Source organism: Enterobacter sp. 22452, assembly GCF_052045065.1.
Taxonomy (GTDB): Bacteria; Pseudomonadota; Gammaproteobacteria; order Enterobacterales; family Enterobacteriaceae; genus Enterobacter; species Enterobacter mori.
This window is the reverse complement of the sequence record NZ_JBQEOB010000006.1, coordinates 238,435-287,017: the sequence shown is the minus strand read 5'-3', so window position 1 is coordinate 287,017 and position 48,583 is coordinate 238,435. Positions and strand designations below refer to the sequence as shown.

The 48,583-nt window shown below is 55.3% G+C and carries 45 protein-coding genes and 5 tRNA genes (1 of these 50 cut by a window edge); 14 read left to right on the top strand and 36 right to left on the bottom strand.

Going from position 1 to position 48,583, the window contains the following annotated elements; all coding sequences use genetic code 11:
* The 5 genes from tuf to ACTJJA_RS18610 all read right to left on the bottom strand — a co-directional run.
* Positions 1 to 1,112 (bottom strand): elongation factor Tu (gene tuf / locus ACTJJA_RS18630; RefSeq protein WP_440668893.1); only part of this gene is annotated, 1,112 nt, incomplete at its 3' end.
* 117 nt (positions 1,113 to 1,229) lie between these two features.
* Positions 1,230 to 1,305: transfer RNA gene (locus ACTJJA_RS18625), tRNA-Thr, on the bottom strand.
* Between the two features lie 6 nt (positions 1,306 to 1,311).
* Positions 1,312 to 1,386 (bottom strand) — tRNA-Gly (locus ACTJJA_RS18620).
* Positions 1,387 to 1,503: 117 nt separating this feature from the next.
* Positions 1,504 to 1,588 (bottom strand) — tRNA-Tyr (locus tag ACTJJA_RS18615).
* 8 nt (positions 1,589 to 1,596) lie between these two features.
* Positions 1,597 to 1,672 (bottom strand) — tRNA-Thr (locus ACTJJA_RS18610).
* 318 nt (positions 1,673 to 1,990) lie between these two features.
* On the opposite strand from ACTJJA_RS18610, the gene coaA reads away from it, so the two are divergent.
* Positions 1,991 to 2,944 (top strand): type I pantothenate kinase, encoded by a 954-nt coding sequence (coaA, locus tag ACTJJA_RS18605; protein WP_010426211.1) that lies wholly within the window; start codon positions 1,991 to 1,993, stop codon positions 2,942 to 2,944.
* A 40-nt stretch (positions 2,945 to 2,984) separates the two neighbouring features.
* On the opposite strand, the gene dppF is transcribed toward coaA, so the two are convergent.
* The 9 genes from dppF to ACTJJA_RS18560 all read right to left on the bottom strand — a co-directional run bounded on the left by dppF (position 2,985) and on the right by ACTJJA_RS18560 (position 13,537).
* Positions 2,985 to 3,983, bottom strand: a complete 999-nt coding sequence (gene dppF, locus ACTJJA_RS18600; protein WP_440668892.1) for a dipeptide ABC transporter ATP-binding subunit DppF — start codon at positions 3,981 to 3,983, stop codon at positions 2,985 to 2,987.
* Complete coding sequence (gene dppD, locus ACTJJA_RS18595) at positions 3,980 to 4,963, bottom strand: dipeptide ABC transporter ATP-binding protein (protein WP_010426220.1); 984 nt, start codon at positions 4,961 to 4,963, stop codon at positions 3,980 to 3,982. Before dppD ends, dppF begins: the two co-directional genes overlap by 4 nt.
* A gap of 10 nt (positions 4,964 to 4,973) precedes the next feature.
* Positions 4,974 to 5,876 (bottom strand): dipeptide ABC transporter permease DppC, encoded by a 903-nt coding sequence (dppC, locus tag ACTJJA_RS18590; protein ID WP_010426221.1) that lies wholly within the window; start codon positions 5,874 to 5,876, stop codon positions 4,974 to 4,976.
* Between the two features lie 9 nt (positions 5,877 to 5,885).
* Entirely contained in the window at positions 5,886 to 6,905 is a 1,020-nt protein-coding gene (gene dppB, locus ACTJJA_RS18585; RefSeq protein ID WP_006177810.1) for a dipeptide ABC transporter permease DppB, read from the bottom strand.
* Between the two features lie 161 nt (positions 6,906 to 7,066).
* On the bottom strand, positions 7,067 to 8,674 hold the full coding sequence (gene dppA / locus ACTJJA_RS18580; RefSeq protein ID WP_100167433.1) for a dipeptide ABC transporter periplasmic-binding protein DppA: 1,608 nt from the start codon (positions 8,672 to 8,674) through the stop codon (positions 7,067 to 7,069).
* Positions 8,675 to 9,294: 620 nt separating this feature from the next.
* A tRNA-Pro gene (locus ACTJJA_RS18575) sits at positions 9,295 to 9,371 on the bottom strand.
* 91 nt (positions 9,372 to 9,462) lie between these two features.
* Positions 9,463 to 11,157: a kdo(2)-lipid A phosphoethanolamine 7''-transferase gene (eptB, locus tag ACTJJA_RS18570; protein WP_148400228.1), complete on the bottom strand. Its 1,695-nt coding sequence runs from the start codon at positions 11,155 to 11,157 to the stop codon at positions 9,463 to 9,465.
* Between the two features lie 240 nt (positions 11,158 to 11,397).
* Complete coding sequence (locus tag ACTJJA_RS18565) at positions 11,398 to 12,600, bottom strand: L-lactate MFS transporter (RefSeq protein ID WP_421511360.1); 1,203 nt, start codon at positions 12,598 to 12,600, stop codon at positions 11,398 to 11,400.
* 238 nt (positions 12,601 to 12,838) lie between these two features.
* Positions 12,839 to 13,537 (bottom strand): autotransporter domain-containing protein, encoded by a 699-nt coding sequence (locus ACTJJA_RS18560; protein ID WP_440668891.1) that lies wholly within the window; start codon positions 13,535 to 13,537, stop codon positions 12,839 to 12,841.
* Between the two features lie 163 nt (positions 13,538 to 13,700).
* Between ACTJJA_RS18560 and tag the strand changes: the two genes are divergently transcribed.
* Positions 13,701 to 14,282, top strand: coding sequence for a DNA-3-methyladenine glycosylase I (tag, locus tag ACTJJA_RS18555; protein WP_010426235.1), 582 nt, complete (start codon positions 13,701 to 13,703; stop codon positions 14,280 to 14,282).
* Positions 14,260 to 14,706: an N-acetyltransferase gene (locus ACTJJA_RS18550; protein WP_010426237.1), complete on the top strand. Its 447-nt coding sequence runs from the start codon at positions 14,260 to 14,262 to the stop codon at positions 14,704 to 14,706. Before tag ends, ACTJJA_RS18550 begins: the two co-directional genes overlap by 23 nt.
* Here ACTJJA_RS18550 and ACTJJA_RS18545 read toward each other — a convergent pair.
* Positions 14,669 to 16,996: a molybdopterin guanine dinucleotide-containing S/N-oxide reductase gene (locus ACTJJA_RS18545; protein ID WP_440668890.1), complete on the bottom strand. Its 2,328-nt coding sequence runs from the start codon at positions 16,994 to 16,996 to the stop codon at positions 14,669 to 14,671. The genes ACTJJA_RS18550 and ACTJJA_RS18545 overlap by 38 nt on opposite strands.
* Positions 16,997 to 17,161: 165 nt before the next feature.
* Between ACTJJA_RS18545 and ACTJJA_RS18540 the strand changes: the two genes are divergently transcribed.
* The 6 genes from ACTJJA_RS18540 (at position 17,162) to ghrB (ending at position 23,213) form a co-directional block, all read left to right on the top strand.
* On the top strand, positions 17,162 to 17,824 hold the full coding sequence (locus tag ACTJJA_RS18540) for an OmpA family lipoprotein (protein ID WP_010426241.1): 663 nt from the start codon (positions 17,162 to 17,164) through the stop codon (positions 17,822 to 17,824).
* Between the two features lie 179 nt (positions 17,825 to 18,003).
* Complete coding sequence (locus ACTJJA_RS18535) at positions 18,004 to 19,020, top strand: LacI family DNA-binding transcriptional regulator (RefSeq protein ID WP_010426243.1); 1,017 nt, start codon at positions 18,004 to 18,006, stop codon at positions 19,018 to 19,020.
* Between the two features lie 101 nt (positions 19,021 to 19,121).
* Positions 19,122 to 19,871: a sugar phosphate isomerase/epimerase family protein gene (locus ACTJJA_RS18530; RefSeq protein WP_120158915.1), complete on the top strand. Its 750-nt coding sequence runs from the start codon at positions 19,122 to 19,124 to the stop codon at positions 19,869 to 19,871.
* A 3-nt stretch (positions 19,872 to 19,874) separates the two neighbouring features.
* Positions 19,875 to 20,813 (top strand): sugar kinase, encoded by a 939-nt coding sequence (locus ACTJJA_RS18525; RefSeq protein ID WP_440668889.1) that lies wholly within the window; start codon positions 19,875 to 19,877, stop codon positions 20,811 to 20,813.
* A gap of 117 nt (positions 20,814 to 20,930) precedes the next feature.
* A complete protein-coding gene (locus ACTJJA_RS18520) occupies positions 20,931 to 22,211 on the top strand; it encodes an MFS transporter (protein WP_440668888.1) in 1,281 nt (426 codons plus the stop codon).
* A 27-nt stretch (positions 22,212 to 22,238) separates the two neighbouring features.
* Complete coding sequence (gene ghrB / locus ACTJJA_RS18515) at positions 22,239 to 23,213, top strand: glyoxylate/hydroxypyruvate reductase GhrB (RefSeq protein WP_010426252.1); 975 nt, start codon at positions 22,239 to 22,241, stop codon at positions 23,211 to 23,213.
* Positions 23,214 to 23,271: 58 nt separating this feature from the next.
* Here ghrB and cspE read toward each other — a convergent pair whose 3' ends face one another.
* Positions 23,272 to 23,484, bottom strand: coding sequence for a transcription antiterminator/RNA stability regulator CspE (cspE, locus tag ACTJJA_RS18510; protein WP_003860775.1), 213 nt, complete (start codon positions 23,482 to 23,484; stop codon positions 23,272 to 23,274).
* Between the two features lie 247 nt (positions 23,485 to 23,731).
* Entirely contained in the window at positions 23,732 to 24,442 is a 711-nt protein-coding gene (locus ACTJJA_RS18505) for a DUF3053 domain-containing protein (protein WP_042715665.1), read from the bottom strand.
* Between the two features lie 331 nt (positions 24,443 to 24,773).
* Between ACTJJA_RS18505 and ACTJJA_RS18500 the strand changes: the two genes are divergently transcribed.
* Entirely contained in the window at positions 24,774 to 25,061 is a 288-nt protein-coding gene (locus ACTJJA_RS18500) for an HTH-type transcriptional regulator (protein ID WP_440668887.1), read from the top strand.
* A gap of 39 nt (positions 25,062 to 25,100) precedes the next feature.
* On the opposite strand, the gene ACTJJA_RS18495 is transcribed toward ACTJJA_RS18500, so the two are convergent.
* From ACTJJA_RS18495 to ubiD, 3 genes are all read right to left on the bottom strand, one after another.
* The gene (locus ACTJJA_RS18495; protein ID WP_440668886.1) at positions 25,101 to 26,720 is read right to left on the bottom strand and encodes an ABC-F family ATP-binding cassette domain-containing protein; all 1,620 of its coding nucleotides are present in this window, start codon (positions 26,718 to 26,720) and stop codon (positions 25,101 to 25,103) included.
* Positions 26,721 to 26,935: 215 nt separating this feature from the next.
* The gene (gene fre / locus ACTJJA_RS18490; RefSeq protein ID WP_440668885.1) at positions 26,936 to 27,637 is read right to left on the bottom strand and encodes an NAD(P)H-flavin reductase; all 702 of its coding nucleotides are present in this window, start codon (positions 27,635 to 27,637) and stop codon (positions 26,936 to 26,938) included.
* Positions 27,638 to 27,667: 30 nt separating this feature from the next.
* Positions 27,668 to 29,173: a 4-hydroxy-3-polyprenylbenzoate decarboxylase gene (gene ubiD, locus ACTJJA_RS18485; protein WP_421511355.1), complete on the bottom strand. Its 1,506-nt coding sequence runs from the start codon at positions 29,171 to 29,173 to the stop codon at positions 27,668 to 27,670.
* Positions 29,174 to 29,343: 170 nt separating this feature from the next.
* Between ubiD and rfaH the strand changes: the two genes are divergently transcribed.
* Complete coding sequence (gene rfaH, locus ACTJJA_RS18480) at positions 29,344 to 29,835, top strand: transcription/translation regulatory transformer protein RfaH (RefSeq protein WP_010426265.1); 492 nt, start codon at positions 29,344 to 29,346, stop codon at positions 29,833 to 29,835.
* Here rfaH and tatD read toward each other — a convergent pair.
* The 9 genes from tatD to udp all read right to left on the bottom strand — a co-directional run bounded on the left by tatD (position 29,832) and on the right by udp (position 37,742).
* Positions 29,832 to 30,614 (bottom strand): 3'-5' ssDNA/RNA exonuclease TatD, encoded by a 783-nt coding sequence (gene tatD, locus ACTJJA_RS18475; RefSeq protein WP_148400220.1) that lies wholly within the window; start codon positions 30,612 to 30,614, stop codon positions 29,832 to 29,834. The two genes, rfaH and tatD, sit on opposite strands and share 4 nt — an antisense overlap.
* A 41-nt stretch (positions 30,615 to 30,655) precedes the next feature.
* Positions 30,656 to 31,426, bottom strand: coding sequence for a Sec-independent protein translocase subunit TatC (gene tatC, locus ACTJJA_RS18470; protein ID WP_089598241.1), 771 nt, complete (start codon positions 31,424 to 31,426; stop codon positions 30,656 to 30,658).
* A 2-nt stretch (positions 31,427 to 31,428) separates the two neighbouring features.
* The gene (gene tatB, locus ACTJJA_RS18465) at positions 31,429 to 31,971 is read right to left on the bottom strand and encodes a Sec-independent protein translocase protein TatB (protein ID WP_042715671.1); all 543 of its coding nucleotides are present in this window, start codon (positions 31,969 to 31,971) and stop codon (positions 31,429 to 31,431) included.
* A 3-nt stretch (positions 31,972 to 31,974) separates the two neighbouring features.
* A complete protein-coding gene (gene tatA, locus ACTJJA_RS18460) occupies positions 31,975 to 32,229 on the bottom strand; it encodes a Sec-independent protein translocase subunit TatA (protein ID WP_010426269.1) in 255 nt (84 codons plus the stop codon).
* A gap of 76 nt (positions 32,230 to 32,305) precedes the next feature.
* Positions 32,306 to 33,946 (bottom strand): ubiquinone biosynthesis regulatory protein kinase UbiB, encoded by a 1,641-nt coding sequence (gene ubiB / locus ACTJJA_RS18455; RefSeq protein WP_089598243.1) that lies wholly within the window; start codon positions 33,944 to 33,946, stop codon positions 32,306 to 32,308.
* The gene (ubiJ, locus tag ACTJJA_RS18450) at positions 33,943 to 34,548 is read right to left on the bottom strand and encodes a ubiquinone biosynthesis protein UbiJ (protein WP_042715673.1); all 606 of its coding nucleotides are present in this window, start codon (positions 34,546 to 34,548) and stop codon (positions 33,943 to 33,945) included. Before ubiJ ends, ubiB begins: the two co-directional genes overlap by 4 nt.
* Positions 34,549 to 34,561: 13 nt before the next feature.
* Positions 34,562 to 35,317 (bottom strand): bifunctional demethylmenaquinone methyltransferase/2-methoxy-6-polyprenyl-1,4-benzoquinol methylase UbiE, encoded by a 756-nt coding sequence (ubiE, locus tag ACTJJA_RS18445; RefSeq protein ID WP_010426273.1) that lies wholly within the window; start codon positions 35,315 to 35,317, stop codon positions 34,562 to 34,564.
* A 66-nt stretch (positions 35,318 to 35,383) separates the two neighbouring features.
* Entirely contained in the window at positions 35,384 to 36,841 is a 1,458-nt protein-coding gene (gene rmuC, locus ACTJJA_RS18440) for a DNA recombination protein RmuC (protein ID WP_148400216.1), read from the bottom strand.
* A 139-nt stretch (positions 36,842 to 36,980) separates the two neighbouring features.
* On the bottom strand, positions 36,981 to 37,742 hold the full coding sequence (gene udp / locus ACTJJA_RS18435; protein ID WP_003860792.1) for a uridine phosphorylase: 762 nt from the start codon (positions 37,740 to 37,742) through the stop codon (positions 36,981 to 36,983).
* Positions 37,743 to 37,998: 256 nt separating this feature from the next.
* On the opposite strand from udp, the gene ACTJJA_RS18430 reads away from it, so the two are divergent.
* On the top strand, positions 37,999 to 38,805 hold the full coding sequence (locus tag ACTJJA_RS18430) for a dienelactone hydrolase family protein (RefSeq protein WP_440668884.1): 807 nt from the start codon (positions 37,999 to 38,001) through the stop codon (positions 38,803 to 38,805).
* A 48-nt stretch (positions 38,806 to 38,853) separates the two neighbouring features.
* On the opposite strand, the gene metE is transcribed toward ACTJJA_RS18430, so the two are convergent.
* Positions 38,854 to 41,115, bottom strand: coding sequence for a 5-methyltetrahydropteroyltriglutamate--homocysteine S-methyltransferase (metE, locus tag ACTJJA_RS18425; RefSeq protein WP_440668883.1), 2,262 nt, complete (start codon positions 41,113 to 41,115; stop codon positions 38,854 to 38,856).
* A 115-nt stretch (positions 41,116 to 41,230) separates the two neighbouring features.
* On the opposite strand from metE, the gene metR reads away from it, so the two are divergent.
* Complete coding sequence (gene metR, locus ACTJJA_RS18420; protein ID WP_182401904.1) at positions 41,231 to 42,184, top strand: HTH-type transcriptional regulator MetR; 954 nt, start codon at positions 41,231 to 41,233, stop codon at positions 42,182 to 42,184.
* On the opposite strand, the gene ACTJJA_RS18415 is transcribed toward metR, so the two are convergent.
* The 3 genes from ACTJJA_RS18415 to pldB all read right to left on the bottom strand — a co-directional run bounded on the left by ACTJJA_RS18415 (position 42,072) and on the right by pldB (position 44,872).
* Positions 42,072 to 42,971, bottom strand: coding sequence for a carboxylate/amino acid/amine transporter (locus tag ACTJJA_RS18415; protein ID WP_440668882.1), 900 nt, complete (start codon positions 42,969 to 42,971; stop codon positions 42,072 to 42,074). The genes metR and ACTJJA_RS18415 overlap by 113 nt on opposite strands.
* Before the next feature lie 82 nt (positions 42,972 to 43,053).
* Positions 43,054 to 43,854, bottom strand: coding sequence for a sugar/pyridoxal phosphate phosphatase YigL (gene yigL / locus ACTJJA_RS18410; RefSeq protein ID WP_010426280.1), 801 nt, complete (start codon positions 43,852 to 43,854; stop codon positions 43,054 to 43,056).
* Positions 43,855 to 43,879: 25 nt separating this feature from the next.
* Positions 43,880 to 44,872 carry a lysophospholipase L2 gene (pldB, locus tag ACTJJA_RS18405; protein WP_440668881.1) on the bottom strand — a complete coding sequence of 331 codons (993 nt, stop codon included), beginning with the start codon at positions 44,870 to 44,872 and terminating at the stop codon, positions 43,880 to 43,882.
* 110 nt (positions 44,873 to 44,982) lie between these two features.
* Here pldB and rhtB point away from each other — a divergent pair, with 110 nt between their 5' ends.
* The gene (gene rhtB / locus ACTJJA_RS18400) at positions 44,983 to 45,603 is read left to right on the top strand and encodes a homoserine/homoserine lactone efflux protein (protein ID WP_008501533.1); all 621 of its coding nucleotides are present in this window, start codon (positions 44,983 to 44,985) and stop codon (positions 45,601 to 45,603) included.
* Here rhtB and rhtC read toward each other — a convergent pair.
* From rhtC to pldA, 3 genes are all read right to left on the bottom strand, one after another.
* Positions 45,600 to 46,220 (bottom strand): threonine export protein RhtC, encoded by a 621-nt coding sequence (gene rhtC / locus ACTJJA_RS18395; RefSeq protein ID WP_010426287.1) that lies wholly within the window; start codon positions 46,218 to 46,220, stop codon positions 45,600 to 45,602. The two genes, rhtB and rhtC, sit on opposite strands and share 4 nt — an antisense overlap.
* A gap of 61 nt (positions 46,221 to 46,281) precedes the next feature.
* Positions 46,282 to 48,111, bottom strand: coding sequence for an ATP-dependent DNA helicase RecQ (gene recQ, locus ACTJJA_RS18390; RefSeq protein WP_010426289.1), 1,830 nt, complete (start codon positions 48,109 to 48,111; stop codon positions 46,282 to 46,284).
* A 90-nt stretch (positions 48,112 to 48,201) separates the two neighbouring features.
* On the bottom strand, positions 48,202 to 48,583 hold the final stretch of the coding sequence (gene pldA / locus ACTJJA_RS18385) for a phospholipase A (protein ID WP_042716814.1). It continues 488 nt past the right edge of the window; the window shows 382 of its 870 coding nt (coding positions 489-870); the start codon falls outside the window, past its right edge; the stop codon is at positions 48,202 to 48,204.

Below are 48,583 nucleotides of genomic sequence, written 5' to 3'. Positions count from 1 at the left end.
TCGTCCATCGCGATTGGGTGGATCAGAGTCACAACCATCTTGATGTTGTCGCCTGGCATTACCATCTCAACGCCTTCTGGCAGTTCGATGGTACCGGTCACGTCAGTTGTACGGAAGTAGAACTGTGGACGGTAGCCTTTGAAGAACGGAGTATGACGGCCGCCTTCGTCTTTGGACAGGATGTACACTTCAGATTCGAACTTGGTGTGTGGCTTGATTGAGCCTGGCTTCGCCAGAACCTGACCACGTTCGATTTCTTCACGTTTGATACCACGCAGCAGAACACCAACGTTCTCACCAGCACGGCCTTCGTCCAGCAGTTTGCGGAACATTTCAACGCCAGTACAGGTAGACTTAGCAGTCTCTTTGATACCAACGATTTCAACTTCTTCGCCAACTTTGATGATACCGCGCTCTACACGACCGGTAACAACGGTACCACGACCGGAGATGGAGAATACGTCTTCGATTGGCAGCAGGAATGGCTTGTCAATCGCACGCTCTGGTTCTGGGATGTAAGAATCCAGGTAGCCAGCCAGTTCGATGATTTTTGCTTCCCACTCTGCTTCGCCTTCCAGCGCTTTCAGCGCGGAACCACGAACGATTGGAGTGTCGTCGCCTGGGAAATCGTACTGAGACAGCAGTTCACGAACTTCCATCTCTACCAGTTCCAGCAGCTCTTCGTCATCAACCATGTCGCATTTGTTCAGGAACACGATGATGAAAGGAACGCCTACCTGACGACCCAGCAGGATGTGCTCACGAGTCTGAGGCATTGGGCCGTCAGTCGCAGCAACAACCAGGATCGCGCCGTCCATCTGCGCAGCACCGGTGATCATGTTTTTAACATAGTCGGCGTGGCCTGGGCAGTCTACGTGTGCGTAGTGGCGAGTCGGGGTGTCGTATTCAACGTGAGAAGTGTTGATGGTGATACCACGAGCTTTTTCTTCTGGTGCGTTATCGATCTGGTCGAATGCGCGAGCAGAACCACCGTAGGTTTTTGCCAGAACGGTAGTGATTGCAGCGGTCAGCGTTGTTTTACCATGGTCAACGTGGCCGATAGTACCGACGTTAACGTGCGGTTTTGTACGTTCAAACTTTTCTTTAGACATCGATTGTCCCTCTAAGACACGGATAAATCGGTGATATCACCACATCAACCAGGCGAAATGCCTGAACTGTTGAATACATTTAAATTGAAACAGAGAGAAACGGGAGGAGAAGTGAAGTGGTGCTGATACCCAGAGTCGAACTGGGGACCTCACCCTTACCAAGGGTGCGCTCTACCAACTGAGCCATATCAGCACGTATTGGAGCGGGCAGCGGGAATCGAACCCGCATCATCAGCTTGGAAGGCTGAGGTAATAGCCATTATACGATGCCCGCATCCTGAAACTCGGCTACCCAGTTCTTTCTGTAACAAAAAAAGAGATTTCTCTCTTTTCATGTTCGAGCTGGTTAATTTTTCCAACCAGCTCCGGCGGCATTTACGCTGCCAGAAAGTGGTGGTGGGGGAAGGATTCGAACCTTCGAAGTCTGTGACGGCAGATTTACAGTCTGCTCCCTTTGGCCGCTCGGGAACCCCACCGGACTTGATGGTGCCGACTACCGGAATCGAACTGGTGACCTACTGATTACAAGTCAGTTGCTCTACCTACTGAGCTAAGTCGGCATCAAGTAGCGCGCATTCTATGGAGACATGCGCAGTCATGCAACTAAAAAATTGCATAAAACGTTCTTTCGCTCACATTTTATGCGAAACCAGTGCTAACCGCTTTAAATTCATCCGCTCGCGGTCAAATATTCAACATGAACCCCTGATTTACCCCTTCTATACCGTACCGTGATACCTCCCGCGTAAAGCATCGCTTTCCCATATTTTTTCTTATTATTCCTGTCATCTGGTGTTAACCTCCTGCCCATTGTCCAAAATTAACTATGTGAAGAGCCATGACCCGGCAGTTTTGTGCTGGCTCACAGAAGCATGCTTATGAGCAAAAAAGAGCAAACGTTAATGACACCTTATCTTCACTTTAACCGCAGCCAGTGGGCTGCCCTGCGTGATTCCGTTCCTATGACGCTGACGGAGGGTGAAATCGCACGGTTAAAAGGGATAAACGAAGATCTGTCCCTGGAAGAGGTGGCAGAAATTTATCTTCCCCTCTCTCGCTTGCTTAACTTCTATATAAGCTCGAACCTCCGCCGCCAGGCGGTACTGGAACAGTTCCTCGGTACTAACGGTCAGCGTATTCCTTATATCATCAGTATCGCGGGCAGCGTGGCAGTTGGTAAAAGCACCACCGCGCGCGTGTTACAGGCGTTACTGAGCCGCTGGCCAGAACACCGCAGCGTGGAGCTGATTACCACCGACGGCTTCCTGCATCCCAATGAAGTATTGAAAGAACGCGGGTTGATGAAGAAGAAGGGCTTCCCGCTCTCTTATGATATGCACCGTCTGGTGAAATTCGTCTCTGATCTGAAATCGGGCGCGCCTAACGTCACTGCGCCGGTTTACTCGCATCTGATTTATGACCGTATCCCGGATGGAGACAAAACGGTTGTGCAGCCAGACATCCTGATTCTGGAAGGGTTAAACGTGCTGCAAAGCGGGATGGATTATCCTCACGACCCGCATCACGTCTTTGTTTCCGACTTTGTTGACTTCTCTATCTATGTTGATGCGCCAGAAGATCTGCTGAAAAGCTGGTATATCAACCGCTTCCTGAAGTTCCGCGAAGGGGCGTTCACCGATCCTGATTCCTACTTCCATAATTACGCCCAGCTCTCTAAAGAAGAGGCTATCAACGTCGCAACGGGACTATGGAATGAGATCAACTACGTGAACCTGAAAGAGAACATTCTGCCAACACGTGAGCGCGCCAGCCTGATCCTCACCAAGAGTGAGAAACACGCCGTCGACCAGATCCGTCTACGGAAGTCATAACGCAGACATGAAAAAACCGGCTTCACGCCGGTTTTTTTCTTTACGCATGCGGCTTTTCGCCATTTTCATCCTGATCGACCGCGAAGCAGGCCACCAGTTGTCCACGATAATCCTTCAACTGTGGCTGCAACTGCGTGCAGGGTCCGAAGCGTCGGCTACAGCGGGCATTGAACGCACATCCCGGAGGCGGATTCAGCGGGCTTGGCAACTCGCCGGTCAGCTTAATGCGCTCACGACGATCGTCCGGGTTCAGACGCGGCGTCGCAGACAGCAGTGCCTGGGTGTACGGGTGACGAGGATTATTAAAGATTTGCTCTTTCGTCCCTTTCTCCACGCAGCGCCCTAAGTACATCACAATCACTTCATCGGCAATGTGCTCCACGACAGACAAATCATGTGAAATGAACACATACGACAGCCCCAGATCCTGCTGCAGATCCATCATCAGGTTCAGCACCTGCGCACGTACGGATACGTCGAGCGCAGAAACAGGCTCATCGGCAATCACCACGTCCGGGTCGAGCATCAGACCGCGGGCGATGGCGATACGCTGACGCTGGCCGCCCGAGAACATATGCGGGTAGCGATCGTAATGCTCAGTTTTCAAACCCACTTTCGCCATCATCGCCAGCGCTTTCTCACGACGCTGCTCTTTGCTCAGGTTGCTGTTGATCAGCAGTGGCTCTTCCAGAATCTGCCCCACTTTTTTGCGCGGGTTCAGTGAACCGTACGGGTTCTGGAACACAATCTGGATTTTCTGGCGACGCAGCTTCTGCGCCTGTGGGTCGTGCTTGAGCAGATCCTGCCCCTGATAGTACAGCTCGCCGCCGGTTGGCACTTCAATCATCGTCAGCAGACGGCCCAGCGTCGATTTGCCACAGCCGGACTCCCCCACCACCGCAAGCGTTTTACCGCGCTCAAGGGTAAAGGAGACACCGTCCAGCGCTTTGACCAGGCGCTCGGGAGCAAATAAGCCCTTCTTCACCGGGTAGTGTTTTTTCAGGTCGATGGCCTGCAACAGCAGTTGTTGCGTACTCATAGTGTTGGCCTCCCGGCATCATCGAGTGGGTAGTGGCATTTGGACTGGCGACCGTCAGCCAGCAGATTCAGCTCTGGCTCGTCGACGCGGCATTTATCCGTCGCATACGGGCAGCGCGGGTTAAGCAGACAGCCCTGTGGACGGTCATATTTACCTGGCACAACCCCCGGAAGCGAGGCCAGACGCGCTTTATCCTGCGCAAATTCCGGCAGCGCACGCAGCAGAGCCTGCGTATACGGATGACGCGGGGCACGGAAGATATCGTGCGAACTTCCGGTCTCCACCACCTGGCCTGCATACATCACGATGATTTTGTGTGCCGCTTCAGCCACCAGCGCCAGATCGTGCGTAATCAGCACCAGCGCCATATTCTCTTTCTGCTGCAGCTCCAGCAGCAGCTCGATGATTTGCGCCTGGATGGTTACATCCAGCGCGGTTGTCGGTTCATCGGCGATCAGCAGTTTTGGCCGACAGGCAATTGCCATGGCGATCATCACGCGCTGGCTCATCCCTCCGGATAACTGGTGCGGATACACATCCAGACGCGATGCCGGATCGGGAATACCCACCTGCGTCAGCAGATCGATAGCGCGCTGACGACGGGTTTGCTTGTTACCCCCCTGATGCACCTTGATGGCTTCCATAATCTGGAACCCCACGGTGTAACACGGGTTCAGGCTGGTCATTGGGTCCTGGAAGATCATCGCCACTTCCGCGCCCACCAGTTGGCGGCGCTGCTTCTCGGAAATGCGCTGCAGATCCTGACCATTAAATTCCAGGCTTTCCGCCATTACGCGGCCGGGATAATCAATCAGCCCCATAATTGCCAGCGAGCTTACTGACTTGCCGGAACCAGACTCCCCTACGATGCCAACCACTTCGCCCTGATTTACGCTGTAGCTGATGCGGTCCACGGCGCGAAACGGTGTGCCTTCGTCGCCGAAGTGCACCGATAATTTATCTACATTTAATAACGCCATCTCGTGCCTCTTACTGCTTCAGTTTGGGATCAAGTGCATCACGCAGACCATCACCCATCAGGTTAAATGCCAGCACCGTCAGCAGAATCGCCAGACCCGGGAAGGTGACGACCCACCAGGCGCTTTGCGCGAACTGCAACACGTCGGAGAGCATAGTGCCCCACTCCGGTGTTGGCGGCTGCGCACCCATGCCAAGGAAGCCAAGAGCGGCCATATCGAGAATGGCGTTAGAGAAACCGAGCGACGCCTGAACAATCAGCGGCGCAAGGCAGTTAGGCAGAATATTGACGAACATCTGGCGCATCGCACCCGCACCCGCCACGCGAGAAGCGGTGACGTAGTCTCGATTCACCTCGACCAGTACGGCCGCACGGGTTAATCGGACATAGTGCGGCAGCGCAACGAACGTCAACGCCAGAGCAGCATTACCTATCGAAGGTCCAAACACCGCCACCAGCACCAGCGCCAGCAGCAGGCTTGGCAACGCCAGCATGATGTCGACGATACGCATAATGACGTTATCGACGATGCCGCCGAAGTAGCCAGCCACCAGGCCGAGCACAACGCCCATGATCAGCGACAGTACAACAACGAGGCAGCCCACCAGCAGCGACAGACGCGCGCCGTACATCAGACGCGACAGCACGTCGCGGCCCACATCATCGGTACCGAGCAGGTGCGTCAGGCTACCGCCGTCCTGCCACGCAGGGGGCGCGAGTAGCGCATCGCGGAACTGGTCCGCCGGGTTATACGGTGCGAGGAAGTTCGCAAACACCGCAATCAGGATCATGATAACAACATACACCAGCCCTACCACCGCGCCTTTATTGCGCTTGAAGTAGTGCCAGAATTCCTGCAGCGGCGTCATAGGAACCGGTGCAGCGACCACGTTATTTTGAGTGACTTGTGACATGACGGCCCCTTACTTCTTATGACGAATACGCGGGTTCACCACGCCGTACAGCAAATCGACCAGCAGGTTGACGAGGATAATCATCGTCGCAACCAGCAGTACACCGCCCTGCACAACCGGATAGTCACGGCGCTGCAGCGCGTCAATCAGCCAGCGACCGAGGCCCGGCCAGGAGAAGATGGTTTCCGTCAGGATCGCCCCTGCCAGCAGCGTCCCCACCTGCAGACCGATAACGGTAACGACCGGCAGCATGGCGTTACGCAGAGCATGAACGATGATGACGCGCATGCGGGTTAACCCTTTGGCACGCGCGGTACGGATGTAATCTTCGCCCAGCACTTCCAGCATGGAGGAACGGGTCATACGCACGATCACCGCCAGAGGAATGGTGCCCAGCACCATCGCAGGCAGGATCATGTGCGCGACGGCATCAATGAAGTTGCCCTCTTCGCCCCAGATAGCCGTGTCGATCAGCATAAAGCCGGTGAGCGGGTTGGTATCATCAAGGAAGACCATATCGCTGACGCGCCCGGAGACCGGGGTTAGGTTCCATTGCACGGAGACCAGCATGATCAGCATCATGCCCCACCAGAAGATAGGCATGGAGTAACCGGTCAGCGCCAGACCCACGGCGGTATGGTCAAAAATAGAGCCACGCTTAACGGCAGCCAGTACCCCAACAGGAATACCCACCGCAGTGGCGAAAATCATGGCGCAGATGCCAAGCTCGAGTGTCGCTTTGAAACGCGGCACGAACTCGTCCCACACCGGAAGACGGCTTTTGAGTGAAATCCCTAAATCACCGTGCAACACGCCCCAGATATAGTGGAGGTACTGCTGCCACATTGGCTTATCAAGGCCGAGTTCAGCCAGCAGTTGCGCATGACGCTCAGGGGAGATACCACGCTCGCCCGCCATAATCATTACCGGGTCGCCGGGGATCATATGGACGAAGGCAAAAGTGAGAAGGGTGATACCGATAAACGTCGGGATAACGAGTCCCAGACGTCGGAGGATGAACTGCAACATAACCCGGATTCTCTCTGATGACGCACGACCAGTGGCGTGACGTCTGTATTGCTCACAAATGTAAATTCCCTCTCCCTTTGGGAGAGGGTTAGGGTGAGGGGATGCATGCACGATCCTCACCCCTGCCCTCTCCCAAAGGGAGAGGGAGAACACCCTACTTATTATTCAACAGATACGTTTTCGAAGTGGTGTTTGCCCAGTGGATCAACCACGTAGCCCTTCACTTCTTTACGCACTGGCTCGTACACGGTGGAGTGAGCAACAATCAGCGCCGGGGCCTGATCGTGCATAACAACCTGCGCTTGCTTGTACAGTTCAATACGTTTGTTGTGATCGTCAGTCGCACGCGCCGGCTGGATCAGATCTTCAAACGGCTTGTAGCACCAGCGAGAGTAGTTGGAACCGTCTTTCGCTGCTGCGCAGCTGAACAGGGTGGCGAAGAAGTTGTCCGGATCCCCATTGTCGCCGGTCCAGCCCATCATCACCGCCTGGTGTTCACCCGCTTTGGCACGCTTCAGGTACTCGCCCCACTCGTAGGTCACAATCTTGGCCTGAACGCCGATCTTCGCCCAGTCAGCCTGAACCATTTCCGCCATACGGCGCGCGTTCGGGTTATATGGACGCTGAACAGGCATTGCCCACAGTTCAACGGTAAAGCCTTTATCCTGGCCTGCTTCTTTCAGCAGCGCTTTCGCTTTCTCAGGATCGTAGGTGTAGTCCTTAATGTCGTCGTTATAGCCCCACATGGTAGGTGGGATCAGGTTCTTGGCAGCAACGCCAGCGCCCTGGTAAACGGCTTTGATGATCGCTTCTTTGTTCACCGCGTAGGTCAGCGCCTGACGCACTTTCACGTCATCAAACGGTTTCTTCTCGGTGTTGAAGGAGAGATAGCCCACGTTCAGGCCAGCCTGCTCCAGCAGGTTGATGTTCTTGTCCTGCTTCATACGAGCGATGTCAGCCGGGTTCGGGTATGGCATAACCTGGCATTCGTTTTTCTGCAGTTTTGCGTAACGCACGGAAGCGTCAGGCGTGATGGAGAAGACCAGGCGGTCAATCTTCGGTTTGGTGCCCCAGAAGCCTTCGAAGGCTTTATACAGAATGCGGGAGTCTTTCTGGTACTGCAGCAGCTGGAATGGACCGGTACCGATTGGATTCAGGTCGACTTTCTCCGGCGTACCGGCTTTCAGCATGTTGTCCGCGTACTCTTTAGAGAGAATAGAAGCGAAGTCCATGGCCAGGTCAGCCAGGAATGGCGCTTCCGGACGCGTCAGCACGAACTGAACGGTTTTATCGTCCACTTTTTTCACTTCGGCGATCAGGTCCGGCAGACCCATCCCTTCGAAGTATTCATAGCTGCCGCCAGACACTTTATGGTACGGGTTCTGGGCATTTTTCTGACGGTCGAAAGAGAACACAACGTCGTCGGCGTTAAAGTCGCGCGTTGGTTTGAATTCTTTGCTGTCCTGCCACTTCACGCCCTGACGCAGGTGGAAGGTATAGGTTTTACCGTCTTCGCTGACTTCCCACTTCTCAGCCAGACCCGGAATCACTTCCGTGGTGCCGGTTTTAAATTCAACCAGACGGTTATAGATCGGTACAGAGCTTGCGTCGTACGTCGTACCAGAGGTAAAGAGCTGTGGGTTAAAGCCTTCCGGCGAGCCTTCAGAACAGTAAACCAGGGTTTTTGCCTGTACGCTTGCTGCTACGGTCATAGCCACCAGGCTCAGACCAAGCTTTAGCATCCCTGACTTCTTCAAGGAAATACTCATTATTCTGCTCCAATGTGATGTTTTGCTTTGTTGTGTTACGCCGCCTGACCTTTATTTATTTTTTACCCGGTCTGGTCGGTGATGCCCGAAGGCTTTAAAGGGATGGAGAATCCTTTCAGAAGAGCGTTTGAGTTGCAGCGCAGATCGTCCCTGAAATGCCCCTCATGCCCTACAATCTGTCAACAGAATGTGAAAACGTCAATACAGGTGACGGGGATTTACGCGGAGTGTGAGAAACCGCAAACAAAGATTAAAAAAACCTCCGGCGCCAGTTTTCAGCAGGGAAATTTATGCTACTCGCCATGTGGCAGCACAAATATCTTCATATTTCGCAACATGTAGTGATTAACTTTTATTCAGATTGGGTAAATTTTCTTGCGGAATGGTGATTATCTGAGCACTAAATACCGCGAACGTTAAAACGCACAGCGAAAAATGCTGAGGTTATCCATAAGCAACGCGAAAAAAGATCAATCCATATATAAAAAAATACAATGGATAATGTCACAAAATCGTTAACAGGCAGGGTGAAACAGGGCTAAGGGGCGTTTTAGTGAGTCTGGCTGGCTAACGCCATAATGCAAAAAGGGCTAACCTTGCGGTTAGCCCTTTTTTAAATGTGGTCGGCGAGAGAGGATTCGAACCTCCGACCCACTGGTCCCAAACCAGTTGCGCTACCAAGCTGCGCTACTCGCCGAATGCGGAGCGCATCTTACTGCTGAGGTGCGCGCCCGTCAATCCCTTATTTTCAAAAAGCCATTCAACTGGCGATATTCTCGCCAGAGCAGCTACTGCGCGGCTTTTGCGGTGTTATCAGGCAGTTTACACCAGTTGTTGTTTTCGTTAATCCCACCGTTCGGTGAGGTATAGCCGAGACAACCCATAATGGTGTCGTACAGCTCAACGTGACGGCGCGGGACCTTGATCTCTGCCTGCTGCTTCAAATGCGCAAACATTTTGGCTTTATCAGGGTTCTCAAGGTACTTATCCGACATCCACATGATCATCGGCACGCGGAACTGCTCCGGCGGCGCAAGCTTGCGTGGCGTACCGTGCAGGTGTTCTTTTTCGTTGATTGACTCGCCGTGGTCAGCCGCGTAGATCACAATCGCTTTCTTATCGCGAAGCTCGTCGATCACCCTGCTCAGGAACGTGTCCACATACAGAATCGAGTTGTCGTAGGCATTGATCAGCTCCTGCTTGCTGCAGTTTTTGTTAATGCCGACACACTCAGGCGTCCATTTCGCGAAATCGCGCGTATAACGCTGGTAATAGCTGTAGTGCGAGCCTTTGGTATGCAGCACGATAAGATGCTTACCCTGCGGATGGTTTTTCAGCGACTGTTCCATCTCGGAGAGCAGCAGCATGTCATCGACATTCTTCCCACGGTTGCGCGGCTCGGCACCAATCTGCTCACGATAGGCGATGTTATCCGCCATGGTGTTGGTGTAGAACCACATCTCACTTTGCATAGCGAACAGGTCGGAGCTAAATCCAAGCTGCTTCAGTACAGCAAATACGTTCTGCTCTTTGAGCGTACGCTGCGGGTTATCGCTGGCACCGCCTTCACGCACAAACATACAGCGCAGAGAGAGCTTCGTCGCGGTATCGCAGGAGTAACCGCGGTAAGCCACAAGGTTCTTTTCCTGGGCCAGTTTTGGCGTGGTATCGCGGTCATAGCCGAGAATACCCATATGATCCCAGCGCGTGGTTTCACCGATAACAAAGACGACGTAGGTATCATCCAGCCCGTCAGCCGGTGCCACGTAATTGAATTTTTTCGTCGGATTCATCAAGGATTTTACATCACTGGATTCATCCGCCTGTGCCCAGGCATACAGGCCTAAGGCCGAGAGCCAGTTGGAGGGCAAATAGGAGTTAGCGACCACACCGCCGTAGCTTGGCATGTCTACGCCCGTCGCTTTTTCGATGCGTTTTTGCTGTTTTTCCATCAAGCGAATCGGTGCCCAGACCAGTAATCCGGCCAACAGGACAACGGCGATATTCCGGATCCGCTGCCCGCGCGTGCGCAGCTGGCGTAACAACGTATAGCGGCAGGTATTACTCCAGATAAAGAAGAGCGGTATCAGACAGGTTAAAACCGTCCAGACGATAAAGCCCTTACCTACGACCTCTTTCGAGAGATCGATATCGGTGGTCATGACTGACGCCACAATCCCATAGCCAATGACCACATTCATAAAGGTCATGTAATAACTGGCGGCGGCAGAAATAATGACAACCAGTGAAGCCAGAATTTGCCACGGGCGTCGGCCAAAAAGGGAAAGCAGACGTAACAGGAAGAAGGTAGCGAGGATGGAACCGAACACTTCAATTGCAGCAAAAATTCCATTTCTTACGGTGAGGTGCTCGAAATAACCTTCCACTCGTCTGAACAGCACCGCGCCATTCAGAAACAAACCGATATAGACAGCCAGCATCAGACACAATCTTTGCTGGGTAAGAGACCTAATGTATTTCATGCAAACAACCCTGGGGGAAGGGGTATAGAGACCCGCCGACTCTCATCGAGAAAACAGACAGAGTAAGTATGTGCGTAGGAAAGCGTTATCAGAAACGTCTACAAGCGCGGTAAGTAGACCACAGCGGGAGAGAAAAGTGGCAGCAGAGAATGTGATTCGTGCAAATTTTTACAAAAAAGCAAGTCAGGAAGCGTATCCCTCAGCGCAAAAAAAGAGGCCATTACGGCCTCTCCTTATTCGTTAAGCATGCACTTCTTTAAAAACTTCTCGCTGCGGCTGGCGAATCGTCGTCGACAGCGCCAGGGAAATAATCAGCAAGGCAAATATCACGCAGAAGGTCACATAGAACCCGCCGAATAATGAAGCAATCAGCGAACCGCAGATACTGCCGATCCCGAAGCCCAAGTAGATGACGCCGTAGTTTTTTGCCAGATTGTTCAGGCCAAAGAACTCGCTCACCAGAGACGGGAAGACGGTAATGGTGCCGCCAAAGTTAAAGGCCACACAGGCAATCGCGGCAAAGAACGTGGCCTCATTCAGCGGTGCAAACAGCAGTGCCGCCATGCCCACCAGCGAAACCACCTGCCCTATCGTAATGACGCGGATACGGGCAATTTTGTCAGACAGAATACCGAGCACCAGACGGCCCGAGAGGTTGGCAATAGAAATCACGGTGACCGCATTCGCCGCCGTGGCCGCGTCCAGTTTCACCATGCCCTGCGCGATATCTTTCGCCACGCCAATGACATACAGACCGCTCATGCAGGCCGTCAGGAACATCACCGCCAGCATCCAGTACTGTGGTTTGCGCATAGACTGAGCCAGGGTGAAGTCGTTCTCCACCACGCCGTTAACGGATTTCACTTCCTGCTGCGGCGCATCGGTCATCAGCGTTGCACCGAACAGAATCATCACCAGAACGATAACGCCCCAGATCATAAAGGTTTTTTCGAGGCCAACGGAGGCCAACAAATGGGAATCGATAAATTTGAACCCGAGGCTGCCCAAACCATATGAACCGATGGCAAACGCAGAGATCAAACCTTTACGCTCCGGGAACCATTTCACGCAGTTCGACAGCGTCAGCAGATAACCAGCACCATCTGCCAGCCCCACCAGAACCCCGGCGCTCAGCCAGAGCATCATCAGGTTGTTGGAATGCGCCGTCAGGAAAAAGCCCACGCCCAGCAGGATCCCGGACGCCATGGTGACGCGCTTAACGCCAAAGCGCTCCTGCAGTTTGCCCGCGACGGAAGAGGAAAGCGCCAGCCCTAGGCTTAGCAAACCGAAAGAGAACGCCACCTGGCTCACCGGCGCACCGAGCTTATCGGAAAGCGCACTGTTGAACAGGCTCCAGGTGTAGACCGAGCCCAGCGCGAACTGGGTGACGATAGTGCCGAAAAGCGTGAGCCAGCGCGTACGGTTATAAGTTGAAGTGTTCATGGCAGTTGTCCTGCAAGAGAAATTAAGGAAGTTCGCTGAGGACAACAATAAACAAAACCTTATTACCGCTGGGGTAAAACGGCATGAAATGCAGGAGGAACGGAATGAAATGCCTGGAATCGGGAATGAATGACCTTGCCGGGGAACGACATGCACAATTGTTAGTGCTCGCTATCGCGACAAGGCGCGCCGTTATTGTATTTAAGATGTTATCGCAACGTTGAAAAAAGTGACAGCTTTAAAAGTTTGCACTCACACCCAGGGTGTACATGAACTCCTCGCCCGTCGTGGTGTTTTCCCCCTGAGCCAATGACGCATAGGCCGCCATATGGGTTGTAAACGGCATATCCGTTCCGACGGTCACGTCCATCCAGCTGCTGTTTTGTGCAATAGCTGGCGTCTGCGACATGCCGAACTGAGACTTCCACTGGTTCTCGCCAAACTGCTGATTGAAACTGACCTGCGCCCAGGGCCGAAGATCGCCATATTGCGTATCCACGCGCCAGCCGAGGCTGCTCACGCTGGCATGCCAGAGCGGATCGGTCAGCCCCTGCGTCGTCACGCTATCACCGAATTCATTAATCATCATGGGTGCCGTGCCATCGTAACGCCACGCCATCACCGGGCCGGTTGTTATATTTCCCGCCAGCGGAAAATTCCAGCCCACGCTCATGCTGCCTTCCGCTGTCGGGCCGGAAGGCGAATTCAGGGCAAGCCCGGGGCCAGTTTGTGAAGTCTTAATACGTTCAGCCAGAATGTCTTCATAACGCGGTTGGTGATCCGCATCCCATGTATAGCGTTCCGCCGTATTACTTTGTGCGTCTGAAACGATATATTCCAGTTGCCAGGCAGATGCTGTGTGACAAAAAAACAACCACGCTGAAATCCCCACCAGGCCAGAAACAGCATGGCGACCACTGATTTTTTTTATCATCATCAAAGCGACTCCAGAAAGAGCCAATTTCGGCGATATTTATCGTTGTTCAGGAAGAGGTTAACGGGCATATAGCCCTGTATTAACTATTGTCTTTAAAGTAGACACGTCAAGCCTGACGAAATGAAATTTTTTGCGATAACCGTGTGAATAAGGGAGATAACCTATGCAACGTTGCGGCTGGGTAAGCCAGGATCAGCTCTACATCGACTATCACGATCGTGAATGGGGCATACCGGAAACGGATGGCAAAAAACTGTTTGAAATGATCTGCCTTGAGGGCCAGCAGGCGGGTTTGTCATGGATTACCGTACTGAAAAAACGGGAAAATTACCGCAACGCCTTCCACCAGTTCGATCCTGTCGCCGTCGCCGCCATGACCGAAGAGGACGTCGAACGACTGGTACTGGACGCCGGTATCATTCGTCATCGCGGTAAAATCCAGGCCATTATCGGCAATGCACGCGCTTACCTGGCGATGGAGCAAAACGGCGAGTCATTTTCAGAATTTGTCTGGTCTTTTGTGAATGACACGCCACACGTCACGCAGGCCGCTACGCTCGGGGAGATCCCCGCCTCCACACCCGCTTCAGATGCACTCTCTAAGGCGCTGAAAAAACGCGGTTTTAAATTTGTGGGCAGCACCATCTGTTACGCCTTTATGCAAGCCTGTGGGCTGGTCAACGATCATATTACGGGCTGCTTCTGTCATCCGGGAGGCCACCATGATCCGCAAATGGCAAAGTGAAAATACCGATCCACTCCTGAGTCTGTGGCTTGCAAGCACCACGGAGGCGCATCCGTTTATCGATGCAAACTACTGGAAAGAGAACGAAGCCATGGTGCGGGAGGTTTACCTGCCGTCGGCGGAAACCTGGGTCTGGGAACAGGACGGAAAGCCGTGCGGATTTATCAGCGTGATGCAGTCGCAGTTTGTCGGCGCGCTGTTTGTCGCACCGTCGTACATCGGGAAAGGCATCGGGCGGGCGCTGCTGAACCATGTTCAACAGCGCTTTCCGCATTTAAGCCTGGAGGTGTACCAGAAAAATGTCCGGGCGGTGAATTTCTACCATGCGCAGGGCTTTCGTATTGAAGACAGCGCCTGGCAGGATGACACCCAACACCCGACGTGGATCATGAGCTGGCAGGCGGATCAAACGCCGTTAACGTAAGCGCTGGCCCCTGATATTTCTCGACCCATGCCAGCGCCGTATTCCCCGCGCAGCCATTCCCCAGCTTCGAGCTGGGGAGATCTTTGGTCAGCACGTTAACCGCCCCGTTTTTACAGATACCGCCTTCGCTCAGGTCCAGATCCGGCCATGCCCCCTGGTGAATGCAGATAACGCCCGGCTTAATCCCGTCGCTCACCACCGCTCCCGCCAGCACCTGTCCGCGCCCGTTCCAGACGCGCACCACATCGCCATCTGCGATTCCACGCGCTTTCGCGTCCTCGGAATGCAGGGTAATGGGCTCGCGCCCGGCAACCGCATACTGCTCGCGAAGTGACGTATAGTTCAGCTGGCTGTGCAGGCGGTGAGCCGGATGGGCAGATAAGACCTGAAGCTGCCCCGGCTGCGCGTTGCCGTGCCATTCGTCTGGCTCCAGCCACATGGGGTGCGGTGGGCAATCAGCATAGCCAAAGCCAGCAATGCGTTCGCTGAAGAGAACGATTTTCCCGCTTTCGGTTTTTAGCGGATGGTTCTCCGGGTCGCGGCGGAAATCAGCAAAACGGACAAACTGCGCATTTTGCTCGCTCTCTGGCATTTCGAAGATGCCATTCGCTTCCCAGAACTCAGCAAACGGCGGCAGCGTCACGCCTTGTGCTGCGCCACGCTGGGCCGCAATCTGGTAGAAGGTTTCCAGCCATTCCAGATCCGTTTTGCCTTCGGTAAAACGCTCGCGCCCGCCCGCTTCCCAACGCTCGCTCAGTTCCGCAAAGACGTCAAAATCATCACGCGCTTCATCTCGTGGCGCGACAACACGCTTCATTGGCACCATGTGCTGGTTGCTGTAGTCGCCGGTCATGGTGAGATCGTTACGCTCAAACGAGGTGGTTGCAGGCAGCACAATATCGGCATGCTTAGCCGAGCCGGTCCAGAAGCACTCGGAAATGACCACCAGCTCCGGCTTCTGCCAGGCGCGGATCAGGCGGTTGGTATCCTGATGGTGCGTGAAGTTCGATCCGCCCGCCCACCAGACAAATTTAATATCCGGGAAGTGGCGGTCCAGACCGTTGTGCTGATAAAAACCGCCCGGGTTTTCCAGAGCTTCAACAATGCGCGCCACCGGGATTTTATCCACGGCATCCACGCCACCCTGCACCGAGCCCTGCAGAGACGCCAGCACCGCCGCTTTACGCGTTGGGTTACCGCCGTTCGCAAAGTGATAGGAGAGACCAAAACCCCCGCCCGGCGTGCCAATCTGCCCAAGCATTGCGGCAAGGGTCACCAGCATCCAGTGTTTCTGCTCGCCAAACTGCTGGCGCTGCATTCCCCAGCCGGACATTAACATGGTGGTATTTTTATGGAACAACGCCGCCAGTTCGCGGAGTTTGCCCGCAGGAACGCCACAAATCTCTGCTGCCCATTCCGCTGTTTTAGCCACCCCATCGGATTCACCCGTCAGGTAGTCGGCGAATTTATCGAAACCGGTGGTACAACGCGCCAGAAATTCCGCATCGTGCCAGCCGTTTTCTACCAGCGTATGGGCGATACCCAGCATCATCGCCACGTCGGTACCCATATGCGGGGCGATCCACTCGGCGCGGTCGCCAAAGAAATCCATGGTTTCCGAACGCATTGGGTCAATACAGAGGATGCGCTTGCCGCTTTTGCGCAGCGCGTCGAAATATGACACGCCCTGTTCATCGCTGGCATTCCAGGCAATTTTCAGGGTGTTGAGGGGGTTAGCGCTCCACAGCACAACCACATCAGTATGTTCCAGCACCAGCGGCCAGCTGGTCTGCTGTTGGTAGACCTCATTCCCGCCCACGACATACGGCATAATCGCCTGCGCCGCACCGGTGGAGTAATCTCCCAGATGCCCGGTATAGCCCCCGGCCAGACTCATATAGCGCTGCAGCAGCGTCGAGGCCTTGTGCAGCACGCCGTTCGAACGCCAGCCGTAAGAGCCAGCAAAAATGGACGACGGACCATAGCTATCACGGATACGTTTATGCTGGGTGTGAATCAATGCCAGCGCCTCATCCCAGCTCACGCGGACAAACTCATCCTGTCCCCGAATACCTTGCGGTTTGTCTGGCGAAGCCAGATAACCTTTACGCACCATCGGCCAGCGCACGCGCGTTTTGCTATGCACCTGATCGCGAACGACAGTCTGTAACGAGTTGGGATGCTGTGTTGGCAGTGCCCCGCGGGACGACAGGACAGTTTCCCCGTCGGTTTCGACCAGCATAGGTCCCCAGTGGGCGGCGGTCAGAATGGTTTTGGTTGAGGTGCTCAAAGCGTGCGCTCCTGGTTGCGTGCAGGTTTACGGCCTTCTTAATTGAGGCGATTTATGGTTTGTCACAAATTTCAGAGTTATACACTGAATTTTCTCCGTATCTGGACGTAATAATCAACTGCCACGCTCGCCGTGGCAAAGAATAAAAAGGATTAAGGAAATAAGATGAAAAAACGCGTACTCGTTATTGCCGCTCTGGTGAGCGGTGCACTGGCTGTTTCTGGCTGCACAACTAACCCTTACACCGGTGAACGCGAAGCGGGTAAATCCGGCATCGGCGCGGGCATCGGCTCGCTGGTTGGGGCAGGCGTAGGGGCGCTCTCTTCCTCCAAGAAAGATCGCGGTAAAGGCGCACTGATTGGCGCAGCAGCCGGTGCAGCACTGGGCGGCGGCGTCGGTTATTACATGGATGTGCAGGAAGCGAAACTGCGCGACAAAATGAAAGGTACAGGCGTGAGCGTCACGCGCAGCGGCGACAACATCATCCTGAACATGCCAAACAACGTGACCTTTGACAGCAGCAGCGCAACGCTGAAACCAGCAGGCGCAAACACCCTGACCGGCGTGGCGATGGTGCTGAAAGAGTACAATAAAACCGCCGTTAACGTGATTGGCTATACCGACAGTACCGGCAGCCAGGATCTGAACATGCGTCTGTCTCAGCAGCGCGCCGATTCCGTGGCCAGCTCGCTGATCGCCCAGGGTGTTGAAGCGAACCGTATCCGCACCAGCGGCATGGGTCCGGCAAATCCAATCGCCAGCAACAGCACGGCGGAAGGCAAAGCGCAGAACCGTCGCGTAGAGATCACGTTAAGCCCAATTCAGTAGGTAAAAGCAAAACGGCAACCCCGTTGCCGTTTTTAGTGTTTGCGCCCTCTCCCGTGGGAGAGGGTTGGGGTGAGGGCATCAGACCGCAACCTCCGGTAAGCGCAGCGCCACCGGGCAAATTACTTGCCATCGTTGATTTTCCCGCTAAGGTATTCTCACTAAATTCAGGGAAATCAGCGATGAGCAAACCAACCCGGGCCACCATCAGCGACGTGGCGAAAGCCGCCAAAACCGGTAAAACCAGCATTTCACGCTATCTCAACGGTGAGAAACATCTGCTGTCCGACGCGCTGCTCGCCCGCATTGAACAGGCCATTGCCGAACTCGACTATCGCCCAAGCCTTATGGCGCGCGGCCTGAAACGCGGCAGAACTCGCCTGATTGGTCTGATCATCGCCGATATCACCAACCCCTACTCCGTCAACGTGCTCAGCGGCATCGAAGCCGCCTGTCGCGAAAAAGGCTTTACGCCGCTGGTCTGTAACACCAACAATGAGGTCGATCAGGAGCTGCATTACCTGGATTTGCTACGCAGCTACCAGGTGGAAGGTATTGTGGTGAATGCCGTGGGCATGCGTGAAGAAGGGCTCAACCGACTGCAGCAGTCTTCGCTGCCAATGGTGCTTATCGACCGCAAAATCCCGGAATTTGCCTGCGATGTCGTCGGGCTGGATAACACGCAGGCGGCCACGACAGCCACCGAGCACCTCATCGAACAGGGTTTTGAAGCGGTCCTTTTCCTGAGTGAACCGTTGGGAATGGTCAACACGCGTCGCGAGCGTTTAAGCGCCTTTCGCGCCACGCTGGACCGCTATCCCGGCGTGATCGCCGAAAATGCCGAAACGCCGCTGCATGAAGCTGACCAGATTGACAATACCCTTCGCCAGTTCCACACGCGCCACCGTGGAATGCGTAAAGCCGTCATCTCCGCAAACGGGGCGCTAACGCTCCAGGTTGCCCGCTCCCTCAAGCGCATTGGCCTGCACTGGGGAAGTGATATCGGCCTGCTGGGTTTCGATGAGCTTGAGTGGGCAGAGCTGGCTGGCGTCGGCATCACCACGCTCAAGCAACCCACGTGGCAAATCGGCTATGCCGCTGTTGAACAGGTGGTTCGCCGTATTGAAGGTGCGAGCGACGCCGTGCGTGAACAGGTCTTCTCTGGCGAACTGATCGTTCGCGGCTCAACCGCCCGCTAAATTTCCCTTCGTGACAGCGATCATAAATTCAACATCCCGATCTTTTCTTTGGAACCGGTTCCATCTAGCGTAATACTATCGATTACGCGATGGAGTCTGGTATGAGCAGGAAAATAATGGTGGTCACCGCCGCTTATGGCGCTGACCAGGTGCGGCAGGCCGGTGGGCAACGCGCAATGCTTCCCGTCATTGCGGGCGCAGGCGCGGACGGTGTAGAAATCCGCCGCGAGCTGTTCAACAGCGAAGAGCTGCTGGCGCTGCCTGCGCTGGGTGAATCCATCGAACTACTGGGTCTGCTGGCATGCTATTCCGCACCCGCCGCCCTGTTTATGCCCAACGGAACGCTCAACCCTGACCTCCCCCGCTATCTGGCCGAAGCCACCGCGCTCAACGCGCTGTGGTTGAAAGTCTCGCTGGGTCATTTCAACGATAAACAGCCACTTGAAGCTTTACGCGCGATGCTGAATGAAAGCGGTATGACGCTGGTGGTGGAAAATGACCAGACCGACTGCGGTCAGCTCGCGCCCATGCAGCGCTTCAAAGCCGCCTGCCGGGTGATGGCATTGCCCGTCACCCTGACGTTCGATATGGGCAACTGGCTGTGGGTGGGCGATTCCCCCGAAGAAGCCGCGCGTCATCTGGCTCCGGCCGTGAGCTATATCCACGTTAAGGCCGCCGTTCCGCATAAGGAGCAGTTCCGCGCCATTGCGCCGGACCGCGCGGAATCACGCTGGCTGGACCTGCTTAATCAGCTTCCTGCCGATGCCCCGCGCGGTATCGAATTCCCCCTGGAGGGGGCAGATTTAACTGCCGTTACCCGCCACTACGTTAACCTGCTGCGTGAGGAGTAAACCATGCAAAAGACGCTGGATGTGATCACTATCGGCGAAGCCATGGCGATGTTTGTGGCCACCGAAACGGGCGACCTGAGCGCGGTAGAACACTTTATGAAACGCGTGGCGGGTGCAGAGCTGAACGTCGCCACGGGCCTGGCGCGTCTGGGCCTGAACGTCGGCTGGGTGAGTCGCGTAGGGGACGACAGCTTTGGCCATTTCGTTCTCGACTCACTGAAAAAAGAGGGAATTGATGCCGCAGGCGTCACGCTCGACGGACGCTTCGCTACGGGTTTTCAGTTGAAATCTAAAGTCGAAAATGGAACCGATCCCATCGTGGAATATTTCCGTAAAGGATCGGCCGCAAGCCATCTCTCCGTGGAGGATTACCACGCCCACTATTTTGCCTCCGCGCGCCATCTGCACCTCAGCGGCGTGGCGGCAGCGCTGTCTGCCAGCTCGTATGCGTTGCTGGACCATGCGGCAACAGCCATGAAGTCTCAGGGTAAAACGATCTCTTTCGATCCTAATTTGCGCCCGGTGCTGTGGAAAAGCGAAGCGGAAATGGTCGAGAAGCTGAACCGTCTGGCGTTCCAGGCTGACTGGGTTCTGCCGGGCCTGAAAGAAGGGATGATCCTGACGGGTGAAAAGACGCCGGAAGGCATTGCCGATTTCTACCTGAATAACGGGGTAAAAGCGGTGGTGCTGAAGACCGGTGCCGATGGCGCATGGTTTAAAACGACCAACGGCGAACAGGGCGCGGTCGCGGCGGTGAAGGTTGAGAACGTGGTCGATACCGTCGGCGCGGGCGATGGCTTTGCCGTGGGCGTCATTAGCGCCCTGCTGGAAGGCAAACCGCTGCAGCAGGCCGTTGCGCGTGGCAACAAGATTGGCTCGCTGGCGATTCAGGTGCAGGGCGACAGCGAAGGATTACCAACGCGAGCAGAGCTCGGCGTTTAAATTCCCTCTCCCCGTGGGAGAGGGCCAGGGTGAGGGCAACAGGCCGCACCAAATAATTAAGCCACCGTGTACCCTACAGACAACGGCGGTAACAACCTCAACAACAGAGGCAAGCCTATGAACAGTTCGACCAATGCAGTAAAACGCTGGTGGTACATCATGCCAATCGTGTTTATCACGTACAGCCTGGCGTACCTCGATCGTGCTAACTTCAGTTTCGCATCCGCTGCGGGGATCACCGAAGACCTCGGTATCACCAAAGGTGTATCCTCCCTGCTCGGCGCCCTTTTCTTCCTCGGCTACTTCTTCTTCCAGATCCCCGGCGCGATTTACGCGGAACGCCGCAGCGTGCGCAAGCTGATCTTCGTCTGCCTGATCCTGTGGGGCGCCTGCGCGTCACTGACCGGCGTGGTAAACAATATTCCTGCTCTGGCCGCCATTCGCTTTATCCTCGGCGTCGTTGAAGCGGCGGTCATGCCGGCGATGCTGATTTACATCAGCAACTGGTTTACCAAATCTGAACGCTCGCGCGCGAATACCTTCCTGATCCTCGGTAACCCGGTCACGGTACTATGGATGTCGGTGGTGTCTGGCTACCTGATCCAGTCCTTCGGCTGGCGCGAAATGTTTATCATCGAAGGGGTGCCAGCAGTGATCTGGGCATTCTGCTGGTGGGTGCTGGTGAAGGATAAACCTGCCCAGGCGAAATGGCTTTCCGAAGATGAAAAAGCCGCGCTGCAGGCCCAGCTGGATAAAGAGCAGCAGGGTCTGAAGGCGGTTCGCAACTACGGTGAAGCCTTCCGCTCCCGCAACGTGCTCCTGCTGTGCGCGCAATATTTTACCTGGAGCATTGGCGTATATGGCTTCGTACTGTGGCTACCGTCAATTATCCGCAGCGGTGGCGACAATCTTGGCATGGTCGAAGTAGGCTGGCTGTCATCCGTGCCTTATCTGGCTGCCACCATCGCGATGATTATCGCTTCCTGGGCATCGGACAAACTGCAAAATCGTAAGCTGTTCGTCTGGCCCCTGCTGCTCATCGCTGCCTTTGCCTTCATTGGCTCCTGGGCCGTTGGTGCGAACCATTTCTGGGTCTCTTATACGCTGCTGGTGATTGCGGGTGCAGCGATGTACGCCCCGTATGGTCCGTTCTTTGCCATCATTCCGGAAATGCTGCCGCGTAATGTGGCAGGCGGCGCGATGGCGCTGATTAACAGCATGGGCGCGCTGGGGTCGTTCTGTGGTTCCTGGTTTGTGGGCTATCTGAACGGTGTAACCGGCAGTCCATCAGCGTCGTACATATTTATGGGGGTAGCGCTTTTCGCCTCGGTATGGCTTACTTTGACCGTTAAGCCTGCTAATAATCAACAGCACCCTGTCGGCGCGCGACACGCCTGAAACCTTTTAAAATCAACGGAGATTAGCATGAAGCCGTCCGTCATTTTGTATAAAGCACTGCCTGACGATCTGCAAAAACGCCTTGAAGAACACTTCACCGTCACGCAGGTGAAGAACCTGAGCCCGGAAACCGTGGCACAGCACGCCGGGGCGTTCGCCAGCGCTGAAGGTCTGCTGGGTTCAAGCGAGAAAGTGGATGTCGCCCTGCTGGAGAAAATGCCGAAACTTCGTGCGACGTCTACCGTTTCTGTGGGTTACGACAACTTCGACGTGGATGCCCTTAACAAACGCAACGTTCTGCTGATGCACACGCCACATGCCCTGACGGAAACCGTGGCCGACACGCTGATGGCGCTGGTGCTCAGCACGGCCCGTCGCGTGGTGGAAGTGGCTGAGCGCGTCAAAGCGGGCGAATGGACCAAAAGCATTGGTCCGGACTGGTTCGGCGTGGACGTCCACGGCAAAACGCTGGGAATCGTGGGTATGGGGCGTATCGGGCTGGCGCTGGCACAGCGCGCACATTTCGGTTTTAACATGCCGATTCTGTACAACGCACGCCGTCGCCACAGCGAAGCTGAAGAACGTTTCAACGCGCGTTACTGCGAGCTTGATACGCTGCTGCAGGAAGCCGATTTCGTCTGCCTTATCCTGCCGCTGACGGACGAAACGCGTCACCTGATTGGCAAAGCCGCGTTTGAAAAGATGAAGACGTCGGCCATTTTCATCAATGCGGGTCGCGGCCCGGTGGTGGATGAGAAGGCGCTGATTGAGGCACTGCAAAACGGCGAGATCCATGCAGCAGGTCTGGACGTGTTTGAGCAAGAGCCGCTGTCAGTAGATTCCCCGCTGCTCAAACTGCCAAACGTCGTCGCCCTGCCCCACATCGGCTCTGCCACTCACGAGACGCGCTACAACATGGCGGCGACTGCGGTAGACAACCTGATTGCCGCGCTTGGCGGGAAAGTGGATAAGAACTGCGTTAACCCGCAGATCCAACAGTAGAAACGAAAAAACCCGCCAGAAGGCGGGTTTTTGAATTTTGTGCTACTGGGTTGGAAGCTTACAGGCTTACAACGTTACCAGCTGCTGGGCCTTTAGCGCCGCTTTCGATGGTGAAGGAAACTTTCTGACCTTCATCCAGAGATTTGTAGCCATCGTTCTGGATAGCAGAGAAGTGTACGAACACGTCTTTTGAGCCATCGTCAGGAGTGATGAAGCCGAAACCTTTATCAGCGTTGAACCATTTTACCAGACCAGTCATTTTAGCAGACATAGAAATTACCTTATTAACAAATATATTGTGCCTTCCGGCTTGATGGATTGCGTTACAGATTTTTAAGCGATGAAGGAAGGGTCACAACGAAGGGTATCTATGGATAACAATCTGGACTGCTTTACTAAACTGCTTTAGGTCTGTGTAACAAACCGACGGGGATAGTTATACCGATGTGGTAGAGGAATGACAAGCGTTATTTTCAATACCCCTAAAAAAAACCCCGCACGAAGCGGGGATTTTTATCTTACTCGGTGGCAGCGACTGCCGCACTCCACGCCTGGCTAAAGGCCTGGTGCTGGGAAGCCAGCGGCCCAATCAGCGTATTATATTGACTTGCCTGCTGTGAGGTTGGGAACTGAATACCGTTAGAGACAAAGCTCACCTGCGTCCCCTGTTGGGAGATAAAATCCCCCACCTGAACCAGCTGCTGCGTGAAGACCTGCGCGGCCGGGATCAACGGCTGCAAAGCGTCAGACGGCTTCGTCACCACTTTCTCATACACTTTGTCAAAGACAGGCTTGAGATCCTCGCCCTGTTTCAGCGCAGAACGTGACGCATCAGCCTGCATTTTTGCATTCTGTAACTGCTGGCTCAGCACGCCAAGCGCACCGTTGGACTGGCGCAGCGGTTCACGTTGGGTCATATAATCCTGCGGTACACGGATCGCATTAACGCTATCCAGCACCGGACGAAGGCCGGAGTCCATCGCCTGGCTCACCTGCTGCGAATAACCATAAAGGATGGCGTAATCGGACACGAAAGGACCAAACTGTTTTTTCTGATCCGCAGTCAACGTTGGTAAACGCTCGCCGCTACGCATCACTGTATTCTGTAGAAAATCGATAAACGCTTTGCGCTGATCGCCTTCTTTATCGAAACACCCACTCAGGCTAACTACCATCAACAACGCCGCAAGAGGCGCAAACCAGCGAGAGCAGGACTTTCCTGTCGCCATTTTATAACTCCTTTCACCCAAAAAAGCGCACACCGGCACACGCGTGCCCAACGCTGACAAGGATAGTCCAGGTCAGCCCCGCAAGATACTCTTTTCATGCAAAACGGCTATTGCCGTTTTATTTCTTACCATTTACAAAAAAATACCTGTCGAAGCCGATATATGGCTAATCAGGTAATTAGCATAACTATCCAGATAGCTGAAACGCATAAAGCTATCGTTAACGCACGATTAATCACATCTGCAACGATCCTTCGTTTGTATTAGGGACTATTCTTAATTGGCTCTCTGATGTTCTTGATCCCGATGTGTGATTTAAGAGGAGTCCTCAATGGAATATAAAGATCCTGAGTTTGAGCTGCTGAGCAGCCTGGAACAGATTATTTTTAAAGATGTACCGCAGACGGTTACCCTGCAACAAAAGTCCAATCCCTTTACAGAATTTGAGCAATTGCGCAAAGGGTCAGGGCTGAAAACAGATGAATTCGCCAGAGCGATGGGTGTCAGCGTGGCGATGGTGCTGGAGTGGGAATCAAAACGTGAAAAGCCCACGCCAACCGAGTTAAAGCTGATGCGCCTGATACAGGCGAACCCTGCACTCAGTAAACAGATAGCGTAATACAGTTTGACCGCCCCCGCCCTTGCGGGGGCTTGTGTTTTATAGGCTTACACAATGCCATCCCGCCTCATTCCACACCAGGTTATGCGTCAGCGTTAATCCCTTCAAAAACGTTTCATCATGCGACACCACCAGCAGCGCACCAGGGAACTCCGCCAGTGCAGCCTCAATGGCCTGAACGGAGGCCAGATCCAAATGGTTAGTGGGCTCATCCAGGAGCAAAAGCTGCGTGGCCGCTTCACGCCATAAGACAATGGCCAGCGCGGCTTTGAGGCGTTCACCGCCGCTCAGTTCCGCCAGGGGGAGCGAGACCTTATCTGCGCCAAGCTGAAGCTGCGCCAGGCGAGTACGCAACGTGCCCTCCTCAAGCGGCGTGTTGCTGAGATTAAGATGCGTCATCACCGACTGCGAAAGATCGAACTGCGACAGGTGTTGATCGAGATAGGCGCAGGTGACCGATACCGCGCAGGTTCCTGAAAGAGGTGCTTCCTCTCCGGACATCACTTTCAAGAGCGTCGATTTACCACAGCCATTCGGCCCACGGAGTGCGACACGCATTGGCCCGTCCATACGCCAGCTTATCGGCGGAATATCCACATGTGACAGCGCCAGCGCCTCCAGCACCAGTACCTGTTTCCCCTCCGCGACGCGACTGCCCGGCAGGGTGAAGATGACCGGGTTATCGTCTTCTACCCGCTCGCGCGCGTTGTTTACAGCGGTATTTAACGCGTCATTCTGTTCGCTGTGCTGTTTTTTCCACGAGCTAATGCGCTCTTTTGCCGCCATTTTGTATTTCACCCGCTCAAAGGAGGCGATATTGAGGCTATCAACCGTACGCAACGTTTTTGCCGAACGTCGCTGGCTGTCGTCGTGCTCTTTATGCATCCGCGCGCGGATTCGTTTGCGCTCAGTGGCCGCGTGCTCCAGCGCGGCGCGGGCAGCCTGCTGTTCCGTATCGCGCTGAGTTTTATAATCAGCATAGTTTCCACCGAAGCTGCGCAGGCCAAAAGGGCTCAGCTCGAGAATGCGCGGCACCTGTGCCAGCAATTCACGATCGTGAGAAGCCACCAGCACGCCGCCCTGATGGTGGAAAAGCTGGTCGTAAAACCATTCACGCCCCTGTCTGTCCAGATGGTTCGTGGGTTCATCCAGCAGAAGGTAATCCGCATCCGCAATCAATGCCCCGCAGAACAGGGCGCGAATACGCTCACCGCCGCTGAGTTCCCTGGCCGGTTTATCGGGATCAAACCGCGGGAGGTGCGCGTTCATAAACGCTTCACTCAGGCGTTCCGCCAAATCCCATTTACCGTCGAGCTTTTCCAGATCCTCTGGCTGATAGTCACCGCTGTCGATGCGCTTACGGGCGGCGAAGATCGCGTCATATCCGAGCAGTTCCGCAAGCGTGGTCTGCGAGGAAATATCATGCTGCTGCGCCACATAGGCATGGGTACCGAAACGCTCAATATGGCCGTTTTCAGGTTCATCAATGCCTGCCAGTAGACGCAGCAGGCGTGTTTTACCGCTGCCGTTGCGGCCAACCAGCGCGCATGGCGACGCATCGAGTGTAAGATTTAGCGGACCGAAAAGGGTATCGCCCGTCGCAAACTGACAGGTGACCTGATGCAAAATAAAAGAAGGGGACTGCGCAAAATGAGCCATAAGCACTCCTGAATGAAATCAAAAACCTCCCCTGCCGACGCGGTGGCGTTTAGCAAGGACAGAAATTCATCAGTCGTGTTTGTTCATTTTTGGGGGGCGCTCCTGAGGGAGGACAATAACAGCGTTAAGGATAGCGGCAATGCATTAACCTTTTCAAGGTTAAATTATCGCCAATTCTCACCGAGACAAAGAACCCGCCGAAGCGGGTTAGACACTTAGATAAACGCGAACGCATCGCCAAACAGGCGATCTTCCCGCGCGTCGCGCTCATTACAGAACAGGTCGCGGGCAATTTTCGCCATTTCAAAACGGCCAGCAATGTAGATATCGTGCCCGGCGAGCGTGCCATGATCCTGCAGGACCGCCGTTAGCACCGTACCATTACGACCGCGCCAGCCCTCTTCCGGCTGCTCAACAACCGGCTCAACGCGCAGGTTCGGGTGATTCACGCTCAGCGCTTCCAGTTCGGACAGGTCGTAGAGATGTTTCTCTTCGCGGCCGCCCCAATAGATGGTGATGTCGCGGTTCGGGTTACGTGCCAGCGCGGTCAACAGAATAGAGCGAACATACGAGAACCCCGTACCGCCAGCAATCAGGATAAGCGGACGGTCTTCATCTTCGCGCAGCCAGGCTTCACCGTGCGGAATGTCTACCACGATTTCACGCTCTTTCAGGATGCGGTCCATGACAGCCATGGCGTAAAGGTTAAGCTCAGACGCACCAATATGAAGCTCAATAAATTCCTGCTCCGCTGGCGTAGACGCCATAGAGAAAGGACGTTTATCGCGCTCATCCATCACGACCATCAGGTACTGACCAGCGCGGAAAGAGAATGCCGATTCTGGCACTAAACGGACGCGATATACGGTGTCGGTAATGGCATCTACCGAGGTCACTTTACAGCTTAAGGTTGTCATTCGCTCTCTCTGTCGGGAAGTCTATAGGGCTTAACGGTCAGCTTCAGATTTACCGTTATTCATTATGGCCAGTTCGTCCCAGATCGCGTCTATTCGCGCGGTCACGGCAGGATCTTTTTTGATCGGGCGACCCCATTCACGGTCGGTTTCGCCAGGCCATTTATTCGTGGCATCCAGTCCCATTTTTGAGCCAAGACCGGAAACCGGCGAGGCAAAGTCCAGATAATCTATCGGCGTGTTTTCGACTAACACCGTATCACGCGCAGGGTCCATGCGTGTAGTAATCGCCCAAATAACGTCATTCCAGTCGCGGGCGTTGACGTCATCATCGCAGACGATAACAAACTTGGTATACATAAACTGGCGCAGGAAAGACCATACGCCCATCATCACGCGTTTAGCGTGACCGGCATACTGCTTCTTCATCGTCACTACCGCCAGGCGATACGAACACCCTTCCGGCGGCAGATAGAAATCAACAATTTCCGGGAACTGTTTTTGCAAAATCGGCACAAAGACTTCGTTCAGCGCCACACCCAGCACCGCAGGCTCATCCGGTGGACGGCCGGTATAGGTTGAGTGGTAAATTGCATCTTCACGCTGGGTAATGTGCGTGACGGTAAACACCGGGAAGTTATCAATTTCATTGTAATAACCCGTATGGTCGCCGTAAGGCCCTTCCGGTGCAAACTCACCCTGTTCGATGTAGCCTTCCAGAACGATTTCAGCACTGGCTGGCACTTCCAGGTCATTGGAGACACACTTTACGACTTCGGTTTTAGTGCCGCGCAGCAGCCCTGCAAAGGCATACTCCGACAGCGTATCCGGAACAGGCGTAACCGCGCCCAGAATCGTTGCCGGATCGGCCCCCAGGGCAACAGAAACCGGGAATCGTTCACCGGGATGTTCCGCGCACCACTCCTGAAAATCGAGCGCGCCGCCACGATGTGACAGCCAGCGCATGATAAGTTTATTTTTACCAATCAGCTGCTGGCGGTAGATACCGAGGTTTTGGCGCTCTTTGTACGGCCCACGGGTGACGGTCAAACCCCAGGTAATCAGCGGCGCAGCATCTTCAGGCCAGCACTGCATAATCGGGATTTTTGTCAGATCAACCGCATCGCCTTCCAGCACTTTTTGCTGGCACGGCGCACCGCGCAGGCGTTTGGTTGGCATGTTCAGCACCTGCTTGAACTGTGGCAGCTTGTCGAACAGATCGCGGAAACCTTTCGGCGGCTCCGGCTCTTTCAAAAACGCCAGCAGTTTACCCACTTCACGCAACGCCGTGACATCCTCTTGCCCCATGCCCAGCGCCACGCGGCGCGGCGTGCCGAACAGATTGCACAGCACCGGCATGTCGTAGCCTTTCGGATTTTCAAACAGCAGCGCAGGCCCACCGGCACGCAGGGTGCGGTCAGCAATTTCTGTCATTTCCAGATAAGGATCAACAGGAAGCGTAATCCGTTTAAGTTCGCCCTGCTTTTCCAGCAGCGTCAGGAAGTCGCGTAGATCGTGGTATTTCATGCAGTTAGTCATGGCCTCTCTGTAAGCGCTTCATTATACGGCGTAAGCCTACGTGATGCTGTAATTTTGTTAAATTAGCGTGAACTTCCGCGACTTACTCCACTTTCGCCCATTATAATCAACTTAGCGATCCGGCCAGGGTTTTGATATGCTTGCGCCCCGAACTAAGGGAAAGAGTGATTATGCAGGCCTGGTATTTACTGTATTGCAAACGCGGGCAACTTCAGCGCGCGCAGGAACATCTTGAACGTCAGTCGGTGAATTGCCTGACGCCCGTGATCACGCTTGAAAAAATGCAGCGCGGGAAACGCACGATGGTCAGCGAGCCTCTCTTCCCGAACTATCTGTTCGTCGAATTCGACCCGGAAGTGATCCACACCACGACAATCAGCGCTACGCGCGGTGTCAGTCACTTTGTCCGTTTTGGCACCAGCCCCGCGACGGTTCCCTCAACCGTCATTCATCAGCTTTCGATTTATCAACAACCCGAAGGGATTACCGACCCGGAAACCCCTTATGCGGGCGATAGCGTGGTGATTACAGAAGGTGCCTTTGAAGGCCTGCAGGCCATATTCTCTGAACCTGATGGCGAAGCGCGCTCTATGTTGCTACTTAACCTGTTGAATAAACAGGTGCTGCAGAGCGTGAAAAACACCGACTTCCGTAAGCTTTAAAACGCAATTCGAAACAGGCGGCGCACGTTGTCATCCGTCTGCGCGGCCAGCCAGTGTGGATCTTCTCCGCGCCAGTGCGCCACACTCTCAACGATGTGCCCCAGATACGCCGGTTCGTTACGCCGCGATGCCGGTTTAGGTTTCATGTCGCGTGGCAGCAAGTAAGGGGCATCGGTTTCCAGCAGCAGGCGTTCGGCCGGGATCGCCGGCAACAATTCACGCAGTTCCAGCCCGCGACGCTCATCGCAAACCCAACCGGTTATGCCCAGATAAAGTCCTCGATTCAGGCAATCCAGCGCGTCCTGATGCGATCCGGTAAAGCAGTGCAACACTGCACCAGGCAGTTTATCCAGCCACGGTTCCAGAAGGGTGAGAAAACGCTCATGCGCATCGCGGCAATGCATGAACACCGGCATCTCTAGCTCTGCGGCCAGCGCCAATTGTGCGGTGAATGCTTTTTCCTGGTCTTCCGGCGTGGAAAAATTGCGATTGAAATCAAGACCGCACTCGCCGATGGCGACCACTTGTGGCATTTTCGCCAGCGCGTGGAGCGTTTCAGCGCTGTGTTGCGTCCATTGGCTACTGTCATGAGGGTGGACGCCTGCGGTTGACCAGCAGCGTTCGTAGCGTTGCGCCAGCAACTGCGCCTGCTCACTTTCATGAAGGTTGGTTCCCGTCAGCAACAGCCCTTTCACCCCGGCGGCAAAAGCACGGGCGACGACCTCATCCCGGTCTTTCGCGAACTGCGAGCTGGTCAGGTTAAGCCCAATATCAAACATGCCCCTCTCCATATGACAACCGCCCTGACGGGCGGCTGGTGTTATTCTTCAGTGGTCTTTTCAGGCCCGTCTTCTTCATCTTCCGGCGGACGTCGTTTGCCCACATAGAAGCGCGAGAAGAACACGCCGACCTCAAACAAACAATACATCGGTATCGCCAGTAAGGTTTGCGAGAAGACATCCGGTGGCGTCAGCAGCATGCCCACCACAAATGCTCCTACGAGGATATACGGACGCTTCTTGCGGAGATCGTCAGGCGTTGTCACGCCCATCCAGCACAGCAGGACAATCGCCACCGGTACTTCGAACGCCACACCAAACGCCATGAACAGCGCCATGACGAAGCTGAGATAGCTGGCGATGTCTGTCGACACCTGAACCCCTTCCGGCGCGGTATGCGTCAGGAAGCCAAAGGCCAGAGGGAAGACAACGAAATAGGCGAACGCCATGCCGATATAGAACAGCAGCGAGCTGGAGACCAGCAGAGGGATCACCAGTTTACGCTCGTGCTTGTACAGCGCCGGCGCGACGAAGGCCCAGACCTGATACAAAATGACCGGCGCAGACGCAATCAAGGATACCCAGAAGGTCAGCTTGATCGGGGTGAAAAACGGTGAAGCCACGTCCGTTGCGATCATCGTCGCGCCCAGCGGCATCTGTTTAATCAGCGGTGCAGAGACCACCTGATAGATATCGTTGGCAAAATAGACCAGGCACAGAAATATAAGGAGAACCGCAATAATGCAGTTTAACAGGCGCTTGCGCAGCTCAATGAGGTGCGTAATGAGCGGTTGAGTATCATCTACTGCCATGTTTACGCTTTATCACTCGAGGAAGGGGATGATTCGGAAACGGACGCAGCAGGCTTTGCTTCAGCCGCTTTTAACACTGGCTCGACCGATTGCGCCTGTTTTTTCACTTCAGGTTCCTGCGGCGTCTGTTCTGGTGCAGCAGCCTGATGCTCCGCGCTGGACGGCGTTACGCCCTCACGCTGCTCTTCGCTGCCCTTCACCACCGGGTTATGGATGGTGTTAGCTTCATCACTCGCCTTTTCAGGATCGTTGATGCTGTATGAACGCTTCATAGATTCAGCCGCTTCGCGCAACTCATCCATTGATGCTTTCAGCTCGGGCGTCAGGTTTTCCATGCTCGCCTTCTCAACTTTTTTCAGGCTGTCCTGAAATTCCTGGAGCTTAAGCTCCTGCGCCAGCTCGTTTTGCACGGTGGTTGCCAGCGAGCGAAGCGCACGCACCCAACCCACCACGGTTTTGACCGCAACAGGAAGACGCTGCGGCCCCAGCACAATCAAACCAATCACAAAGACCAGCAGCAGCTCACTAAAACCAATGTCGAACACGAATTACACCTGCTCTTTATCGTGGCGTTTAGCGTCTTCCTTTTTGGCTTCATCTTGCTTATCAGCGATGGATTTAGCAGTAAAGTCAGCGTCCTGGCTGGTTTTATCCTGCTTACTTTCATCATCACCCATGGCCTTCTTAAAGCCTTTGATAGATGCACCAAGGTCGGAACCGATAGAACCGAGTTTCTTCGTACCAAACAGCAGTACGACGATGACGGCAATGATTAACAATTGCCAGATACTGATACCACCCATACGTAATCCTCAGTGATAGATGCTTAATGAGTCAGGTTGCATTATACGTATGCAACCTGGTGATAGCGACGCAAAATCAGCGCGTTTTTCTCCAGCCAGCGAGCCAGACAACAACGCCGCCAGCCATGAGCCAGGCGGGCATCATCTCCCAGTCAGGGCGATTGATGAGCAGCAGCGTACCGCTCAGCAGCAACGTCGCGCCAATGCCAAAGAGGTAACGTGACTGCCCCTGGCGCACGCGGCTGGACTGAAGCTCGTGCGCGATTTTATCCATGCTGTGCTGAAGGTTCTTGCTCTGACGCAAACTGTCGTAAACCAGTTCAGGAATTTCAGGCATTTTTTCAATCCAGAACGGGCCTTTCTCCTTAAGGGAGCGTACCAGCGCTGGAATGCCAACCTGATCTTTGATCCAGGATTCAAGGAAAGGTTTCGCCGTTTTCCATAAGTCTAACTGAGGATAGAGCTGGCGACCTACGCCTTCAACGTAAAGTAATGTTTTCTGAAGTAAAACTAATTGTGGCTGCACTTCCATATTGAAGCGACGCGCGGTATTGAACAGGTTCAGCAAAACGTGACCGAAGGAGATCTCCGACAGCGGTTTTTCGAAAATCGGTTCGCATACCGTGCGGATCGCAAACTCAAACTCTTCGACATTGGTGTCTGGTGGAACCCAGCCAGAATCCACGTGCAGCTCGGCCACCTTGCGGTAGTCGCGGTTGAAGAACGCGATGAAGTTCTCTGCGAGATAGCGCTTATCTTCTTTGTTCAGCGAGCCAACAATGCCACAGTCGATCCCGATGTATTTCGGATCCTCCGGGTGTTCGTAGCTCACGAAGATGTTGCCCGGGTGCATATCCGCATGGAAAAAGCTGTCGCGGAAGACCTGGGTAAAGAAGACCTGCACACCACGCTCGGCCAGCAGCTTCATGTTGGTGCCCTGCTTTTCCAGCGCAACAACATCCGAGACCGGAATACCGTAAATACGCTCCATGACCATCATGTTCTGGCTGCAATAGTCAGAATAGACTTCAGGAACATACAGCATTGGGCTGTCTTCAAAGTTACGACGCAGCTGAATGGCGTTCGCCGATTCACGCAGCAGGTTAAGCTCGTCAATCAGCGTTTTTTCATACTCCCGCACCACTTCCATCGGGCGCAGTCGGCGGCCATCCGGTAACAAACGCGGTACCCAACGGGCCAACCTGTAGATCAGCTTCATATCGGCTTTGATGATCGGCAGGATATCCGGACGAATAACCTTGATAACCACTTCTTTGCCGTTTTCTTTCAGGCGAGCCGTATGTACCTGGGCAATGGAAGCCGATGCGAGCGGCTGAATGTCGAAATCATCAAACCAGGTTTCAACAGGAATGTTGCCCATCGCTTCTTCGATCTGCTTCTTCGCTCTCACTCCGTCGAACGGGGCAACGCGATCCTGCAGCATCGCCAGTTCATCGGCAATTTGCGGCGGGAAGAGATCGCGGCGGGTAGAAAGCATCTGCCCAAACTTGATCCATACCGGGCCCAGCTCCTGCAGCGCAAGACGCAAGCGTTCGCCTAAAACCTGATCTTTGTGGCGATTTGGCATCCAGAACAGCGTGCGCCGCCAGATACGAAGCGGCAGCGTGATACGCATTCTGGGGATAAGCTCGTCGAGCCCGTAGCTCAAAAAGGTGCGAACGATAAAATAGAGGCGCCGAATTTCACCAGGCGTCATTTGCCCTCCAGTTTTTCCAGGCGTTTGGTTAACGCATCAACCGCGCGTTCAACAGCAGCGGTCTCTTCTGCAAACCATGCCACTTCCAGCGGCCCGGGGGCCATGCGCCACTCTTCGGTGATTACCTCTGCGGCATAGCGCTGCTGCCGTTGCAGATTTTTGCGAAGGAACGCCGTACCGCCATGAATCGCTTTTCCGATCCCTTCGGCGGCGATGTCGCCAATAAAAGGCGCAAGCAGTTCTGCCGGGTCAAACTCAGCCAGATCGCTGAGCGCCACGAAGTTCTGCACGACCTGAATGTCGCCTTCAACTTCGAGTTCACCGCTGCGGATAAGCGCCGTCAGTTGCTGACGGTCACGCAGTTTTGGCAGCACGCTCATATGAGTGATGACCGAGCAATCTGCCTCGCCCTCCCATTCACCCAGAACGTCAAGCTGGCGCTCGCTGAAGACCAGCACAAGCGGCGTCGAGAACTCTTTTAAAACGATACGCAGTACCTTTCCGTTCAGCCGCTGACGTGCAGCCTTCAGCGCCGGAGCGCGATACAGAAAGGCATTCAGTACATTCTCTATGCCTGCGGTGACTAAGGGTTTAAAGGGCACGGGACACCTCCACTCAGAACTTGTAACCGCGGTGTAGCGCGACGACACCCGCCGTCATGTTGAAATACTCAACGTTTTCAAAACCCGCGTCCTGCATCATCGCTTTCAGGGTATCCTGATCCGGGTGCATACGGATGGATTCGGCCAGGTAGCGATAGCTCTCTGCATCGTTCGCTACCAGCTCACCAATACGCGGCAGAACGTGGAAGGAGTAGGCGTCGTAGGCTTTGCTCAGCGGCTCAATAATCGGCTTGGAGAATTCAAGCACCAGCAGACGTCCACCCGGCTTCAGCACGCGGTACATGGAGCGCAGCGCTTTGTCTTTGTCGGTAACGTTACGCAGACCAAAAGAGATGGTGATGCAGTCAAAGGTGTTATCCGGGAACGGCAGCGCTTCGGCGTTTGCCTGCACATATTCCACGTTACCCACAACGCCGATGTTACGCAGTTTCTCGCGTCCCATTTTCAGCATTGAGTCGTTGATATCTGCCAGCACGACGCGACCGGTTTCACCCACCAGACGGGAGAATTTCGCCGTCAGATCGCCCGTTCCGCCAGCCAGATCGAGAACTGTTTGTCCACGACGCACACCGCTGCAGTCAATAGTAAAGCGCTTCCACAAGCGATGAATGCCGAAGGACATCAAGTCATTCATCACATCGTACTTCGCCGCCACGGAATGAAATACGTGGGCCACCATGTCAGCTTTCTGCGCTTTGGCAACAGTCTGAAAGCCAAAGTGCGTCGTGTCTTGTGAATCGTCAACCATCTCAGAGCCTGCTTATCAGTAAAATGTTCGTGAAGTGTAACAGATTGGGCGCGTTTGCCCTACGATTCAACCACCGCGAAAGAAACGCGTCGGCTGCTCTTCTGGCGATAAATTCGCCGCTAAATCGTTGTCTTCACTGTGTGTATTTTGTTCATCCGCGCCTTCACGCAGGCGGAACTCTTCGTCCTGCGACGTCGCCTGTTCAACCAATTCCGGATTAATCTCGCGTTTCACCTCCACCCCCAGGCTGCGAAACGCTTCGGCTTGCGCCAGCAGGTTGCCACGCCCGGAGGAGAGCTTTTTCATCGCCTGCCGGTAGTTATCCTGCGCACGATCCAGGCTTTGCCCGACCGAGGACATATCGTCCACAAACAGGCGCATTTTGTCGTAAAGCTTGCTGGCGCGATCGGCAATATGTTGCGCGTTACGGCTTTGATGCTCGTAACGCCACAGATTAGCAATGGTCCGCAAGGCCACCAGCAGCGTGGTAGGGCTGACCAGCATAATGTTATTTTTCAGCGCTTCGGTGATCAGTTCAGGCTGCCTGTCGAGCGCCAGCAGGAAGGCGGGCTCTACCGGGATAAACATCAGCACATAGTCCAGCGATCGCAGCCCCGGCAGCTGCTGATAATCCTTTCTGCCCAGAAGACGAATATGGTTACGCACGGAGGCAATGTGTTCCTGCAGCGCCGACTCGCGGGTGTAGTCATCTTCCGCGTTGAAATAGCGCTCGTAGGCCACCAGCGTCATTTTGGCGTCAATCACCACATCTTTACCCTGCGGCAGACGTACGATGACATCCGGCTGCATACGCGAGCGGGCATCGTTCTCAATGCTGACCTGGGTTTCGTATTCATACCCTTCGCGCAGGCCAGACGCTTCAAGCACGCGCGTCAGTACCACTTCCCCCCAGTTTCCCTGCGTTTTGTTATCGCCTTTGAGCGCGCGCGTCAGGTTCACCGCCTCCTGCGCCATCTGGGCATTCAGCTGCTGGAGATTACGGATTTCATGCGCCAGGGTGTGCCGCTCGCGCGCCTCCTGGCCAAAGCTGTCCTGCACCTGACGGCGAAACCCGTCCAGCTGTTCACGCAGTGGCGTCAGCAGGCTATTCAGGCTCTGTCGGTTCTGTTCGTCAACGCGGCGGTTGCTGTGCTCAAAAATTCGGTTGGCGAGGTTCTCAAACTGTTCGCTGAGGCGCTGCTCGCTGTTGATCATCTGGCGGATTTTGTCTTCCGCATGCAGTTGGGTGGATTCAAGACGGGTGGTCACTTCGCGGAGATCGGCCTCCAGCGAGGTGTTGATATCACGCAGGTTACGCAGTTCATTATTGAGCAGCTCGCACTCGTCACGCCAGTGTGAGCCTTGAGCAAGCTGTTGTTTTGTGGCGCTTAGCTCCGAGACGATCTCCTCACGTTCTGCCAGCTGATCGGCTTTCATCTGCGCATGCTGGTAGCTGGAAATCAGCCAGCCTACCGCCACGCTCACCAGCGCAACCACCGCATAAATCAGGATTGAGATATCCACAATGCCCCCTGCATCAACGTATTACCCGCACAAAATAGAATTGTGCTGTATAAACGTCCAGTTTGAAAGGGTTTTCCTGCGAGGCGCTACGCAAAAAATAAAGGCCGAACATGTCGGCCTTGTGTCTCTGAAGAGAGGATTAGATGAGGCGACGAGCCGCTTCCACCACGATTTTCACCGCATGACTTTCGGTCTGCTTCATGGTTTCGGCGTTCGGGATCTCCTGCTGAGTACGGTTGACGATCACGCCCGCCACCATACCGGCACGCAGACCCTGGCTTGCGCACATGGTCAACAGCGTTGCAGATTCCATTTCGTAGTTCATCACGCCCATGGACTGCCACTCTTCCATAGAGCCTTTGAAACGGCTCACCACGCGGCCTGAGAAGGTGTCGTAACGCTCCTGGCCCGGGTAGAAGGTATCGGAAGAGGCGGTGACGCCCACGTGAGTGGTCGCGCCCACGGATTTCGCGGCCTCAACCAGCGCGGTGGTGCATTCGAAGTCGGCTACTGCCGGGAATTCCATTGGTGCAAAGTGCAGGCTTGCGCCGTCCAGACGTACAGATGCGGTCGTAACCAGCACGTCGCCCACGTTGATGTGCGGCTGAATAGCGCCAGTGGTGCCGATACGCAGGAAAGTACGAATGCCCAGCTGCGCCAGCTCTTCCACCGCAATAGACGTAGACGGGCCACCGATACCGGTAGAGCACACGATCACCGCTTTGCCATCCAGCTCTGCGCGCCAGGTGGTGAATTCACGATGGGCTGCCAGCTTAACCGGCTTATCCATCAGCGCGGCGATCTTTTCCACACGCTCAGGATCGCCAGGGACGATAGCGAGCGTAGCCCCTTGTAAATCGTTTTTAGTGAGGCCGAGATGAAAAACATCAGACTTAGACATAGGGTGACTCCTCTGTGGGTCGGTTAGTCAGAAGAAGTAAAACGGTACTTTACAGAAGCACTACGCAGAATTTCGTGACATACCTCACCATGAATGAAAATGGTTGCAGTTAATTTCCATTAAATAGTGACTTACATCACATTAACAAGTTATATCGACAGGTGCTGCACAAAAGATAGACCGTATAAGGCACTGTGGGTTGTTAACCTGGTGACTATATTTACCTTTGCGCTAACTCATTGGTACGGAGAATGCCATGACTGAAAAAACCGGTTTTGCACCTGCTGCGGCTCCGCATGCTTCAACCATCGTCTCAACCTCAGAAGAAGCCATTACTGCGGGCGAGACCTCCATCCCCTCGCAGGGGGAGAATATGCCTGCTTATCACGCGCGGCCAAAATCGGCAGAGGGTTCGCTGCCGATCGTGATTGTGGTTCAGGAAATTTTTGGCGTTCACGAGCATATTCGCGACCTCTGCCGCCGCCTGGCGCTGGAAGGGTACCTGGCCATTGCGCCAGAGCTCTATTTCCGTCAGGGCGATCCGAACGATTACAGCGATATCCCTACGTTGTTTAACAATCTAGTGAGCAAAGTTCCGGATGCCCAGGTGCTGGCTGACCTTGATCACGTTGCCAGCTGGGCCGCGCGCAACGGGGGCGATGCACATCGTCTGCTGGTGACCGGCTTCTGCTGGGGCGGACGCATTAGCTGGCTGTATGCCGCGCATAACCCGCAGCTGAAAGCGGCCGTTGCCTGGTACGGCAAACTGGTGGGCGAAAAAACGCTGAACTCACCGAAGCAGCCTGTTGATATCGCAACGGATTTGAATGCACCGGTGCTAGGGCTTTATGGTGGTCAGGATACAGGCATTCCGCTTGATACCGTCGAGACCATGCGTCATGCGCTACGCGCGGCGAACGCGAAGGCGGAGATTGTGGTATACCCGGATGCCGGACACGCGTTTAATGCCGATTATCGCCCGAGCTATCACGCAGAATCAGCCAAAGATGGCTGGCAGAGGATGCTGGCGTGGTTTAGCCAGTACGGCGGAAAAAAAGCATAAAAGAAAAAAAGCCCGGTGGCGGCAACGCCTTACCGGGCCTACGCTTCATCAAGCCTGACGCAAGTTCTGCGCCGCCTTCACCATGTTCGCCAGCGCCGCTCGCGTCTCCGGCCAGCCGCGGGTTTTCAGTCCGCAGTCCGGGTTCACCCACAGACGTTCCGCCGGGATCCGCTGGGCAGCTTTTTTCAGCAGGGCTTCAATCCACTCCACGCTCGGCACGTTCGGGGAGTGAATGTCGTACACGCCCGGCCCGATTTCGTTCGGGTAGTCGAACTCTTCAAACGACTCCAGCAGCTCCATGTCTGAACGCGAGGTCTCGATGGTGATCACGTCGGCGTCCAGCGCGGCAATCGAATCCATGATGTCGTTAAATTCACAGTAGCACATGTGGGTGTGGATCTGGGTGTCGTCCTTCGCCACCGCGGCGTTGATGCGGAACGCTTCCACGCCCCACTGCAGGTAAGCATCCCAGTCGCTGCGACGCAGCGGCAGACCTTCGCGCAGCGCCGGTTCGTCAATCTGGATGATGCCAATGCCTGCGGCTTCCAGATCTGCCACTTCATCACGCAGCGCCAGCGCGATTTGCTTCGCGATGGTCTCACGGGTCACGTCTTCGCGCGGGAAGGACCAGCAGAGAATGGTTACCGGACCGGTGAGCATCCCTTTCACCGGCTTATCGGTCAGGGACTGGGCATACTTCGCCCACTCCACGGTGATCGCTTCCGGGCGGCTGACGTCGCCGATGACCACTGGCGGCTTCACGCAGCGGGAGCCATAGCTCTGCACCCAGCCGTTCTGGGTAAAGACGAAGCCGTCCAGGTGCTCACCGAAGTATTCGACCATGTCGTTACGCTCGGCCTCACCGTGCACCAGCACGTCCAGACCTAAACGCTCCTGCTCGATAATTGCCTGCTTAATGTGCTCAGCGATACCGGTGCGGTAGTTGTTCGCATCCAGGTTGCCCTTCTTGAAGTCCAGACGCAGGCCGCGGATTTCAGTGGTTTGCGGGAAAGAACCAATTGTGGTGGTCGGCCACGCGGGCAGGTTGAAACGGGCGCGCTGCGCTTCGGCGCGTACTTCATACGGGCTCTGGCGCTGGCTGTCCTGCGCGGTGATGGCCGCCAGGCGTTTTTCCACCGCCGGGTTGTGCACACGGGCCGAGTGACGACGCGCCTGGATCGGTGCGCTCCATTCGGTAATCGCCGCCGTCTCGCCGCTGTTCAGCGCGTCGCGCAGCAGCGTCAGCTCTTCGCACTTTTGCAGGGCGAAGGCAAACCAGCTTTTCACTTCAGGGTCGAGACGGGTCTCCACGCTGAGATCGATTGGGCTGTGCAGCAGCGAGCAAGAGGATGCCACCCATAGCTCACGTTTGCCGACAATATCTTTGATTTGTGCATATTTCTCGGTCAGATCGGCACGCCAGACGTTGCGACCATTAACCAGCCCGGCAGAAAGCAGCCAGTCCGCTGGCAGGCGCTTGTGTAGCTCCACGACATCGTCTTTACCGTGAACGAGGTCAACGTGCAGGCCCTGAACCGGCAGCGCGGTAATGGTCTTCAGGTTTGGCGTCACGCCTTCGAAATAGGTAGTGAGCAGGAGCTTCACCTGCCCGGTGAGCGCGTCATACGCCGGTTTGAAGGCATCAAGCCACTCCTGCGGCAGCTCGAGCACCAGCGCGGGCTCGTCGATTTGCACCCACTGAATGCCGCGCTTGCCCAGCTCAATCAGCACCTGTTTGTAGACCGGCAGAATATCGTTCAGCAGGCTGAGGCGGTCAAACTGTTCGCCTTTTACTTTACCCAGCCACAGGTAGGTGACTGGCCCCAGCAATACGGGCTTCACCTGATGACCCAGCGCCAGCGCTTCGTCCACTTCATCCAGCAGCTGCGTCCAGGTCAGCCTGAACTGCTGACCTTTCACGAACTCCGGCACCATATAGTGATAGTTGGTGTTGAACCACTTGGTCATTTCCGCCGCTGCCGCTGGCTCCCCCGTTGGTGCACGGCCACGGCCGATGCGGAACAGGGTATCGATATCTACCGATCCATCTTTGTTCTGATGACGAGCCGGCACGTTGCCAAGCAGCAGGCTGGTCGTCAGAACATGGTCGTACCAGGCGAAATCGCCCACCGGCAGCAGGTCAATGCCCGCCTGTTTTTGCTGCTCCCAGTGACGGGCGCGCAGCTCGCGTCCCACCATCAGCAGTTCTTCACGGGTGGTGTTACCCGCCCAGTAGCTTTCTTGCGCTTTTTTCAGTTCGCGGCGCAGACCAACGCGAGGAAAACCGAGAGTGTGATTGCGGATTGTCATGTTATGCCCCTTGTGAAATTTGTTATTTAGACGTCCAGATGTTTACACATCTATAATTGGCAGGTACTGTATATTCCTCAAGCGCAAAATGTTCATGGCGAAGTGAAGGACTTTCATGATCGAGATTAAACACCTGAAAACGCTACAAGCGTTGCGGAACTGCGGTTCTCTTGCGGCAGCGGCGGCCACGCTGCACCAGACCCAGTCTGCCCTTTCTCACCAGTTCAGCGATCTGGAACAACGCCTCGGCTTTCGTCTTTTTGTGCGTAAGAGCCAGCCTTTGCGCTTTACGCCGCAGGGTGAAATTCTGCTGCAACTGGCAAATCAGGTACTGCCGCAGATCGCCAGCGCGCTGCAGTCCTGCAACGAGCCGCAGCAAACCAAACTGCGTATTGCCATTGAATGCCATAGCTGTATTCAGTGGCTGACCCCCGCGCTTGAGAACTTCCGCCAGAAGTGGCCGCAGGTGGAGATGGACTTTAAATCCGGCGTGACCTTTGACCCGCAGCCGTCGCTTCAGCAGGGCGAGCTGGATCTGGTGATGACGTCAGATATTCTGCCGCGCAGCGGCCTGCACTATTCGCCGATGTTTGATTATGAAGTGCGCCTGGTGCTGGCCCCGGACCATCCGCTGGCCAGTAAAACGCGCATCACGCCGGAAGATCTGGCGACAGAAACGCTGCTGATTTATCCCGTGCAGCGCAGTCGCCTGGATATCTGGCGTCACTTCCTGCAGCCCGCAGGGATTAGCCCACAGCTGAAAAGCGTGGATAACACGCTGCTGTTGATACAGATGGTGGCGGCCAGAATGGGCATCGCGGCATTGCCGCACTGGGTGGTGGAGAGTTTTGAACGCCAGGGTCTGGTGGTCACCAAAACCCTGGGTGAAGGATTGTGGAGTCGGCTGTACTCTGCCGTGCGCGATGGCGAGCAGCGTCAGCCGATTACGGAAGCGTTTATTCGCTCAGCGCGGAACCATGCGTGCGACCATCTTCCCTTTGTGCGGAGCGCGGAGCGACCCAACGGCGATGTACCCACAGCGAAGCCAGGATCACCGCTCCCCCAATAAGGAAACTCGGCCAGTGCGGCTGTTGCTGCCAGATGGCGAGGTTGACCAGTAACCCTGCCGGGACATGCACGTTGTTCATGATCCCCAGCGTACCGGCGTCTACCTGCGTAGCGCCGTAGTTCCACATGAAGTATCCCAGCCCGGAAGCCACCACGCCCAGCCAGACCAGAACGCTCCACTGCACGGTGGTAGTCGGCAGTTTTTGCGGGTTGCCGAGCATAAACCACGCCACCACCGCGACAATCGCGGCCCCCATATAGAACCAGGCGAACGCGTTATGCTGCGGCATCGGGCGGGTCTCCATCAGCCGTTTGTATCCCACCATGCCGATGGCGAAGCTGATATTGGCGAGCTGGACGAACATCAGCCCTGTCCAGAAGTGATCGCTTACCTTGTCATAGCGAATAATCGCCGCCCCAAGCACCGCCAGCGCCGCACTTAAAAGATATCCCCAGCGCAGACGACGCTTGCTGAGCAGGTCGTAGATCAGGGTGATGTAGAGCGGCGTGAGCACGGTGAACAGCAGGAATTCCGAGACAGACAGATAAACGTAAGCCCGGAAGCTGAACAGGTACATGATGCCGAGCTGCATCGCGCCCACCAGCATATACAGCAGTATCGTTTTCAGCGATTGTCCGCGCGCGCGCAGAAACGGCAGGAACACCAGCGCCGCCAGCCCCACACGCATCAGCACCGAGAAGTAGCTGTCGACCGAACCGGCAAGGTATTCGCCAATCAGGCTAAAGGAGAAGGCCCACAGGATAGTGGTGATAATGAGTAGCGCCACAATGCTTGTCTCTCAGAAAGAAGGACAGGCATTGTAGCGAACTCTTTAGTTGACAACTGAACAATAAATAACCAAATGAAGATTATTCAAGGAACAGTTTGCGCAGGTACTTAGGCACAGCGTTATCGCCGTTGGTGCCGATCACTTCCAGCTCCGGGTGCAGGTCTTTCAGGCGCTGGTGCGCGTTCTCCATGATGCAGCCTTTGCCCGCCATGGAGAGCATCTCAGCGTCGTTCATGCCGTCTCCAAACGCGATGCAGTCTTTCAGCTCAAAGCCCAGACGTTTAGCCACCGCTTCCAGCGCGTGACCTTTGGAGACGCCACCGGCCATCACTTCCAGACAGGTCAGCGTGGAGAAGCTCACGTTAACGCGGTCGCCCCAGCGAGCGTTGATCGCCTGCTCCAGCGGCAGCAGCGCTTCATGGCTTTCGCAGGTGAAGAACACCTTACTGATCCCTTCCGGCTCCAGCAGGCCAGGCTCGTACAGTGAGTACTGGAATACGGCTTCCTTGAAAAAGCGCATCTCATCCGGGCGGTGGCGGTTCATAAACCACTCGTCATCGCGATAAACGTTGGTGACGATATCCGGGTTATTGTGCACCACGCCGAACAGATCGGCGGCAATATCGCGGTCCAGATTGTGGGTAAAAATCAGGTTACCATCCGTGTCGTGCACGCGCGCACCGTTGGAGGTGATCATGTACGATTTGATTTCCAGATTATCGCGGATCTGCCCCACGTCCACGTGGTGGCGACCGGTGGCAAACACGAAGTTCACGCCACGGGCAGTCAGGAGTTTTAAAGTCTCTTTCGCGTAAGGCGAGAGGGTGTGGTCGGGGGAAAGCAGCGTGCCATCTAAGTCAGATGCAACAACCTGGTACATAGGGAAATTTAACCTCTGGTGAATATCAATTATGCCTGTTGAAAAATTCAACAATGGCGTTAAGCGCGACTGAGCGCATAGCGTCCTTTTCAAAAAGGATCTCATGGTACGCGCCGTTGATGACCAGCGGTTTTCCCCCTTCACAAGGGTGACCGGCGGCAGCGCGCAGTTCACAATAGCGGTCATGCATGCGGTTATCCACCACACGCTCTTCCTCCGCCTGAATCAGAAGCGTCGGCGTGTCATCATCGCCTACCCCCGCCAGCACCTGCTCACCGGCATGAATACCTTCCCGCACCCAGTGCCAGGTCGGGCCGCCAACGCGCAAGCGCGGTTCATCGGCATAAAAGCGCAGGTTGCGGCGATAGCGCTGCCGACTGTGGGTCAGAACGTTGATGGCGAACGGCAATGCGCGCCAGCGTCCGGTACCGATGGCATAGCCTTCACGAATGCGCTGATGGCCCTCAGCCCAGTCGAGAAGATGGCGCACCATCCAATCGGGAAAACGAATGACAATACCGTACATCGGTGCGGTGAGCGCAATGGCGTCGCACTGGTGCTCATACCGCTGCAAAAACAGCGTCGAAATGGCACCGCCCATGGAGTGCGCAAGGATATACTGCTTGCGCCAGGGACCAGGCTGGACTTCCTGCTGCCAGAACGCTGCAAAATCGTCGACGTAATCGCTGAAGTTATCCACGTGCCCACGGTGCGTATCCGGCAGCATACGACCGGACAACCCCTGTCCACGGTGGTCGATGATCAGCACGTCGAACCCCATATGGACCAGGTCGTAAGCCAGTTCGGCATATTTAACGTAGCTTTCGATGCGTCCGGGGCAGACGACAATCACACGGTCATTTTTTTCATTGCGGAAACGAACGAAGCGCACCGGGATGCCCCCGACGCCCGTAAACTCATCTTCCTCACGCTGCCGCCAGAAATCGGTCAGCGGCCCCATAGAGAAAGCAGCAAAAGCGTTTTCTCGTGTTTCCCAGTCCTTTTTCTGCTGAAACATTGGGTTTCCACTCACGTAATCCAGGGAATATCGTTTTTTTCGTCACTGGTCACAAAATGACGCAATAATAGCGTATTGTGGCATAAAAATAGACGGTTCGGGAGTTTCAAATGACCTTCGAATGGTGGTTCGCCTACCTGCTGACATCCATTATCCTCAGCCTTTCACCGGGCTCGGGTGCCATTAACACTATGACTACCTCCATCAATCACGGCTATCGCGGTGCGGCGGCATCCATCGCCGGTTTGCAGACCGGGCTGGGCATTCATATCGTGCTGGTCGGAATTGGTCTGGGGACCCTGTTCTCCCGCTCGGTGCTGGCGTTTGAAGTGCTGAAATGGGCCGGTGCGGCATATCTGATCTGGCTCGGCATCCAGCAGTGGCGCGCGGCAGGCTCCATCAACCTCAATACGCTCGCTCAGACGCAAAACCGAGGCCATCTGTTTAAGCGCGCGGTCTTCGTCAACCTGACCAACCCGAAGAGCATCGTTTTCCTCGCCGCGCTGTTCCCGCAGTTTATCGTGCCGCACCAGCCGCAGGTGATGCAGTACGTGGTGCTGGGGGCGACCACCATCATTGTCGATATCATCGTGATGATTGGCTATGCGACGCTGGCGCAGCGAATTGCGGCGTGGATTAAAGGGCCTAAGCAGATGAAGGCCCTGAATAAAGTCTTTGGTTCGCTGTTTATGCTGGTTGGCGCGCTGCTTGCGTCAGCGCGTCATGCTTAGCGAGAGATGATGAGATGAATGCCGAAGCCGGCGAACAGCGCGCCGGCGAAGCCGTCAATCCACTTCGCAATGCGCTGGTAGCCACGGCGCATTGCCGGTAAAGCGAACAGGCTGGCCACGATGGTGAACCAGGCAAAGGTTTCAACGACGATCAGCAGGAAGATACCCCAGCGCGCGCCCGCGCCGACGCTATCGCCGACAAACAGCGAGAACACCGAGCCGAAATAGATAATCGCTTTCGGGTTCGCCAGGTTGGTCAGCAGCCCTTTCACAAAGCTGCGTCCGCCCGTTGCCAGCTCCACCTTTGGCTCTTCCGGCTTTTTCTCTTCTTTCTTCAGCGCCCCGCGCAGCATCTGGTAGCCCATCCAGCAGAGGTACAGCCCACCGCCGACCATAATGATGTTATGCAGCCAGGCCATCTTCGCCAGGATCAGGTTCAGACCGAGCAGCGCGACTGCCGCCCAGACCATGACGCCCATGGTAATACCGAGCACGCCCATCATCGCCTCTTTGCGGGAGCGGCTGACGGCGGTTTGCGACACGAAGAAAAAGTCAGGGCCTGGGCTCATCAGCGCAACGATGTGCACCAATGCCACGGTGAGAAATAGCATTAACATAATTAGCTCGCGGGGAAATAATGTAGTGAGTCACCATCCTGGCACTTTTTCGCCCGGCTGACTACTCCTCGTCATCACCATCGGCGTGAGAGCGGATGAGCGCCATAAACTCTTTCCCGAAGCGCTCCAGCTTGCGCGTGCCGACGCCGTTGACGCTCAGCATCTCGCTCGCGCTGAGCGGCATCTGCTCGGCCATCTCAATCAGCGTCGCGTCGTTGAACACCACGTAAGGCGGGATGTTCTCTTCATCGGCAATGGCTTTACGCAGCTTGCGCAGTTTGGCGAACAGCTTGCGGTCGTAGTTGCCGCCGTAGGATTTTTGCATCACGCGCGGCTTCAGGGCGATGACGCGTGGAACGGCCAGTTTCAGTTCAACTTCACCGCGCAGCACCGGACGCGCGGCTTCGGTAAGCTGCAACGCAGAGTGCTGGGCAATGTTTTGCGTGGCAAAGCCAAGGTGGATCAGCTGGCGAATGATACTCACCCAGTGCTCGTGGCTCTGCTCTTTACCGATGCCGTAAACCGGCAGCTTGTCGTGGCCCATATCGCGGATACGCTGGTTATTCGCCCCGCGCAGCACTTCCACCACGTAGCCCATACCAAAGCGTTGATTGACGCGCCCAATGGTTGAGAGCGCTTTACGCGCGTCCATCAGACCATCGTACTGCTTCGGCGGATCAAGGCAGATATCGCAGTTCCCGCAAGGCTCCTGTCGCCCTTCACCAAAGTAGTTGAGCAGCACCAGACGGCGGCAGGTTTGCGCTTCGGCAAACGCGCCCATCGCGTTGAGCTTGTGACGCTCGATATCCTGCAGCTGTCCCTGCGGTTTCTCTTCCAGGCAGCGGCGCAGCCACGCCATGTCCGCCGGATCGTAAAACAGCATCGCTTCCGCAGGCAGGCCGTCACGCCCGGCGCGACCGGTTTCCTGATAGTAGGATTCGATATTACGCGGGATGTCGAAGTGCACCACAAAGCGCACGTTGGGCTTGTTGATGCCCATCCCAAACGCCACCGTCGCGACCACGATTTGCAGATCGTCGCGCTGGAATTTTTCCTGCACGTCGGCGCGGATGTGGTTCTCCAGTCCGGCGTGATACGCGGCGGCGCTAAAGCCGCGGTTTTGCAGACGCGCGGCGGTGTCTTCCACCTTCGCACGGCTGTTGCAGTAGATGATGCCGGACTTGCCGCGCTGCTCCTGCACATAGCGTAAGAGCTGATCCAGCGGCTTGAATTTTTCCATCAGCATATAGCGGATGTTCGGGCGGTCGAAGCTGCTGACCTGAATGTAGGGGTCGTTCAGCCCGAGCAGACGAACGATATCCAGGCGTGTAGTGTCATCCGCCGTGGCGGTAAGCGCCATAAACGGCAGCTCGGGGAAGCGCTGACGCAGCTGGCCGAGGGCGGCATATTCCGGGCGGAAATCGTGTCCCCACTGGGAGATACAGTGCGCTTCATCCACCGCCAGCAGCACCGGGTTCCAGTGCGCGAGATGGTCGAGGAAGTTATCCAGCATCAGGCGTTCCGGCGCGATATACAGCAGGCGAATCTGTCCGGTGCGGCAACCCGCCATCACCTCTTGCTGCTGCTCGCGGGTCTGCGTGGAGTTAAGACAGGCGGCCGCCACCCCATTGGCGAGCAGCTGGTCGACCTGGTCTTTCATCAGAGAAATGAGAGGGGATACCACGACCGTCAGGCCGTTCAGCACCAGCGCGGGCACCTGATAGCAGAGGGATTTCCCGCCGCCGGTCGGCATCACCACCAGGCAATCACGGCCTTCCAGCACGGTTTCAATGATGGTTTCCTGGCCGGGGCGGAACTGCTGGTAGCCAAAGGTTTCATGCAAAACCTGTTTAGCCAGCGATTCCTGATTCAATACTTCCGCCTGCGCCACGTTAACCCCATATGCCAGAAATGAAACAGGCGCTATTTTCAGCGCCTGAGAAAGAAACTTCAACGTTTAACGCAAAAACATTCGAGCGACCTAGAAAATATCGTTCAGCATAACGCCCACACCCACACGGGTCTGGTTGAAGTTGTAATCGATAAGCGACTCGCCGTAACCGCTGTACACCTGCGTATAAAGACGCACGTGTTTCGTCACCGGGTAGCTCAGGCCAACCTCAGCACCACCGTAGCCGGTGTTCCAGTTGTACTGGCCTTTCGCGCTCAGCACGGCATCACCCAATTGATAACCAATCTTGAGCTGGTAGTAGCCCATGTATTTGGTGATATCCGGGTTGTCATCGGTGCTGCCCACCACGTACCACGGCTTCACTTCCACCATCCAGTTACCGTTCTGCGCCATCAGGCGCGTATAGGCACGGTTCCAGCTGCGCGAGGTTGGGTCGGAACGTCCGTTGGAA

What these genes read in the sequence shown, in the direction of transcription:
- coaA (WP_010426211.1), top strand. Translation starts at nt 1,991, where the DNA reads ATGAGCAAAAAAGAGCAAACGTTAATGACACCTTATCTTCACTTTAAC.
- dppF (WP_440668892.1), bottom strand. Translation starts at nt 3,983, where the DNA reads ATGAGTACGCAACAACTGCTGTTGCAGGCCATCGACCTGAAAAAACAC.
- dppD (WP_010426220.1), bottom strand. Translation starts at nt 4,963, where the DNA reads ATGGCGTTATTAAATGTAGATAAATTATCGGTGCACTTCGGCGACGAA.
- dppC (WP_010426221.1), bottom strand. Translation starts at nt 5,876, where the DNA reads ATGTCACAAGTCACTCAAAATAACGTGGTCGCTGCACCGGTTCCTATG.
- dppB (WP_006177810.1), bottom strand. Translation starts at nt 6,905, where the DNA reads ATGTTGCAGTTCATCCTCCGACGTCTGGGACTCGTTATCCCGACGTTT.
- dppA (WP_100167433.1), bottom strand. Translation starts at nt 8,674, where the DNA reads ATGAGTATTTCCTTGAAGAAGTCAGGGATGCTAAAGCTTGGTCTGAGC.
- eptB (WP_148400228.1), bottom strand. Translation starts at nt 11,157, where the DNA reads ATGAAATACATTAGGTCTCTTACCCAGCAAAGATTGTGTCTGATGCTG.
- ACTJJA_RS18565 (WP_421511360.1), bottom strand. Translation starts at nt 12,600, where the DNA reads ATGAACACTTCAACTTATAACCGTACGCGCTGGCTCACGCTTTTCGGC.
- ACTJJA_RS18560 (WP_440668891.1), bottom strand. Translation starts at nt 13,537, where the DNA reads ATGATGATAAAAAAAATCAGTGGTCGCCATGCTGTTTCTGGCCTGGTG.
- tag (WP_010426235.1), top strand. Translation starts at nt 13,701, where the DNA reads ATGCAACGTTGCGGCTGGGTAAGCCAGGATCAGCTCTACATCGACTAT.
- ACTJJA_RS18550 (WP_010426237.1), top strand. Translation starts at nt 14,260, where the DNA reads ATGATCCGCAAATGGCAAAGTGAAAATACCGATCCACTCCTGAGTCTG.
- ACTJJA_RS18540 (WP_010426241.1), top strand. Translation starts at nt 17,162, where the DNA reads ATGAAAAAACGCGTACTCGTTATTGCCGCTCTGGTGAGCGGTGCACTG.
- ACTJJA_RS18535 (WP_010426243.1), top strand. Translation starts at nt 18,004, where the DNA reads ATGAGCAAACCAACCCGGGCCACCATCAGCGACGTGGCGAAAGCCGCC.
- ACTJJA_RS18530 (WP_120158915.1), top strand. Translation starts at nt 19,122, where the DNA reads ATGAGCAGGAAAATAATGGTGGTCACCGCCGCTTATGGCGCTGACCAG.
- ACTJJA_RS18525 (WP_440668889.1), top strand. Translation starts at nt 19,875, where the DNA reads ATGCAAAAGACGCTGGATGTGATCACTATCGGCGAAGCCATGGCGATG.
- ACTJJA_RS18520 (WP_440668888.1), top strand. Translation starts at nt 20,931, where the DNA reads ATGAACAGTTCGACCAATGCAGTAAAACGCTGGTGGTACATCATGCCA.
- ghrB (WP_010426252.1), top strand. Translation starts at nt 22,239, where the DNA reads ATGAAGCCGTCCGTCATTTTGTATAAAGCACTGCCTGACGATCTGCAA.
- cspE (WP_003860775.1), bottom strand. Translation starts at nt 23,484, where the DNA reads ATGTCTGCTAAAATGACTGGTCTGGTAAAATGGTTCAACGCTGATAAA.
- ACTJJA_RS18505 (WP_042715665.1), bottom strand. Translation starts at nt 24,442, where the DNA reads ATGGCGACAGGAAAGTCCTGCTCTCGCTGGTTTGCGCCTCTTGCGGCG.
- ACTJJA_RS18500 (WP_440668887.1), top strand. Translation starts at nt 24,774, where the DNA reads ATGGAATATAAAGATCCTGAGTTTGAGCTGCTGAGCAGCCTGGAACAG.
- ACTJJA_RS18495 (WP_440668886.1), bottom strand. Translation starts at nt 26,720, where the DNA reads ATGGCTCATTTTGCGCAGTCCCCTTCTTTTATTTTGCATCAGGTCACC.
- fre (WP_440668885.1), bottom strand. Translation starts at nt 27,637, where the DNA reads ATGACAACCTTAAGCTGTAAAGTGACCTCGGTAGATGCCATTACCGAC.
- ubiD (WP_421511355.1), bottom strand. Translation starts at nt 29,173, where the DNA reads ATGACTAACTGCATGAAATACCACGATCTACGCGACTTCCTGACGCTG.
- rfaH (WP_010426265.1), top strand. Translation starts at nt 29,344, where the DNA reads ATGCAGGCCTGGTATTTACTGTATTGCAAACGCGGGCAACTTCAGCGC.
- tatD (WP_148400220.1), bottom strand. Translation starts at nt 30,614, where the DNA reads ATGTTTGATATTGGGCTTAACCTGACCAGCTCGCAGTTCGCGAAAGAC.
- tatC (WP_089598241.1), bottom strand. Translation starts at nt 31,426, where the DNA reads ATGGCAGTAGATGATACTCAACCGCTCATTACGCACCTCATTGAGCTG.
- tatA (WP_010426269.1), bottom strand. Translation starts at nt 32,229, where the DNA reads ATGGGTGGTATCAGTATCTGGCAATTGTTAATCATTGCCGTCATCGTC.
- ubiB (WP_089598243.1), bottom strand. Translation starts at nt 33,946, where the DNA reads ATGACGCCTGGTGAAATTCGGCGCCTCTATTTTATCGTTCGCACCTTT.
- ubiE (WP_010426273.1), bottom strand. Translation starts at nt 35,317, where the DNA reads ATGGTTGACGATTCACAAGACACGACGCACTTTGGCTTTCAGACTGTT.
- udp (WP_003860792.1), bottom strand. Translation starts at nt 37,742, where the DNA reads ATGTCTAAGTCTGATGTTTTTCATCTCGGCCTCACTAAAAACGATTTA.
- ACTJJA_RS18430 (WP_440668884.1), top strand. Translation starts at nt 37,999, where the DNA reads ATGACTGAAAAAACCGGTTTTGCACCTGCTGCGGCTCCGCATGCTTCA.
- metE (WP_440668883.1), bottom strand. Translation starts at nt 41,115, where the DNA reads ATGACAATCCGCAATCACACTCTCGGTTTTCCTCGCGTTGGTCTGCGC.
- metR (WP_182401904.1), top strand. Translation starts at nt 41,231, where the DNA reads ATGATCGAGATTAAACACCTGAAAACGCTACAAGCGTTGCGGAACTGC.
- yigL (WP_010426280.1), bottom strand. Translation starts at nt 43,854, where the DNA reads ATGTACCAGGTTGTTGCATCTGACTTAGATGGCACGCTGCTTTCCCCC.
- pldB (WP_440668881.1), bottom strand. Translation starts at nt 44,872, where the DNA reads ATGTTTCAGCAGAAAAAGGACTGGGAAACACGAGAAAACGCTTTTGCT.
- rhtB (WP_008501533.1), top strand. Translation starts at nt 44,983, where the DNA reads ATGACCTTCGAATGGTGGTTCGCCTACCTGCTGACATCCATTATCCTC.
- rhtC (WP_010426287.1), bottom strand. Translation starts at nt 46,220, where the DNA reads ATGTTAATGCTATTTCTCACCGTGGCATTGGTGCACATCGTTGCGCTG.